The 55,131-nt window shown below is 72.4% G+C and carries 56 protein-coding genes; 28 read left to right on the top strand and 28 right to left on the bottom strand.

The features are described from left to right. Positions 1-152 precede the first annotated feature (152 nt). The 3 genes from ACFYOV_RS30390 to ACFYOV_RS30380 all read left to right on the top strand — a co-directional run bounded on the left by ACFYOV_RS30390 (position 153) and on the right by ACFYOV_RS30380 (position 3,272). The gene (locus ACFYOV_RS30390; RefSeq protein WP_389093145.1) at positions 153-1,751 is read left to right on the top strand and encodes an ABC-F family ATP-binding cassette domain-containing protein; all 1,599 of its coding nucleotides are present in this window, start codon (positions 153-155) and stop codon (positions 1,749-1,751) included. 348 nt (positions 1,752-2,099) lie between these two features. Next, positions 2,100-2,321 carry a helix-turn-helix domain-containing protein gene (locus ACFYOV_RS30385; RefSeq protein WP_018567695.1) on the top strand — a complete coding sequence of 74 codons (222 nt, stop codon included), beginning with the start codon at positions 2,100-2,102 and terminating at the stop codon, positions 2,319-2,321. A gap of 147 nt (positions 2,322-2,468) precedes the next feature. After that, positions 2,469-3,272 carry an enoyl-CoA hydratase/isomerase family protein gene (locus ACFYOV_RS30380; protein ID WP_389093142.1) on the top strand — a complete coding sequence of 268 codons (804 nt, stop codon included), beginning with the start codon at positions 2,469-2,471 and terminating at the stop codon, positions 3,270-3,272. A 138-nt stretch (positions 3,273-3,410) separates the two neighbouring features. On the opposite strand, the gene ACFYOV_RS30375 is transcribed toward ACFYOV_RS30380, so the two are convergent. Then, positions 3,411-4,214 carry a nucleopolyhedrovirus P10 family protein gene (locus ACFYOV_RS30375; RefSeq protein WP_389093140.1) on the bottom strand — a complete coding sequence of 268 codons (804 nt, stop codon included), beginning with the start codon at positions 4,212-4,214 and terminating at the stop codon, positions 3,411-3,413. Positions 4,215-4,300: 86 nt separating this feature from the next. Between ACFYOV_RS30375 and ACFYOV_RS30370 the strand changes: the two genes are divergently transcribed. From ACFYOV_RS30370 to amaP, 5 genes are all read left to right on the top strand, one after another. Next, positions 4,301-4,798 carry an Asp23/Gls24 family envelope stress response protein gene (locus ACFYOV_RS30370; protein WP_389093137.1) on the top strand — a complete coding sequence of 166 codons (498 nt, stop codon included), beginning with the start codon at positions 4,301-4,303 and terminating at the stop codon, positions 4,796-4,798. 85 nt (positions 4,799-4,883) lie between these two features. Next, positions 4,884-5,069 carry a hypothetical protein gene (locus ACFYOV_RS30365; RefSeq protein WP_389093136.1) on the top strand — a complete coding sequence of 62 codons (186 nt, stop codon included), beginning with the start codon at positions 4,884-4,886 and terminating at the stop codon, positions 5,067-5,069. After that, on the top strand, positions 5,066-5,449 hold the full coding sequence (locus ACFYOV_RS30360; protein WP_389093133.1) for a hypothetical protein: 384 nt from the start codon (positions 5,066-5,068) through the stop codon (positions 5,447-5,449). Before ACFYOV_RS30365 ends, ACFYOV_RS30360 begins: the two co-directional genes overlap by 4 nt. Then, entirely contained in the window at positions 5,446-6,090 is a 645-nt protein-coding gene (locus tag ACFYOV_RS30355) for a DUF6286 domain-containing protein (protein WP_389093131.1), read from the top strand. The genes ACFYOV_RS30360 and ACFYOV_RS30355 overlap by 4 nt, the downstream gene beginning before the upstream one ends. Then, positions 6,087-6,674, top strand: coding sequence for an alkaline shock response membrane anchor protein AmaP (gene amaP, locus ACFYOV_RS30350; protein WP_389093129.1), 588 nt, complete (start codon positions 6,087-6,089; stop codon positions 6,672-6,674). Before ACFYOV_RS30355 ends, amaP begins: the two co-directional genes overlap by 4 nt. Positions 6,675-6,763: 89 nt before the next feature. Here amaP and ACFYOV_RS30345 read toward each other — a convergent pair whose 3' ends face one another. The 8 genes from ACFYOV_RS30345 to ACFYOV_RS30310 form a co-directional block, all read right to left on the bottom strand. Beyond that, on the bottom strand, positions 6,764-7,519 hold the full coding sequence (locus ACFYOV_RS30345; protein ID WP_389093127.1) for an SDR family oxidoreductase: 756 nt from the start codon (positions 7,517-7,519) through the stop codon (positions 6,764-6,766). 5 nt (positions 7,520-7,524) lie between these two features. Then, positions 7,525-9,309 carry a glycoside hydrolase family 15 protein gene (locus ACFYOV_RS30340; protein ID WP_389093124.1) on the bottom strand — a complete coding sequence of 595 codons (1,785 nt, stop codon included), beginning with the start codon at positions 9,307-9,309 and terminating at the stop codon, positions 7,525-7,527. A 33-nt stretch (positions 9,310-9,342) separates the two neighbouring features. Beyond that, entirely contained in the window at positions 9,343-9,729 is a 387-nt protein-coding gene (locus tag ACFYOV_RS30335; protein WP_389093122.1) for a hypothetical protein, read from the bottom strand. After that, a complete protein-coding gene (locus tag ACFYOV_RS30330) occupies positions 9,726-10,349 on the bottom strand; it encodes an RNA polymerase sigma factor (RefSeq protein ID WP_389093120.1) in 624 nt (207 codons plus the stop codon). The genes ACFYOV_RS30335 and ACFYOV_RS30330 overlap by 4 nt, the downstream gene beginning before the upstream one ends. Then, entirely contained in the window at positions 10,346-11,917 is a 1,572-nt protein-coding gene (locus ACFYOV_RS30325) for a sodium:solute symporter (RefSeq protein ID WP_389093118.1), read from the bottom strand. Before ACFYOV_RS30325 ends, ACFYOV_RS30330 begins: the two co-directional genes overlap by 4 nt. 224 nt (positions 11,918-12,141) lie before the next feature. Beyond that, positions 12,142-12,936 carry an SURF1 family protein gene (locus ACFYOV_RS30320; protein WP_389093116.1) on the bottom strand — a complete coding sequence of 265 codons (795 nt, stop codon included), beginning with the start codon at positions 12,934-12,936 and terminating at the stop codon, positions 12,142-12,144. 70 nt (positions 12,937-13,006) lie between these two features. Continuing rightward, the gene (locus ACFYOV_RS30315; RefSeq protein ID WP_389093114.1) at positions 13,007-13,240 is read right to left on the bottom strand and encodes a hypothetical protein; all 234 of its coding nucleotides are present in this window, start codon (positions 13,238-13,240) and stop codon (positions 13,007-13,009) included. A gap of 101 nt (positions 13,241-13,341) precedes the next feature. Then, positions 13,342-14,325, bottom strand: a complete 984-nt coding sequence (locus ACFYOV_RS30310; protein ID WP_389093113.1) for a DEDDh family exonuclease — start codon at positions 14,323-14,325, stop codon at positions 13,342-13,344. Between the two features lie 222 nt (positions 14,326-14,547). Between ACFYOV_RS30310 and ACFYOV_RS30305 the strand changes: the two genes are divergently transcribed. Next, positions 14,548-15,258 carry a VIT family protein gene (locus ACFYOV_RS30305; protein ID WP_389093110.1) on the top strand — a complete coding sequence of 237 codons (711 nt, stop codon included), beginning with the start codon at positions 14,548-14,550 and terminating at the stop codon, positions 15,256-15,258. A 24-nt stretch (positions 15,259-15,282) separates the two neighbouring features. Here the strand turns inward: ACFYOV_RS30305 and ACFYOV_RS30300 are convergent, their stop codons facing one another. The 4 genes from ACFYOV_RS30300 to ACFYOV_RS30285 form a co-directional block, all read right to left on the bottom strand. Continuing rightward, positions 15,283-16,290 (bottom strand): copper resistance D family protein, encoded by a 1,008-nt coding sequence (locus tag ACFYOV_RS30300; RefSeq protein ID WP_389093108.1) that lies wholly within the window; start codon positions 16,288-16,290, stop codon positions 15,283-15,285. A 117-nt stretch (positions 16,291-16,407) separates the two neighbouring features. Continuing rightward, positions 16,408-17,805 (bottom strand): CoA transferase, encoded by a 1,398-nt coding sequence (locus ACFYOV_RS30295; protein WP_389093106.1) that lies wholly within the window; start codon positions 17,803-17,805, stop codon positions 16,408-16,410. Positions 17,806-17,927: 122 nt separating this feature from the next. Then, entirely contained in the window at positions 17,928-19,457 is a 1,530-nt protein-coding gene (locus ACFYOV_RS30290) for a S8 family serine peptidase (protein ID WP_389093105.1), read from the bottom strand. A 57-nt stretch (positions 19,458-19,514) separates the two neighbouring features. After that, on the bottom strand, positions 19,515-21,044 hold the full coding sequence (locus tag ACFYOV_RS30285) for a S8 family serine peptidase (protein ID WP_389093103.1): 1,530 nt from the start codon (positions 21,042-21,044) through the stop codon (positions 19,515-19,517). A 366-nt stretch (positions 21,045-21,410) separates the two neighbouring features. On the opposite strand from ACFYOV_RS30285, the gene ACFYOV_RS30280 reads away from it, so the two are divergent. The 3 genes from ACFYOV_RS30280 (at position 21,411) to moaA (ending at position 24,563) form a co-directional block, all read left to right on the top strand. Beyond that, entirely contained in the window at positions 21,411-21,767 is a 357-nt protein-coding gene (locus ACFYOV_RS30280) for a DUF485 domain-containing protein (protein ID WP_389093101.1), read from the top strand. Next, entirely contained in the window at positions 21,764-23,392 is a 1,629-nt protein-coding gene (locus tag ACFYOV_RS30275; protein WP_389093099.1) for a cation acetate symporter, read from the top strand. The genes ACFYOV_RS30280 and ACFYOV_RS30275 overlap by 4 nt, the downstream gene beginning before the upstream one ends. A 181-nt stretch (positions 23,393-23,573) precedes the next feature. After that, positions 23,574-24,563: a GTP 3',8-cyclase MoaA gene (moaA, locus tag ACFYOV_RS30270; protein WP_389093096.1), complete on the top strand. Its 990-nt coding sequence runs from the start codon at positions 23,574-23,576 to the stop codon at positions 24,561-24,563. 34 nt (positions 24,564-24,597) lie between these two features. Here moaA and ACFYOV_RS30265 read toward each other — a convergent pair whose 3' ends face one another. Both ACFYOV_RS30265 and ACFYOV_RS30260 read right to left on the bottom strand, forming a co-directional pair. Further along, positions 24,598-24,822: a hypothetical protein gene (locus ACFYOV_RS30265; RefSeq protein ID WP_389093261.1), complete on the bottom strand. Its 225-nt coding sequence runs from the start codon at positions 24,820-24,822 to the stop codon at positions 24,598-24,600. A gap of 267 nt (positions 24,823-25,089) precedes the next feature. Beyond that, complete coding sequence (locus ACFYOV_RS30260) at positions 25,090-25,488, bottom strand: DUF3099 domain-containing protein (protein ID WP_389093259.1); 399 nt, start codon at positions 25,486-25,488, stop codon at positions 25,090-25,092. Between the two features lie 244 nt (positions 25,489-25,732). Here ACFYOV_RS30260 and ACFYOV_RS30255 point away from each other — a divergent pair, with 244 nt between their 5' ends. Further along, positions 25,733-26,011, top strand: coding sequence for a GlsB/YeaQ/YmgE family stress response membrane protein (locus ACFYOV_RS30255; protein ID WP_389093093.1), 279 nt, complete (start codon positions 25,733-25,735; stop codon positions 26,009-26,011). A gap of 121 nt (positions 26,012-26,132) precedes the next feature. Here ACFYOV_RS30255 and tyrS read toward each other — a convergent pair whose 3' ends face one another. The 3 genes from tyrS to ACFYOV_RS30240 form a co-directional block, all read right to left on the bottom strand. Next, positions 26,133-27,401, bottom strand: a complete 1,269-nt coding sequence (gene tyrS / locus ACFYOV_RS30250) for a tyrosine--tRNA ligase (protein ID WP_389093091.1) — start codon at positions 27,399-27,401, stop codon at positions 26,133-26,135. A gap of 65 nt (positions 27,402-27,466) precedes the next feature. Further along, positions 27,467-28,885: a metallopeptidase TldD-related protein gene (locus ACFYOV_RS30245; protein ID WP_389093088.1), complete on the bottom strand. Its 1,419-nt coding sequence runs from the start codon at positions 28,883-28,885 to the stop codon at positions 27,467-27,469. Continuing rightward, positions 28,882-30,405: a TldD/PmbA family protein gene (locus ACFYOV_RS30240; RefSeq protein WP_389093086.1), complete on the bottom strand. Its 1,524-nt coding sequence runs from the start codon at positions 30,403-30,405 to the stop codon at positions 28,882-28,884. The genes ACFYOV_RS30245 and ACFYOV_RS30240 overlap by 4 nt, the downstream gene beginning before the upstream one ends. 254 nt (positions 30,406-30,659) lie before the next feature. Between ACFYOV_RS30240 and fabG the strand changes: the two genes are divergently transcribed. The 3 genes from fabG (at position 30,660) to ACFYOV_RS30225 (ending at position 32,765) form a co-directional block, all read left to right on the top strand. Further along, on the top strand, positions 30,660-31,364 hold the full coding sequence (gene fabG, locus ACFYOV_RS30235) for a 3-oxoacyl-[acyl-carrier-protein] reductase (protein ID WP_389093084.1): 705 nt from the start codon (positions 30,660-30,662) through the stop codon (positions 31,362-31,364). A 5-nt stretch (positions 31,365-31,369) separates the two neighbouring features. Beyond that, positions 31,370-32,137 carry an enoyl-ACP reductase FabI gene (gene fabI, locus ACFYOV_RS30230; protein WP_389093082.1) on the top strand — a complete coding sequence of 256 codons (768 nt, stop codon included), beginning with the start codon at positions 31,370-31,372 and terminating at the stop codon, positions 32,135-32,137. Positions 32,138-32,405: 268 nt separating this feature from the next. Beyond that, positions 32,406-32,765 carry a hypothetical protein gene (locus ACFYOV_RS30225; protein ID WP_389093257.1) on the top strand — a complete coding sequence of 120 codons (360 nt, stop codon included), beginning with the start codon at positions 32,406-32,408 and terminating at the stop codon, positions 32,763-32,765. Here the strand turns inward: ACFYOV_RS30225 and ACFYOV_RS30220 are convergent. After that, positions 32,722-33,414: a FadR/GntR family transcriptional regulator gene (locus tag ACFYOV_RS30220; protein WP_389093080.1), complete on the bottom strand. Its 693-nt coding sequence runs from the start codon at positions 33,412-33,414 to the stop codon at positions 32,722-32,724. The two genes, ACFYOV_RS30225 and ACFYOV_RS30220, sit on opposite strands and share 44 nt — an antisense overlap. Before the next feature lie 70 nt (positions 33,415-33,484). Here ACFYOV_RS30220 and ACFYOV_RS30215 point away from each other — a divergent pair, with 70 nt between their 5' ends. The 4 genes from ACFYOV_RS30215 to ACFYOV_RS30200 all read left to right on the top strand — a co-directional run bounded on the left by ACFYOV_RS30215 (position 33,485) and on the right by ACFYOV_RS30200 (position 36,192). Then, positions 33,485-34,960: an MFS transporter gene (locus ACFYOV_RS30215; protein ID WP_389093078.1), complete on the top strand. Its 1,476-nt coding sequence runs from the start codon at positions 33,485-33,487 to the stop codon at positions 34,958-34,960. A 131-nt stretch (positions 34,961-35,091) separates the two neighbouring features. Further along, positions 35,092-35,208, top strand: coding sequence for an SGM_5486 family transporter-associated protein (locus ACFYOV_RS30210; protein WP_389093076.1), 117 nt, complete (start codon positions 35,092-35,094; stop codon positions 35,206-35,208). Positions 35,209-35,403: 195 nt separating this feature from the next. Further along, positions 35,404-35,610, top strand: a complete 207-nt coding sequence (locus ACFYOV_RS30205; RefSeq protein ID WP_389093074.1) for a hypothetical protein — start codon at positions 35,404-35,406, stop codon at positions 35,608-35,610. A gap of 63 nt (positions 35,611-35,673) precedes the next feature. Then, positions 35,674-36,192 carry a SixA phosphatase family protein gene (locus ACFYOV_RS30200; RefSeq protein WP_389093072.1) on the top strand — a complete coding sequence of 173 codons (519 nt, stop codon included), beginning with the start codon at positions 35,674-35,676 and terminating at the stop codon, positions 36,190-36,192. An 81-nt stretch (positions 36,193-36,273) separates the two neighbouring features. On the opposite strand, the gene serB is transcribed toward ACFYOV_RS30200, so the two are convergent. After that, positions 36,274-37,482, bottom strand: coding sequence for a phosphoserine phosphatase SerB (gene serB / locus ACFYOV_RS30195; RefSeq protein ID WP_389093069.1), 1,209 nt, complete (start codon positions 37,480-37,482; stop codon positions 36,274-36,276). Positions 37,483-37,612: 130 nt separating this feature from the next. Beyond that, positions 37,613-39,970, bottom strand: a complete 2,358-nt coding sequence (locus ACFYOV_RS30190; protein WP_389093066.1) for a streptophobe family protein — start codon at positions 39,968-39,970, stop codon at positions 37,613-37,615. 240 nt (positions 39,971-40,210) lie between these two features. On the opposite strand from ACFYOV_RS30190, the gene ACFYOV_RS30185 reads away from it, so the two are divergent. Then, the gene (locus ACFYOV_RS30185; protein WP_389093064.1) at positions 40,211-42,745 is read left to right on the top strand and encodes an FHA domain-containing protein; all 2,535 of its coding nucleotides are present in this window, start codon (positions 40,211-40,213) and stop codon (positions 42,743-42,745) included. A gap of 105 nt (positions 42,746-42,850) precedes the next feature. Here the strand turns inward: ACFYOV_RS30185 and ACFYOV_RS30180 are convergent, their stop codons facing one another. The 3 genes from ACFYOV_RS30180 to ACFYOV_RS30170 form a co-directional block, all read right to left on the bottom strand. Continuing rightward, positions 42,851-43,621, bottom strand: coding sequence for a transglycosylase SLT domain-containing protein (locus ACFYOV_RS30180; protein ID WP_389093061.1), 771 nt, complete (start codon positions 43,619-43,621; stop codon positions 42,851-42,853). Positions 43,622-43,920: 299 nt separating this feature from the next. After that, the gene (locus tag ACFYOV_RS30175; protein WP_389093060.1) at positions 43,921-45,048 is read right to left on the bottom strand and encodes an S-adenosylmethionine:tRNA ribosyltransferase-isomerase; all 1,128 of its coding nucleotides are present in this window, start codon (positions 45,046-45,048) and stop codon (positions 43,921-43,923) included. Next, positions 45,045-45,743 (bottom strand): SDR family NAD(P)-dependent oxidoreductase, encoded by a 699-nt coding sequence (locus ACFYOV_RS30170; protein WP_389093058.1) that lies wholly within the window; start codon positions 45,741-45,743, stop codon positions 45,045-45,047. The genes ACFYOV_RS30175 and ACFYOV_RS30170 overlap by 4 nt, the downstream gene beginning before the upstream one ends. A gap of 213 nt (positions 45,744-45,956) precedes the next feature. Between ACFYOV_RS30170 and ACFYOV_RS30165 the strand changes: the two genes are divergently transcribed. The 3 genes from ACFYOV_RS30165 (at position 45,957) to ACFYOV_RS30155 (ending at position 48,286) form a co-directional block, all read left to right on the top strand. Then, a complete protein-coding gene (locus tag ACFYOV_RS30165) occupies positions 45,957-47,102 on the top strand; it encodes a GAF domain-containing sensor histidine kinase (RefSeq protein WP_389093057.1) in 1,146 nt (381 codons plus the stop codon). Then, positions 47,095-47,736, top strand: coding sequence for a response regulator (locus ACFYOV_RS30160; RefSeq protein ID WP_389093056.1), 642 nt, complete (start codon positions 47,095-47,097; stop codon positions 47,734-47,736). Before ACFYOV_RS30165 ends, ACFYOV_RS30160 begins: the two co-directional genes overlap by 8 nt. 304 nt (positions 47,737-48,040) lie before the next feature. Next, complete coding sequence (locus ACFYOV_RS30155) at positions 48,041-48,286, top strand: chaplin (RefSeq protein ID WP_389093053.1); 246 nt, start codon at positions 48,041-48,043, stop codon at positions 48,284-48,286. 99 nt (positions 48,287-48,385) lie between these two features. Here ACFYOV_RS30155 and ACFYOV_RS30150 read toward each other — a convergent pair whose 3' ends face one another. Further along, on the bottom strand, positions 48,386-49,174 hold the full coding sequence (locus tag ACFYOV_RS30150) for a hypothetical protein (protein WP_389093052.1): 789 nt from the start codon (positions 49,172-49,174) through the stop codon (positions 48,386-48,388). 152 nt (positions 49,175-49,326) lie between these two features. Here ACFYOV_RS30150 and ACFYOV_RS30145 point away from each other — a divergent pair, with 152 nt between their 5' ends. The 3 genes from ACFYOV_RS30145 to ACFYOV_RS30135 all read left to right on the top strand — a co-directional run bounded on the left by ACFYOV_RS30145 (position 49,327) and on the right by ACFYOV_RS30135 (position 51,741). Continuing rightward, positions 49,327-50,124 carry an ABC transporter ATP-binding protein gene (locus tag ACFYOV_RS30145; protein ID WP_389093049.1) on the top strand — a complete coding sequence of 266 codons (798 nt, stop codon included), beginning with the start codon at positions 49,327-49,329 and terminating at the stop codon, positions 50,122-50,124. A 93-nt stretch (positions 50,125-50,217) separates the two neighbouring features. Beyond that, a complete protein-coding gene (locus ACFYOV_RS30140; protein ID WP_389093047.1) occupies positions 50,218-50,649 on the top strand; it encodes an NfeD family protein in 432 nt (143 codons plus the stop codon). Positions 50,650-50,781: 132 nt separating this feature from the next. Next, entirely contained in the window at positions 50,782-51,741 is a 960-nt protein-coding gene (locus ACFYOV_RS30135; RefSeq protein WP_389093044.1) for an SPFH domain-containing protein, read from the top strand. A gap of 123 nt (positions 51,742-51,864) precedes the next feature. On the opposite strand, the gene ACFYOV_RS30130 is transcribed toward ACFYOV_RS30135, so the two are convergent. The 3 genes from ACFYOV_RS30130 to ACFYOV_RS30120 all read right to left on the bottom strand — a co-directional run bounded on the left by ACFYOV_RS30130 (position 51,865) and on the right by ACFYOV_RS30120 (position 53,948). Next, positions 51,865-52,371: an HNH endonuclease gene (locus tag ACFYOV_RS30130; RefSeq protein WP_389093042.1), complete on the bottom strand. Its 507-nt coding sequence runs from the start codon at positions 52,369-52,371 to the stop codon at positions 51,865-51,867. Positions 52,372-52,584: 213 nt separating this feature from the next. After that, positions 52,585-53,124 (bottom strand): YbhB/YbcL family Raf kinase inhibitor-like protein, encoded by a 540-nt coding sequence (locus ACFYOV_RS30125; protein WP_389093040.1) that lies wholly within the window; start codon positions 53,122-53,124, stop codon positions 52,585-52,587. 41 nt (positions 53,125-53,165) lie between these two features. Continuing rightward, positions 53,166-53,948: a sporulation protein gene (locus ACFYOV_RS30120; RefSeq protein ID WP_389093037.1), complete on the bottom strand. Its 783-nt coding sequence runs from the start codon at positions 53,946-53,948 to the stop codon at positions 53,166-53,168. A 178-nt stretch (positions 53,949-54,126) separates the two neighbouring features. On the opposite strand from ACFYOV_RS30120, the gene ACFYOV_RS30115 reads away from it, so the two are divergent. Beyond that, entirely contained in the window at positions 54,127-54,777 is a 651-nt protein-coding gene (locus tag ACFYOV_RS30115) for a DNA-3-methyladenine glycosylase (RefSeq protein ID WP_389093035.1), read from the top strand. The last annotated feature ends 354 nt before the right edge of the window (positions 54,778-55,131 follow it).

The following is a 55,131-nucleotide window of genomic DNA, read 5'->3' as shown; positions in this document are numbered from 1 at the left end:
TCTGGCACCGCCCACCGACAACGGCACCGTGCCCGAAAAGTGGTTGCACGGCCCCGGTAGACTGGCCCCCATGGCCATTCTCCTCGCGCATTAGACGGCGGGAACGTCCTCAGCCGCCCATCCCGCCACCGACCCCGCCCAGGAGTCTGTCCGTGATCTCCGCCTCCGGCATCGAGCTGCGCGCCGGTGCCCGCGTCCTCCTCGAGTCCGCCACCTTCCGCGTCGCCAAGGGCGACCGCATCGGTCTGGTCGGCCGCAACGGCGCCGGGAAGACCACGCTCACCAAGGTCCTCGCCGGACAGGGCATGCCCGCCGCCGGCACCGTCACCCGGTCCGGCGAGGTCGGCTACCTCCCCCAGGACCCCCGCACCGGCGACCTCGACGTCCTCGCCCGCGACCGCATCCTCTCCGCCCGCGGCCTCGACGTGCTGATCCGCAAGATGCGCGAGAACGAGCAGCGCATCGCGAACGGCCAGGGCGCCACCCGCGAGAAGGCGCTGAGGCAGTACGAGCGCCAGGAGACCGAGTTCCTCACCAAGGGCGGGTACGCCGCCGAGGCGGAGGCCGCCACCATCGCCGCCGCGCTGAACCTGCCCGACCGGGTGCTCGGCCAGCCGCTGCACACCCTCTCCGGCGGTCAGCGCCGCCGGATCGAACTGGCCCGGATCCTGTTCTCCGACGCGGACACCCTGCTGCTCGACGAGCCGACCAACCACCTCGACGCCGACTCGGTCATCTGGCTGCGCGACTACCTCAAGACCTACCGCGGCGGCTTCATCGTCATCTCCCACGACGTCGACCTGGTCGAGACGGTCGTCAACAAGGTGTTCTACCTGGACGCCAACCGCGCGGCGATCGACGTCTACAACATGGGCTGGAAGCTCTACCAGCAGCAGCGCGAGGCGGACGAGAAGCGCCGCAAGAGGGAACGCGCCAACGCGGAGAAGAAGGCCGCCGCGCTCAACGCGCAGGCCGACAAGATGCGCGCCAAGGCCACCAAGACCGTCGCCGCGCAGAACATGGCCCGCCGCGCGGAGAAGCTGCTGTCCGGCCTGGAGGAGATCCGCCAGTCCGACAAGGTCGCCAAGCTGCGCTTCCCCGAGCCCGCGCCCTGCGGCAAGACCCCGCTGATGGCCGAGGGCTTGTCGAAGTCGTACGGCTCGCTCGAGATCTTCACCGATGTCGACCTGGCCATCGACAAGGGCTCCCGGGTCGTCATCCTCGGCCTCAACGGCGCCGGCAAGACGACCCTGCTGCGCCTGCTCGCGGGCGTCGAGCAGCCCGACACCGGCATGGTCGTCCCGGGCCACGGGCTCAAGCTGGGCTACTACGCCCAGGAGCACGAGACCCTGGACCCGGACCGCACCGTCCTGGAGAACATGCGCTCCGCCGCGCCCGATCTCGACCTCGTCGAGGTACGCAAGGTGCTCGGCTCGTTCCTGTTCTCGGGCGACGACGTCGACAAGCCCGCGGGGGTCCTGTCCGGCGGCGAGAAGACCCGCCTGGCCCTGGCCACCCTCGTGGTGTCCTCGGCCAACGTCCTGCTGCTCGACGAGCCGACCAACAACCTCGACCCGGCCAGCCGCGAGGAGATCCTCGGCGCGCTGCGCACCTACAAGGGCGCGGTCGTACTCGTCACCCACGACGAGGGCGCCGTCGACGCGCTCCAGCCGGAGCGGATCATCCTGCTGCCGGACGGTGTCGAGGACCTGTGGGGCTCCGACTACGCGGACCTGGTCGCCCTGGCCTGACGCCCGGGCCCGGCCGAAGGCGTGATCCACTGCGTATGGATCATTCGGCCGATCCGTGATCCACCATCTGTGTGAGATCTCCTCATCCCGAGGTGTGTCGTACAACGAACTCGCGGCCGAGTCCTCCACGGCGGAGGGCTCGGCCGCCGCGTCTTTCTGACCTGGAACTTCACCCCGGAACCCGTTCGGCGGTACCGACGGAGAAGTGTGGAATCCCTGATTCCGGATGTGGGGACGCGCTCCCGTCGTCACAACCTTGTCTCACGGACCTTGCCGAATGGGTGGCCATCGGGCCCGGGAGGGGTGATCATGAGGAGACCAGAGCGCACTTCCCATGAGGAGGCACGGGTGGCCGAGACTCTGAAGAAGGGCAGCCGGGTGACCGGCGCCGCGCGCGACAAGCTCGCGGCAGACCTGAAGAAGAAGTACGACGCCGGTGCGAGCATCCGGGCGTTGGCCGAGGAGACCGGCCGCTCGTATGGCTTCGTGCACCGCATGCTCAGCGAGTCGGGCGTCACGCTGCGAGGGCGTGGCGGGGCGACTCGGGGCAAGAAGGCCGCTTCGGCCTGACCCCGGGGCGCCCCACGACGTCGATGGTGACCACCCGGTCGGGTGTCCGTCCGGGCGGGTGGTTACTGTGCAGTCACTTGGCTGTGCCGCAGGACGGGTCCGACCCCGTCGCACGGCCCACACGACCGCACGCATCGGAGGCGCCCCATGGCTTCGCCCGCCCAGGACCTCGGTCCGGTACTCGACAAGGACGGCGTACGGCTCACCGTCGACGACGCGATCGCCACGGTGACGCTGACCAACCCGGCCAAGCGCAACGCGCAGAGCCCCGCTCTGTGGCGGGCGCTGACCGAGGCGGGCCGGCTGCTGCCGGGCTCCGTCCGGGTCGTGGTGCTGCGCGGTGAGGGCAGGTCCTTCTCCGCGGGGCTCGACCGGCAGATGCTCACGCCCGACGGAATCGAGGGCGAACCCTCGTTCCTCGACCTGGCGCGCAGCGCCGACACCGAACTCGACGCGACCATCGCCGAGTACCAGGAGGCGTTCACCTGGTGGCGGCGCAACGACATCGTCTCCGTCGCGGCCGTGCAGGGGCATGCCATCGGGGCGGGATTCCAGCTCGCCCTCGCCTGTGACCTGCGCGTCGTCGCGGACGACGTGCAGTTCGCCATGCGCGAGACCAGCCTCGGGCTGGTCCCGGACCTGACCGGCACGCACCCGCTCGTCGGGCTCGTCGGGTACGCCCGCGCGCTGGAGATGTGCGTGACGGGGCGGTTCGTCACCGCCGAGGAGGCGGTGAACACCGGTCTGGCCAACCTCGCCGTGCCCGCCGCCGAACTCGACGCGGCGGTCCGCGACCTGGCTGCGGCACTCGTGGCCGCGCCCCGTGACGCGGTGATCGAGACCAAGACCCTGCTCCGCGGCGCCCGGTCCCGCACCTACGAGGAACAGCGGGCGGCCGAACGGGCGTCCCAGGCTCGCCGCCTGCGGGATCTGGCGGGACTCGGCGAGTAGCCGTCACCCGTCCCGCACGGCCAGTCCACCGTGGTCGGCCCGGCCGACCACGGTCGGGTGACCGCCGCGGCCGGCACGACCTGTCCACGGGGTGCGTGGGTGGTGTGCCGGCCGGGCGGGCCGTCGGCCGGCGTGCCGTCAGTCGATCGCCGTGACCAGGACCGCCGCCGTCGGCCGGTCGGGCAGTGCCTCGGCCACCGCGGCGCGGACCGCCCGGGCCACGTCCAGGGGGCGGTGGTCCGACCGGACCGCGACATGCACACGGGCGTGCCGGCGGGGGAGGGCGGGCCCGGCCGCGTCCGGCCGCTCCGTCACGTGCACCGGACGGCCCAGCGTGCCCGGGAGCCGTGTCACCCCGGGCACCGCGAGCACCGCCGCGGCGATCCGCTCCTCGTCGGAGTCACCCCCCACGCCCGACCGTCCGCCCCCTGTCGGCCCGTCGCCCTCCTCCGGCCCGTCGCTCTCCTCCGGTCCGGCGCTCTCCTCCGGTCCGGCGCCCGCGTCGGGCCCGTCGTTCTCCCCGCCCCGCGGCGGGGCCTCCCCGTCGTCCAGTAGTTCCGCAACCCGCAGGTCCACCTCCGTCACCGCGAGACCCAGGCCTTCCGCCGCCGTGCGGGACAGGATCGCGCGCAGGCGCGAGGCCGTGGTCGGCAGGGGCTCCGAGAGGGTGGCCGCGAAGTCCGCCGTCAGGCGCAGCGCGCACGGGGGGAAAGCGCTCGGTGGCAGCGGCACGACCGGGGCCTGCGTCTCCTCCGGGTCAGCCGGCGCGATGCGTACGGCACCCAGGCGTACGCCCGCCGCGTCCTGTGCCACCGCGCGCCGCAGGACCTTCCGGGCGGCACGTTCCGCGATCCACGCGCCGTCGCGCGGGCCGCCCAGGGGCAGGAGCCTGCCCAGCCCCAACTGCTGTCGCACTGTCTGCGTCCATCGGTCCGCCGTCATTCCTCCAGCCTGCCGTATACCTGGCGCGCTACCACGCAACCGCGCATACCGTGGTGAACAAGGACGACCGAAAGGGACGTACGGCGATGACTGACATGACGGAAGGGGCCTCGACCAGGGCCTCCGAGACCGAGAAGAGCCTGTCGGAGAGCTCCGCGCGCAGGGGCGGGCAGGGCACCCGGCGCGGGGGAGGCGATCCCGCGACCCGCGGCCGCACCACCATCGCCGACGGCGTCGTGGAGAAGATCGCCGGGCTCGCCGCACGGGACGTGCCCGGCGTGCACGCCATGGGCAGCGGCCTGTCCCGGACCTTCGGGGCCGTGCGCGACCGGGTGCCGGGCGGCACCAAGTCGGTGACCCGAGGTGTGAAGGCCGAGGTCGGTGAGGTACAGACCGCCATCGACCTGGAGATCGTCGTCGAGTACGGCGTGTCCATCGCCGACGTGGCCAAGGACGTGCGCGAGAACGTCGTCACGGCCCTGGAGCGGATGACCGGTCTCGAGGTGGTCGAGGTCAACATCGCGGTGAGCGACGTCAAGCTCCCCGAGGAGGAGGAAGAGGAACCGGAGCCCCGCCTCCAGTGAGGCATCGGCAGCGGCGACAACGTCCGGGCCCCGCCGCGCGGCGAACCGCTGAGACGCTGAGACGCGAGACGCTGAGGAGCGCACCATGAACATGGCCGTGGTCGGCCTGATCGCCGGCATGGCACTGGGTTTCGCCGGATACTTCGGCGGATTCGGAGCCTTTCTGCTCGTGGCGGCCCTGGGCGCCGTCGGCTTCGTCGTCGGCCGGTTCCTCGAGGGGGACCTGGAACTCGGCGACTTCTTCCGCACCCGTGACGAACGGCGGCGGTGACGCCGGTGGGCACGGGGGCAGGTGAACCGGGCGGCGGCTCCGCCACCGTGCCGGCGGGCGAGCGCGGGGCGACCCGGATCGCCGACCGGGTGGTCGCGAAGATCGCCTCCCAGGCGGCGCGCGAGGCGATCGGCACCCTCCCGCCGGACGCCTCGCCGCCGCACGCCACGGTCGTCGTCCACCACGACCACGCCCGCGTCCGGGTGCACGTCGAACTCGACTACCCCGGCGACATCGGCGGCAGGTGCGGACAGGTGAGGAGCCGGGTCGTCGAACGGGTCGGCACGCTCGCGGGCATGCACGTGCCGGAGGTCGTCGTCCAGGTGGAACGGCTGCATCCGGCGGCCGCCCTCCGCGCGGCGCAAGGGAGGACGCGATGAGCGAACCCGCCGGCACCGGCAGCACCGCCACGGGCCCGGTCCTGGAGAAGGCCCCGCCGTCCGGTGCCGGTGCCACCGCGGCGGACGGGGCGCCGGGCGGGCACCGCCGCTTCTGGTCGGCGCGCCGCGTCCCCGCGGGCCTGCTCGCCCTGCTGACGCTGCTGCTCGCCGGCTTCTTCCTGTACGACATCGCCGCGGTGCGCGCCGATCGGCCCGGGATGGGCTGGCGCCGGACACTGGCCCGGGAACTGGCCGGACGGCCCCTGGACGACATCTGGGTGCTGATCGGCGCCGGCGTCGCCGCCGCGCTCGGTCTGTGGCTGCTGCTGCTCGCGCTGACGCCCGGCCTGCGCTCCCTGCTGCCGATGCGCCGCACCCACCCCGACGTGCGCGCCGGCCTCGACCGGGACGCGGCGGCGACGGTGCTGCGCGACCGGGCCATGGAGGTGGCCGGTGTGCAGTCGGTGCGGGTACGCATGAAGCGGCACCGCGCGGACGTCCGCGCGGTGTCCCATTTCCGTGAACTGGACGACGTACGGACCGACCTGGACACCGTGCTCGCCGACGCGGCCAGGGGACTGGGCCTCGCCCGCCCGCCCGCGCTGTCGGTGCGGGTGCGGCGGCCCGGCCGGAAGGGGTGAGGACGGTGCTCAGGGTCGTCAACCGTGTACTGCTCGGCATCGCGGGGCTGGTGCTGGTCGCCCTCGGCGGGTCCGTGCTGGCGATCGGACTGGGAGCACCCGCCCCCTCCTGGTGGCTGCACCACGGGCGGCACGACGTGCTGCTCAGCGAGGCCGAGCGGACCCGGTGGCGGGACGACGGCTGGTGGTGGCCGGTCGTCCTGGCCGCCCTCGCCGTGCTGCTGCTGCTCGCCCTGTGGTGGCTGGTCGCGGTGGTGCGCCGCCGGCGGCTGGCCGAGGTGTTCGTCGACAGCGGCGACGGCGAGGGCGCGGGGCTGCGCGGCCGGGCACTGGAGCAGGTCCTCGCCCAGGAGGCGAGCCACCTGGACGGCGTGGACCAGGCCCGCGTCCGGCTCACCGGCCGGCGCAGCGCGCCGAGGACACGGGTACGGCTCCTCCTGGAACCCCACGTGGACCCCGGAACCACCCTCGACGCCCTGACCACGGGCCCGTTGACCCACGCCCGCGACTCGGCCCGCCTCCCCGGCCTGCCCACCGAGGTCCGCCTGCGCGGCGTCCGTCACCGGGCGGAACGGGTGACCTGACACCGCGCGGGGGCACCCCGCCGGGCCCAGTGCCGTGACCGGAGAGGTTCACCGGCTCGCGCCGCCGGCACACCTTCCCGGCCACAGCATTAGAACCCGTGCCGTGACCCGCCGTCCACCGGCAGCATCACGCCCGTGAGGTAGGACGCCGCGGGGGAGAGGAGGAACGCCGCCGCGCGGCCGAACTCCTCCGGGGTGCCGTAGCGGCGCAGGGGAATGCGGGACGAGGCCGCCTGGCGGGTGGCCTCCGGGTCGGCGGAGAGGGCGTCGAGCTCACGGACGCGGTCGGTGTCGATGCGCCCGGGGAGCACACCGACGACGCGGATGCCGCGCGGACCGAGCTCGTCCGCGAGGGACTTGGCGAACCCGGCGAGGCCGGGGCGCAGCCCGTTGGAGACGGTCAGACCGGGGATCGGCTCGTACACCGAACCGGACAGCACGAAGCCGATGACACCGCCCTCGCCGAGTTCTGCGGCGGCGGCCCGGGCCAGCCGGACCGCGCCCAGGAACACCGACTCGAACGCCGCCCGCCACTGCTCGTCGGTGGCGTCGGCGACGAACCCCGGCGGCGGACCGCCCACGCTGACGAGGATGCCGTCGAAGCGCCCGAACCGCTCCCGCGCGGTGGCGATCAGCCGCTCCGGCGCCGTGGGGTCGGCGTTGTCGACGGCCACCCCGGCCGCACCGTCGCCCAGCGCGGCCGCGGCCGCGGCGACGCTCTTGTCCTCCCGCCCCGTGACGACCACCTTCGCGCCGTCGGCGACGAGTTCCCGCGCCGTGGCGTGGCCCAGCCCGCGGGTCGCCCCGGTGACGACGTACACCCGGTCCTTCAGTCCAAGATCCATGGGCCCTATCCTGCCTCCTCGCCACCGAACAGGGCGAGAGCGGTGTTCACCAGGCCGATGTGGCTGAACGCCTGCGGGAAGTTGCCCAGCAGCCGGCCGCCCACCGGGTCGTACTCCTCCGCCAGCAGCCCCACGTCGTTGGCCAGGCCCAGCAGCCTCTCGAACAGCTCGCGGGCCTCCTCGGTGCGGCCGGTCATGTGCAGGGCGTCCGCGAGCCAGAACGAGCAGACCAGGAACGTGCCCTCCTCCCCGGGGACACCGTCGACCGCGGTCGTCGCCTCGGTGGTGTAGCGGCGTACGAAGCCGCCCTGGCACAGCTCCTTGCGGACCGCCTCGATGGTGCCCAGCACCCGCGGATCGTCCGGCGGCAGGAATCCCACGCGCGGGATCAGCAGCAGCGCGGCGTCCAGTTCCTGCGAGCCGTAGGACTGGGTGAACGTGTTCCGCGCGGGGTCGTAGCCCTTCTCGCACACCTCTCGGTGCACCTCGTCGCGCAACCGGCGCCAGCCGTCGAGGTCGCCGTCGAAGTCCGGGTGCTCCTCGAGCGTGCGCACCGCGCGGTCGGCGGCCACCCACACCATCACCTTGGAGTGCACGAACTGGCGCCGGCCGCCCCGCACCTCCCACAGCCCCTCGTCCGGCTCCCGCCAGACGGTCCGCAGGAAGTCGATCAGGACGGTCTGCAGCGCCCACACGTCCGGCTGCGGCGACAGCCCCGAACGCCGGGCCAGGGCCAGGGAGTCCATGACCTCTCCGTACACGTCCAGCTGGAGCTGGTTCACCGCGTCGTTGCCGATCCGCACCGGAGCGGCCCCGCCGAAGCCGGACAGCCACGGGATCTCGAACTCGGGCAGCCGCCGCTCGCCCGCCAGCCCGTACATGATCTGGAGGTCGGCCGGGTCGCCCGCGACGGCGCGCAGCAGCCAGTTGCGCCACGCCTCCGCCTCGTCCTGGTAGCCCGCCGCCAGCAGCGCGTTCAGCGTCAGGGTGGAGTCGCGCAGCCAGCAGAACCGGTAGTCCCAGTTGCGCACACCGCCCGGCTCCTCCGGCAGGGACGTGGTGGGCGCGGCGACGATGCCCCCGGTGGGGGCGTAGGTGAGCGCCTTGAGGGTGATCAGCGACCGCATGACGGCGTCCCGGTGCGGGCCGTCGTAGCGGCAGCGGGCCGCCCAGGCACGCCAGTCCGCGACGCTGTGGCGCAGCGAGGCGTACGGGTCGACGAGCGGCGGGCGCGGCTCGTGCGAGGGGTGCCAGGTGAGCACGAACGCGACCCGCTCGCCCTCCTCGAGCGTGAACTCCGAGAGCGTGCCGAGGTCCTCGCCCCAGGTGCGCACCTCCGGCTCACTGCGCAGCCACGCGGAGTCGGGCCCGGCGACCGCCACCCGGTGGCCGTCCTCCCGGCGTACCCAGGGCACCACCGAGCCATAGTCGAAGCGCAGCCGGAGCGTGCTGCGCACGGTCACCCGGCCGCGGACGCCCTGCACGATGCGCACCAGGTCGGGGGCGCGGTCGCGCTGCGGCATCAGGTCCGTGACCAGCACCGCTCCCTCGTCGGTCTCCCACTCGGTGTCCAGGACGAGGGTGTCCCTGCGGTAGGAGCGGCGGGTGCAGCGGTCCGCGCCGACAGGGGCGATGCGCCAGTGGCCGTTGTCCTCGTCGCCGAGCAGCCGGGCGAAGCACGCCGCCGAGTCGAAGCGGGGCAGACAGAGCCAGTCGACCGAACCGTCCGTGCCCACCAGGGCAGCGGTCTGTTCGTCGCCGATGAGTGCGTAGTCCTCGATACGGTGCACGGAGTGCGGGTTCCCGGCCACCGGGGCCCGCAATCAGGGGCGGAGCCGGGTGAGTGACGGGCCGTCGGCGGACGGTGAGCCGGTGCCGGAGAAGATGACGCCGGGCTCGGCGGGCGCCTGGTTGAGCACCCACAGGCCGATCAGCGTGGCCAGCGTGAAGACGACGGCGACGAGCACCGTGAGGACCAGCCGCCGCCGGCGTTCCCGGCGCAGCCACTCGCCGCGCGCGGTGCGGTACGCGTCGGGATCGGGCAGCACGCCGCCGGCCAGCGCCTCCAGCGCGTCCCGAAGCTCCCGTTCGGTGCGTTCGGTGCGTTCGGTGCGTTCGGTGCGTTCGGTGCGTTCGGTGAGGCCGGTGCCGGGCGGGCGGGGTCCGGCGTGATCGTGGTCGTTCTCCGTGCGGTCCGGGCCGTCGTTCATCGCCGGGCCTCCATCGCCTGGGTGAGCGCGGCGATGCCGCGTGAGGTGTGCGTCTTGACGGAACCGCAGGAGATGCCCATCGCGGCGGCTATCTCGCTCTCCTTCAGCCCGAGCCAGTGCCGCAGCACCAGTGCCTCGCGCTGCCGGGTGGGCAACTGCTGCAACGCGTCGATCAGCACCCGCTGGTCGTCGCGCAGCAGCGCGGTGTTCTCGGCGGAGGCGACGGTCTCGTCCGTCGGGGTCGGCGGGGTCTCCGCCATCCGGCGGGCGACCTGGAGGTGGCGTATCCGCATCCGCGTCAGGTTGCAGACGGTCGAGCGCAGATAGGCCTCCGCCGCGGCCACGTCCTTCAGCCGCCGCCACTTGCGGTAGATCTGGTAGTACGCCTCGGCCACCACGTTCTCCGGGTCGTCCGCGCCGAGCAGTACGGCCAGGCGCAGCATCGAGGAGTAGTGCAGCTCGAAGAGGCGTGCGACACCGGCCTCCCGTTCCAGGTCGTCCGGGCAGGCGCCGACGGCGGGAGCCGCAGGGGGCGGAGGCGCGGCCGGTGGCGGGGGAGCGGCCGGTGGCGGGGCGGGGGCCGGCGGCAGCGTGGCCTGGGGATGCTGTCTGCGTCTCACGGGTGGTTCGCTCCCCTCTCCGGGCCCCGCCCGATGGGCGGGCGGGGCGGCAGGTCGGTGACGTCGGCGCCGCCCGGGACACCGAGGTGTCGCAGCGCCGCGGTGCCGGCCACCGCGACGGTCAGATTGAGCAGCAGGGCCACGAGCCCGGCGTAGACCTCCGGCGGACCGGTGCCGGAGCCGAGCGGTACCACGGCGACGGTCGGGGAGAACCCCTCGCGCACCACCAGGAAGGTGCCGGCGGTCATGCCCGCGGCCCACCCGGCGAGCAGCGCCCGCGGGTGCAGCCATCGCGTGTACAGGCCCACGGCCACGGCCGGGAACACCTGGAGGATCCACACGCCGCCGAGCAGCTGGAGGTTGATGGCGTCCTGGTCGCGCAGCCCGAACACGAACGCCACGGCGCCCAGCTTCGCGGTGAGCGACACCGCCTTGGCGATGCGCACCTGCCGCTTCGGCGTGGCCGTCGGGTGGACGTACTCGACGTACACGTTCCGCACGAAGCTGGTCGCCGCGGCGATCGACATCACCGCCGCCGGGACCAGCGCCCCCACGACGATCGCGGCGAGCACCAGTCCCGCCGCCGGTCCCGGCATCAGCCGGTCGACCAGCATCGGCACGGCGGCCTCGGCGCCGCCCTCGGGGGCCCGCACCCCGGCCGCCAGCGCCGCGATGCCGAGGAATCCGAAGAGGGCGAGCAGCGCGGTCCACGCGGGCAGCCCCACCGAGACCCTGCGCAGGGTGCGCGGTCCGTCGGCGGCGAACCCGGCGGTGAGCACGTGCGGGTACATCAGCAGGGCCAGCGCCGAGCCGAGGGCGAGCGTGGCGTACGCGGGCTGCTGCTCCGGCGTGAGCAGCAGCGGGGAGTGGGCCGCGTCCGTGCCGCCGAGCCGCAGCGCCGCCCCCTCGAAGACCGCGCCCGGCCCGCCGAACCGCCGCAGGACCAGCCAGCACACGGCGGTGAGCGAGACGAACACCGCCACCGCCTTCAGCGCCGAGATCACCGCCGGAGCCCGCAGTCCGTGCCGGTACGTGGCCACCGCGAGGCCCGCGAACAGCGCCACCATCACCAGGTCACCGGTGGCACCGCGCGGGTACAGCCCGCCGGCCGTGAGCACCGCGCGGATGCCGAGCAGTTGCAGCGCCAGGTACGGCATGGTCGCGAGGATCCCGGTCAGCGCGACGACCAGCGCCAGCGGTGGCGAGCCGTAGCGCCCCCGCACGAAGTCGGCGGCGGTCACGTAGCCGTGCCGCCGGGCCACGCTCCACAGCCGGCTCAGCAGCACGAAGGCGAGCGGGCCGACGATCACCGTGTAGGGCACCGCGAAGAAGGCGGGCGCGCCGTTGCCGTACGCCAGTCCCGGCACGGCCGTGAAGGTGTACGAGGTGTAGATCGTGCCGCCGAGCAGCAGCCAGGTCCAGCCGGGTCCGAGACCGCGGTCGGCCAGTGCCCAGCCCTCCAGCGAGGGCAACCGGTCGCTCGGCCTGAGCCGGCGCGCGGTGACGGCGAGCAGCGACGCCCCGCCGATCACGGCGAGGAACGTCGTGGTCATGGCGCCGTCGGCCATGGGTCACCGTCCTTGGTGTGCCTGTGCCCTCGGAGGAGAGTTGCGCGGACGGCCCGTCCGGAGGACAGGAACCGGTCGCCCGGCCGTCCGGGCCCCGCGTCGTCCCGTGCCCGACCGGTGCGCCACTCTCGCACAGACCGCAGGTGAGCGGGAGGGGAGGGCCGACGGCGGCACGCGCCGACGGCACGCGGTCACGGTGTGTGGCGGCGGGTCCGAGGCGTCGGTCACACCGGCGCCGGCTCCGACTCCTGCGCCGGCTCCTCCGCGGCCGCCTGCGCGCGCTCGCGGGCCTCGCGGCGGACGAGGACCACCCAGCCGATGGGGATGCCCGCCGTGAACAGCCACCACTGGATGGCGTACGCCAGGTGCGGGCCGATGTCGTCGTGCCCGGGAGCGGGGATCGGCTCGGGCCTGCCGCCCGCGGGCTCGGGGTCGGTGAGCTCGATGTAGCCGCCGAGGACCGTCCTGCCGAGCCGCTCGGCCTCCTGCTCGCTGTTGATCAGCATGATCTGCCGGTCGGGCAGGTCGTCGAGGTTCTTGATGCCGCTGGCCTCGGTCGTCTGGTCCGGCATCAGCCGCCCGGTGACCGTGATCCCGCCCCGCGGGGGCGCGGGGATCCTCGGGAACGCGCTCTGGCTCCGCCGGTCCGAGGGGACCCAGCCCCGGTTGACCATCAGGACCCGGCCGTCGGCGAGGACGAAGGGGGTGAGCACGTGGTAGCCGACCTGGTCGTCCGCGTTGGTGCGGCGGCGCACCACGACCTCCCTTGCGGGGTCGAAGCTGCCCTCCGCCGTCACCCGGCGGTACCGGTTCTCGTCGTCGAGCTTCGCTCCGGGGGAGGTCAGGGTCTCGACGGGCACCGGCTCGGCCGCCAGCGAGCCGGCGATCACCCGGTTGAGCGCCACCCTGTTCTCATGGCGGTGCAGCTGCCAGAAGCCCAGCTCGATCATCGTCGGGACGAGCGCGAGTGCCACGAGGGTGACGATCACCCACTGGCGGGACAACAGGAAGCGGTACACCCCACGACCGTACAACTCGGTCGTGGGGTGCATACAGGCGGGTACGGAGTTCCCCCCTTCGGGCAGGGAGTCACACCTTGTCGACGATTCCCGCCTTTCCCTCCGCGCGGGCGCAGTGCGCGCCGCAGTACCAGTGGCCCTCGGCCTCCACGCCCTGGCCGATGATCTGCACCCGGCAGTGCTCGCAGATGGGGGCCATGCGGTGGATCGCGCAGGCGAAGCAGTCGAAGACGTGCACCGCGCCCTGCGCGTGCACCTCGAAGGTCATTCCGTAGCTGTTGCCGCACACTTCACATGTCGCCATGCGCCACAGGGTGAGCCGTCGGCCCGGCGCGGGCGAGCGGGCGGCGGGCGAGTCGTCCGTCAATCACCCGTCCGTACGGTCGGGCCCGGCGGCGCCCCCGCTCACCCCTGCGACGCGGGTTCGACGTCCCCGAGCAACTGCCCGAACGCCGCCTCGTCCACGACCGGCGTGCCGTACTGCCGGGCCTTGACGACCTTGGACGTGCCCGAATCCGGGTCGTTGGTGACCAGGAGGCTGGTCAGCCGGGAGAGGCTGGAGGCGACGTGCAGCCCGGCCTCGGTGGCGCGGTCCTCCAGCAACTCACGATCGACGGACGTGTCTCCGGAGAAGGCGACCCGCATGCCCTGCTTGAGCCGCGCGCCCGGTTCGTACCGCCCCGGGTTGGGGTACGGGCACGCGGGTCGCCGGCGGGACGGCCGCCAGCCCGACGGCCGGTGGCCGCCGGGGCCGGCCTGCTGCCCGATCCGGGGCCGGTCCGTCCACTCCGTCAGCGGCCGGCACTCGTGCAGCGGCAGTCGTACGCCGCTCGCCGCCGCGGCCCGCAGGCTGGGCCGGAACGCCTCCGCGAGCACGCGCGCGTCGTCCAGCGCGTGGTGCGCCCGCCGCTGCACGACGCCGAAGTGCGCGGCGAGCGACTCCAGCTTGTGGTTGGGCAGCGGCAGTCCCAGCTCCTTGGACAGGGCAATGGTGCACAGCCGCTGCCGCACGGGTGCCTCGCTGCGGGCGCGGGCGTACTCGCGGGCGATCATCTGCCAGTCGAAGACGGCGTTGTGCGCCACCAGCACCCGGCCGTCCAGGCGGGCCGCGAACTCCTCGGCGATGTCGCGGAAGAGGGGCGCGCCGTCCAGTACCTCGCTCGTCAGGCCGTGGATCCACACCGGGCCGGGGTCGCGCTCCGGGTTGACCACCGTGTACCAGTGGTCCTCGACCTCGCCGCGCGCGTCCAGCCGGTAGACGGCCGCGGAGATGATGCGGTCGTCCCGGGCCAGCCCCGTGGTCTCCACGTCGACCACCGCGTATCCCCGGGGATACGCGGCCGGCCACGCGGTGGGGGAGGTGGCTGCGGTCGTCAGGTCTTCGAGCATGGTTCCCGAGGATACGGGCCGCCACCGACACTGCTGCCCGTCAGGTCCCGTGCCCGGCCCGGCCGTTCGCATGTCGGGAATGCCCGAAAGCTGATGACTGGTGCCGTGGGTCCACCCGGATCTCGTGCTGGTCGGGACGTCACATGCCGTGCCCGGACACGGGGTTGCCGGTGGGGAGCGTCGGTGCGTTCACGGGCGCGCACCGGGTGGCATGCTCCCGATGTGACGGAACCGACGCATCACGAAGCGCACGGCGGGTCCCTGGCGGTGCGGCTCAACTGGCTGCGCGCGGCGGTCCTCGGCGCCAACGACGGCATCGTCTCCACCGCCGGACTGGTGGTGGGCGTGGCCGGGGCGACCGGGGACCGCTCCACCCTGCTGACCGCCGGACTGGCCGGACTGCTCGCCGGTTCCATGTCGATGGCGGCCGGCGAGTACGTCTCGGTCTCCACCCAGCGCGCCTCGGAGAAGGCCGCCCTGGCGGTGGAGCGGCGCGAGCTGAGGGATCGCCCCGAGGCCGAACTGGAGGAGCTGACCGGGCTGCTCCAGGAGCGGGGGCTGTCACGGGAGGTGGCCCGGGAGGCGGCCGTTCAGCTGACGGAGCGCGACGCACTGCGGGCGCACGCGCGCGTGGAACTCGGCATCGACCCCGACGCCCTCACCAACGCCTGGCACGCGGCCGGCGCCAGCTTCCTCGCGTTCACCGTCGGGGCGCTGCTGCCGCTGCTGGCCATCGTGCTGCCGCCGGCCGACTGGAGGCTCCCCGTCACCGTGGTGTCGGTCCTGGCCGCCCTCGTCGTGACGGGCTGGGCCAGTGCGCGCCTGGGCGCGGCCGAGCCCGGCGCGGCGGTGCTGCGCAACGTGGCGGGCGGGGCGCTGGCCATGGGGGTCACCTACGCGGTGGGTGCCGTGCTGGGGGCGGCGGGGGTGTAGCCGTACGGCCTTCGGTGCCCGCGGTCACCAGCGGATCGGCACCGGCAGCGCCGTCAGCAGCCCGGACACCGCGACCACCAGACCCAGCACGAAGACCTCCGCCCGCGCGGGCGAGCAGGCGGTCAGCGGGTCGGCCGCGCGGGCCAGCCGGATCCGGGCCCACAGGGCGAGGGCGGCGACCCCGGCCATCAGGATCACCTTGGCGAGCAGCACCCGCCCGTACGCCGTGTCCGTCAGCTGGTCCAGGACGGTCTCCGGCGGCATCCGGCGCAGCGAACTGCACACGCCCGTCGCCGTGACGCCGGCCAGCAGCAGGGCCGCCACGCGCGCGTAGCGCCCCAGCAGCGCGGCACCCGCCGCGGCACCGCGCCACAGCCGCAGTGTGCGCAGCGCGTGCAGCAGTCCGCCCACCCACAGCGACGCGCAGACCAGGTGCACCAGCGTCAGCCCCGCACCGATCAGCGGGCTGTACTCGGTCGTCGGATGGGCGCGCAGGGCCTCCGCGACAATCACCGCGGCCAGCGGCCAGACCTGGGTGGCCGGACGGCCGGAGGTCGCGCACAGGGCCGCCGCGAGGAAGGCGTTGACCTCCAGGAGGGCCAGCTTGCCGTCCCGGGTCCCGTACAGGCCGCCCACGTCGATGTCCGCCACGCTGTCCGGCACCAGGTTGCCGGTGGCCACCACGGAGGCGAGTCCGAGGGCGGCCAGGAAGCCGACCGTGCACGCCGCGGCGGACCAGCTGCGCGGTACGGTGGGAAGGGCGCCGGGAACGGATCGGGCGAGCCGGTTCACGATCAGCTCGCCCACGGGTAGCGCCAGCGCCGCGAACAGCACCGTCCGCAGCAGGGCTATGCCGCCCGTGCCGGGCGCGTCGGCCTCCCCGGTGCCGTGCAGCGCGGGGGACGGGCCGAGGAGCGGTATGAGCGCGCCCAGCGCCACCAGCACGAGGACGGCGACGGCCGGGCCGGTGCCGGAACGCCGCGCGCCGCGGTGCGCACCGGTCGTCCCGGGCCTGGGATTTGTCAGAGTCACCCCAGGATCTTCACAAGCGCGCACAGAACGGGGCAAGTGCGGGGCGGTGGTGACGTGTCCATTGCGCCACCGCCCGGACGGTGGCCGCGTGTCCCCGTTCCACCGAAGACCGCCGCCTCAGCACCACCGCGCCGGATCCGCGCCCCAGATCCCGGGCGGACGCGCCCAGTCGCCCGGGCCACCCGCGAACGACACCGGCGACAGGGCGTGGCGCAGCCTTCCCAGGGGGCTCTCCCGCTCGGCGAGCCGGGAACCGGCGGGCCGTCCGCCCGCGTCGCCGCCACCCGACACTTCCTCAACTCCCGTGCGCTGCGGGGCGGGAGCGACCGCGCCCTCCAGCAGCCATCCCGCCGTCCGGGTCAGCGCCACCCGCACCGACCGGCTCCCGCCCTCCCGCGCCTGTTCGGTGAGCGCCCGCAGCACCCCCGCGGCGAGCAGGTACCCCGTGCCGTGGTCGAGCGCCTGCGCCGGCAGCGCCCCCGGCCGACCCGCCGACCCCTCCACCGCCGCGATCCCCGTCGCCGCCTGCACCAGGCTGTCGAAACCGCGCCGGTCGCCCCACGGCCCGTACGCGCCCCACGCCGAGAGCTGGGCCACGACCACCCCGGGCCGCCGCTCGGCCAGCGCCTCGGGGGACAGCCCGAAGCGGTCCAGGGCCCCCGGCCGGTAGCCCGTGACCACCACGTCCGCCGCTGCGAGCAGCTCCTCGAGGACGTCCCCCTCGCGCTCCAGGTCCAGCAGTGCCGACCGCTTGCCGAACCCGGTGTCGGCGTGCTGGTCGGGGAGTTCGGGCAGCCCCGGGGCGTCCAGGCGCAGCACGTCCGCGCCGAGCAGGGCGAGGGTGCGGGTGGCGACGGGTCCCGCGAGGACCCGGGTGAGGTCCAGCACGCGCAGCCCCGCGGCGGGCAGCAGCGGGTCCGGGCCCACGGGTGCGAGCGCACGCGCGGGTGACGAGTCCAGCCGTCCGTGTTCGACCAGCGGGCGCCCGGCCACGGCCGCCGCCTGGTCGTGCGCCGCCCACTGTCCGGGGGTGCGCAACGCGACCGCGAGGCCCCCCGCCGCGTACACGGTTTCCTCGACCTCGAGCGCGGACCGCCCGGCGAGTGCCGCCGCCACCGCGTCCGGGTCCTCCGGCACGCCCAGCGCGGCGAGCAAACGGGCCCGGTGGTGGGGATAGTTGGCGTGGGTGCGCACCCACCCGTCCGCCGTCCGCCAGAACCGCGAGAGCGGCGCGAACGTCTCCGGTGCCCGCCCGTCGACCAGCAGCTGCCGCTCGCTGGCGAACGCCGTCCCCACGGCCCCGTCGTCCACGCGCACGGCCGGGACCTCGGCGAGCCCCGCCCGCAGTGCCCCCAGCTCCGCGGCGGCGAGCGCGCAGGCACCCACACAGGCGCCCGCCAGCTCGCGTACCGGAAGCCGTGCCGGGAGCACCCCGGGCCGCTCGGTCACCGACACGCGCGTGAGGAGGGCGGGATCGCCGCCGAGAGCCGACCATGCCTGCTTGATGTCAGTCATGACTGCACTATGCAGTATTGATTCAATCAACATCAGAGGGGAGCGCCGGGGCACTGGCCCCGGACGGCGGAAGGGCCGGGCGCATTGCCCGGCCCACCGCTCTCACAGGTCGTTCCCGTCGGCTACCGCGTCACCGCGTCCAGGGCGTCCGTCATGCCCCAGCCGTAGAAGCCGTTGCGGTTCTTCGGGCCCTCGCACACCGCGTCGACCTTGCCGTCACCGTTGATGTCGTACGGGTCCGTACACGCCACGGCGTCGGCCTCGGCGTACAGCAGGGCCTTCACCAGGGCGGGCGAGGCGTACGGATGCGTCGACTTGATGAGGGCCGCGACACCCGCGACGTGCGGCGACGCCATCGACGTGCCGGCCATGTAGCCCCACTTGCCGCCGGGCAGCGTGCCCAGGATCCGGCCGTCCGTGGCCGGGGCCTGCGGCGTCTGGTAGGCGGTCCGGTCACCGCCCGGGGCGGCGATGTCCACCACGCCCAGACCGTGGTTGGAGAAGGACGACTTCAGGCCCTTGGCACCCGTCGCGGCGACGGTGACGACGCCCGGCAGCTGGGTCGGGATGTCCAGGCACTCCGACGGGTCGACGACCCGCTCCGACGGCGTGGAGTCGTTCGGGGAGACCGGGTCGGTGATCTCGTCGGCCGCGAGGTCGTAGTTCTCGTTCCCGGCCGCGGCGACGTTCACCGCGCCCTTCCTCTCCGCGTACCGCGCCGCCCGGGTGACGGCCTCGACGAGCGCCTTCTGGTCCGGGTCGTCGGCGCAGTTGAAGTACCAGGGGTCGGTGTAATAGCTGTTGTTGGTGACGTCCACCCCGTGCTCGGCGGCCCACATGAAGCCGCACACCACGGCCTCGGTGTAGAAGAAGCCGTCCGGGTTGGACACCTTGATGCCCGAGACCTTCACGCCGGGTGCGACACCCGTCATGCCGACGCCGTTCTTGGCGGCGGCGATCTCACCGGCGACGTGGGTGCCGTGCGGGCTCTCCGCCGCACCCGGACGCCAGGCCCCGTCGGTCGTGTCCGGCTTGCCGGACACGCAGTTGACCGACGCGGCCCGGTCGAAGTTGGGCGCGATGTCGGGGTGCGTGTCGTCGACGCCGGTGTCGATGACGGCGACGGTGACCTTCGAGCTGCCCAGCGACTTCTCGTGCGCCCGGTCCGCCTTGATGGCGGGCAGGTCCCACTGAAGGGACTGCAACGGGTCCTGGCCCTCGGCAGCCTCGGCCTCGGCGACCTCCGCCGCGCTGAGCACCTTCGGGGTGCCCATGTCGGTCGTGGCCGCCGACGGCAGCGGCGCGGTGCGGGTGGCACCGGCCGACTGCACTCCGCGCACCGTGCGCACGGTCTTCGCGAAGTCGGGGTTCGACGAGTGGACGACGATGACGCCGATCTTGTCGTACGACGCCACGATCGTGCCGCCGGCCTCGCCGATCGCCTTCTTCACGTGCGCGGAAGTGCCGTGACCACCACGGACGTTGACGACATAGCTGAGCGAGGTGGCGTCGGCCGCGGTCGCCGCGGGGGACTCACCGTCCGCCGGCGCGGCCGTGGCGGCGGTGTTCGGCAGGAACGCGAGGGCCGTCGCCATGGCCATCCCGGCCGGGATCACGAGCGCGCGGCGCAGGCGCGGGTGAGGCGCTGTCATGGTGTCTCCAGTTCGTTCACGAAACGAGCGGACGTGCGAAGGGCTTCGCACGCGGGGCTAGTTCACCGCGCGCAGGGCGTTGACGATGCCGAAGCCGTAGAAACCGTTGACCCGGTCGCCGCCCTCGCACACCGCGTCCTGCGTCCCGTCACCGTTCTGGTCGTAGGACTCGGGGCAGCCCGGGTTGTCCGCCTGTGCCTTCAGCAGCGTCTGGAGGATGGCCGGGGTGGCCGACGGGTACTTGGACTTCAGCAGCGCGGCGACACCGGCGGCGTGCGGCGAGGCCATCGAGGTGCCCTGGAGGAAGCCGAACCCGCCGTTCGGCATGGTGGACAGGATGCGCCCGTTCTTCGAGGGCGTGTCCGGCAGCTGGTAGCGGCGGTCGCCGCCCGGCGCCGCCACGTCGACGAAGCCCTTGCCGTAGGAGGAGTAGTACGACTTGAGGTTGTGCACGCCCGTGGCGCTGACCGTGACGATGCCCGCCAGCTGGGTCGGCACGTCGAAGCACGTGTGCGGGTCGATGGTGCGCTCGACCGGCGTGGAGTCGTCGGGGCTCGAGTCGTCGACGATCGCGTCCGCGTTCAGGTCGTGGTTGGAGTTGCCCGCCGACGCGAGGTGCAGCGTGCCCTTGCGCTGCGCGTACCGCTGGGCCCGGTCGACCGCGTCGACGATCGCCTTCTGGTCGGGGTCGTCCATGCAGTTGTACAGCCACGGGTCCACGTAGTAGCTGTTGTTCGTGATCTCCACGCCGTGGTCGGCGGCGAACACGAAGGCGCACACGACGCTCTCCGGGTAGAACAGCCCGTTGTGCGGGTCGCTCACCTTGATGCCCGAGACCTTGACCCCCGGGGCCACACCGGCGACACCGACGCCGTTGCGGGCGGCGGCGATCGAACCGGCCACGTGGGTGCCGTGGTAGTCGTCGGCGGTGTACGGGCGCCAGGCACCCTCACTGGTGTCCGCCTTGCCGCCGACGCAGTTGGCGGACTGGGCGGCGGAGAAGTTCGGCGCGAGGTCCGGGTGGGTGTCGTCGACACCGGTGTCGATCACCGCGACGGTCACCTTGTCGCTGCCCGGGTTGATCTTCGCGGCCTGGTCGGCGCCGATGGCGCGCAGGTCCCACTGGTCGGCCTCGAGGGGCTCGCTGCCCGGGACCTCGTCCGACGCCGCCTCGGTCCGCGCGGCCTCCGCGGCCGTCAGGTAGTCCGCGGCGCCCTCGTCCGTCGTCCCGGCGGGGGTCAGCGGAGCGGTCCGGGTCGCGCCCGCCGACTGCACTCCGCTCACCGCGCGCGCCTGCTTGCCGAACTCCGGGTTCGACGAGTGGACGACGATCACGCCGATCTTCTCGTACGTGACCACGACGGTGCCGCCGGCCGCGGCGATCGCCTTCTTCACCGAGGCGATGACGCCGGGGTCCACCTCGGTGTTCACGACGTACGCCAAGGTGGGCGCGTCCGCCGCCTGCTCGGCCGTCGCCGCCTGCGGGGCCGCCGAGGCCGCCGCCGGCAGGAAGCCGAGCGAGGCGGTCAGGGACAGCGCGACGGGCACGGCGAGGGCGAGCCGGCGTCTGGAACGCAGATGAGCCATGGGGTCTCCACATCATCCGGAAACGGAACCGGCCCGAGACCCAGATGATGCTCGGGCAGGTACATGACGGGTGGTGCAGGGGTGAAGCTATCCCGCGATGTTGCTGGCCAGCAACGATTTCCCGAAAGGACTTCACAAAGGTGGCCCCGACGTCTCACGAATCTCTCGCGAAACGCCCGACGGGCATGGCGCAACTGCCCGGCCCCGCACAGGAAACCGGCCAGGGCGGTCACCGCCGAACACCCGGAGGAAAGAAGCGAACACAGTTGAACCGGTCCTCGCGCGGCGCCGTGACCTTGTGCAGGGAGCGCGAGGACACTCGCCTCCGTCCCCGTCTGAAGCTCACCCGCAACGCGAGGAGACTCCGTGGCCACCGACGCACCGCCCCCCTCGACAGAACAACACAAACTCCCCACTCCGGAGGAGTTCACCGAGGTGCAGCAGAGCGCGGAGTTCGGTGAACTGCGCCGCTCCTACCGCTCCTTCGCCTTCCCGCTGACCGTCGCCTTCATCGCCTGGTACCTGCTGTACGTGCTGCTCTCCAACTACGCGGGCGGCTTCATGGGCACCAAGTTGTTCGGCAACATCAACATCGCCTTCGTCTTCGGCGTCCTTCAGTTCGTCACCACGTTCGTCATCGCCTGGTGGTACTCCCGGCACGCCGCCGCCGAGCTCGACCCCAAGGCCGAGGCCATCAAGACCCGTATGGAGGGCGACGCATGAGCCCCGCGTTCACCCACGTCCAGCTCGCCGCCGGTGAGGCCAGCGAGCACCGGCCGCTCATCATCACCCTGTTCGCGCTGTTCGTCGTCGCGACCCTGTTCATCACCGTCTGGGCCGGCCGGCAGACCAAGGACGCCGCCGACTTCTACGCGGGCGGCCGCCAGTTCAGCGCCTTCCAGAACGGCCTCGCGGTCTCCGGCGACTACATGTCGGCCGCGTCCTTCCTCGGCATCGCCGGCGCCATCGCCCTCTTCGGCTACGACGGCTTCCTGTACTCCATCGGCTTCCTGGTCGCCTGGCTGGTGGCCCTGCTGTTGGTCGCCGAACCGCTCAGGAACTCCGGCCGCTACACCATGGGCGACGTCCTCGCCTACCGCATGCGCCAGCGCCCGGTGCGCACCGCGGCCGGCACCTCCACCATCGTCGTGTCGATCTTCTACCTGCTGGCCCAGATGGCGGGCGCGGGCGTCCTCGTCTCGCTGCTGCTCGGCATCACCTCCGACGCCGGCAAGATCCTCATCGTCGCCCTCGTCGGCTTCCTGATGATCGTGTACGTCTCCATCGGCGGCATGAAGGGCACCACCTGGGTGCAGATGGTCAAGGCCGTGCTGCTCATCGGCGGCACGATCCTCATCACCTTCCTGGTGTTGCTGAAGTTCAACTTCAACATCTCCGACCTGCTCGGCAAGGCCGCCGCGAACAGCGGCAAGGGCGCCGCCTTCCTGGAGCCCGGCCTCCAGTACGGCGCCACCGGCACCTCCAAGCTGGACTTCATCTCCCTCGGCATCGCCCTGGTCCTGGGCACCGCCGGCCTGCCGCACATCCTGATCCGCTTCTACACGGTGCCCAACGCCAAGGCCGCCCGTAAGTCCGTGAACTGGGCCATCGGCATCATCGGCGGCTTCTACCTGATGACCATCGCCCTCGGCTTCGGTGCCGCCGCGCTGATCTCCCAGGACGAGATCATCGCCTCCAACCCGTCCGGCAACACCGCGGCACCCCTGCTGGCCCTGCACCTGGGCGGCGTCGACTCGGCCTGGGGCGCGATCCTGCTCGCCACCATCTCGGCCGTGGCCTTCGCCACCATCCTCGCCGTGGTCGCCGGGCTCACCCTGGCCTCGTCGTCCTCCTTCGCGCACGACATCTACGCCAACGTCATCCGCAAGGGCCAGGCCACCGGCGCCGAGGAGGTCCGCGCGGCCCGCTGGGCGACCGTCTTCATCGGCGTCGTCTCCATCGCCCTCGGTGCCCTTGCCCGCGACCTCAACGTGGCCGGCCTGGTCGCCCTGGCCTTCGCGGTCGCCGCCTCCGCCAACCTGCCGACCATCCTCTACAGCCTGTTCTGGAAGCGCTTCACCACCCAGGGCGCGCTGTGGTCGATCTACGGCGGCCTGATCGTCGCCGTCGGCCTGGTGCTGTTCTCACCCGTCGTCTCCGGCGACCCCAAGGCGATGTTCCCCGAGGTGGACTTTGCCTGGTTCCCGCTGAAGAACCCGGGCATCATCTCCATCCCGTTCGGCTTCCTGATGGGCTGGCTCGGCACCGTCCTGTCCAAGGAGGAGCCGGACGCCAAGAAGTACGCGGAACTGGAGGTCCGGTCCCTCACCGGCACCGGCGCCCACTGATCCGTCCCTTCCGTCCCCTCCCTACCGCCGCCGCGGCCGTGTCGCCGGGGACCTCCTGTAGGTCCTTACGACGCGGCTGCCGCGCGTTGGTCGCATCGGGCGGTGTGGGGTTGTCGGTGGCGTCGCGTAGGCTCGCACATATCGGAAAACCCCGTGCGTCCGCGTCGAGGGAGGGGGCCACGTGCTCATCGACACCTACGGCCGAGTGGCCACCGACCTGAGGGTCTCGCTGACCGACCGGTGCAACCTGCGGTGCACCTACTGCATGCCCGAGGAGGGCCTGCAGTGGCTGGCCAAGCCCGACCTGCTCACGGACGACGAGATCGTCCGGCTGGTCGACATCGCGGTCACCACCCTCGGGGTCACGGAGGTCCGCTTCACCGGCGGCGAGCCCCTGCTGCGCCCCGGCCTGGTCGGCATCGTCGAGCGCGTGGCCGCGCTGGAGCCCCGCCCGCAGATCTCCCTCACCACCAACGGCATCGGGCTCGGACGCACCGCCGTCGCCCTCAAGGAAGCGGGCCTGGACCGGGTCAACGTCTCCCTCGACACCCTCCGCCCGGACGTCTTCAAGACCCTCACCCGCCGGGATCGCCACAAGGACGTCATCCAGGGCCTGCACGCCGCCCGCGCGGCCGGACTGACCCCCGTCAAGGTCAACACGGTCCTGATGCCGGGGCTCAACGACGACGAGGCCCCCGACCTCCTCGCCTGGGCCGTGGAGCACGACTACGAGCTGCGCTTCATCGAGCAGATGCCGCTGGACGCCCAGCACGGCTGGAAGCGCGACGGCATGATCACCGCCGGCGACATCCTCGCCTCCCTGCGGACCCGCTTCGAGCTGACCCCCGAGGGCGACGAGGCCCGCGGCTCCGCCCCGGCCGAGCGCTGGCTGGTCGACGGAGGCCCGCACCGCGTCGGCGTCATCGCCTCCGTCACCCGCCCGTTCTGCCGGGCCTGCGACCGCACCCGGCTCACGGCCGACGGACAGGTCCGCACCTGTCTGTTCGCCACCGAGGAGACGGACCTGCGGGCGGCCCTTCGCTCCGGCGCCCCCGACGAGGAGATCGCCCGCATCTGGAAGGTTGCCATGTGGGGCAAGAAGGCGGGCGCGGGACTGGACGACCCGTCCTTCGTCCAGCCCGACCGCCCGATGTCGGCGATCGGCGGCTGAACCGCCGCGTGGGCGGCGGGCCCGTCCCGCTCTCCTACGCCTCTTCGGATGCCCGCCAGTCCTCGAACCGGACGACGTCCTTCAGGAATCCGCGCACGCCGAGGAACTGCGACAGGTGTTCGCGGTGCTCCTCGCACGCGAGCCAGGTCTTGCGGCGCTCCGGCGTGTGGATTTTCGGGTTGTTCCAGGCCAGCACCCACACGGCGGCGGCACGGCAGCCCTTGGTGGAACAGATCGGCGACTCGGGATCAGGGACCATCACACCGCCGACCCTAACCCGGTCGGCGCGGTGCGGACGGCCCCGGGCGGCTGCGCGCGGCCCCCGGGAAAAGGCGACGCCGAGCAGCCACGGGGGGAGCTGCCCGGCGTCGGTCCGTCGCTCCGACGGGGGATGCGGAGCGCGTACGAAGTATGTCACGGGTCACCCCGCCCCCGGCACCGGAACAACATGATTGATCTGAGCTTTTCTTGAGCTTGGCGCGGAAGTGACTTCCGCGCCGGGCCGGCCGCCCTTCCCCGTCGTCGCTCACGACCGTTCGGTCTGCTCCGTTCGTCCGCCCGGCGCGGACTTCGGCGCCGCATCTTCCGCATCGGGTTCCGCGGGGCCTTCATTCGTCCGCGGCGGCGCGATCATCGGGCGTACCGGCGTCGTCACGAAGGTCGACGGCAGCGACGGCGCGTTCTCCCGCCCGGCGTTGGCGACGACCACCGCGATGTACGGCAGAACGGCCCCGAGGACCAGCGCCACGATCGCCACGTGGCGTTCCACGTTCCAGAGCGAGGCGGCGAGGATGACCGAGATCGTACGGACGGTCATCGAGATCACATACCGGCGCTGTCGCCCGCGCACATCGTCCTGGAGGCTCGCCCGGGCTCCGGTGATCCGGAACACCTCGACGCTGTTGCCGCCATGCTGCTTCCGCATCGCATTCCACCATCCGCCCGCATCGGACTCTTCCCGCACCGCAACCGTCCCGCGACCGGTCGGGGGCACCGGGCCCGGACGCCTTCCACGGTACGCCGCACCCGCGCCCGCCACGAGACCGGGTCGCCCCGGCCCGAGCGCCCTGTCTGCGCCGCAGCGCGTAGACAGCATCCGACATGCGCCGTAGCGCGCCCGGGCCGACACTGGCCGTGATGCTCACGTCGAGTGGTACGAGGAGGCAGTCATGGGCTGGTTGTGGGCCATTATCGTGGGATTCGTGCTCGGCCTGATCGCCAAGGCGGTCATCCCGGGCAAGCAGCACAGCCCCCTGTGGCTGACGACCATCTGCGGCATCCTCGGCGCCATCGCGGGCAACGCCATAGCGCGCGGCTTCGGCATCGAGGAGACTTCGGGCATCGACTGGGGCCGGCACGCCTTCCAGCTGGGCGCTGCGGTCGTCATCGTCTTCTTCGTGGACATGCTCTACACGTCCATGAAGGGCAGGCGACGCCGGCGGGTCTGACCCCACGGACGGACGAGCGCGCCCCGGTGTGGCGCGGGGGCGGCCCCCGGTGTGCCGGAAGGCCGCCCCCGCGAGCCCTCGTCCTGGACGGGTGGCCCCGGGAAGGGGCCGCGCGCCCGCCTCAGCCGGCCGTGAGCTCCACCGCCGCCAGGTTCTTCTTGCCGCGGCGCAGCACCAGCCAGCGTCCGTGCAGCAGGTCCTCCTTGGCGGGGACGGCGTCCTCGGCGGTGACCTTCACATTGTTCACGTAGGCGCCGCCCTCCTTCACCGTGCGCCGCGCGGCCGACTTGCTCGGCACCAGGCCGACCTCGGCGAACAGGTCGACGACCGGTCCCAGCTCGGCGACCCGGACGTGCGGCACCTCGGAGAGCGCCGCTGCGAGCGTCCGCTCGTCCAGGTCCGCCAGCTCGCCCTGCCCGAAGAGCGCCTTCGAGGCGGCGATCACGGCGGCCGTCTGGTCGGCGCCGTGCACCAGCGTCGTCAGCTCCTCGGCCAGCGCCCGCTGCGCGGCACGCGCCTGTGGCCGCTCCTGCGTCTGCCGCTCCAGCTCCTCCAGGTCCTCACGGGACCGGAAGGACAGGATGCGCAGGTAACCGGAGATGTCCCGGTCGTCCACGTTCAGCCAGAACTGGTAGAACGCGTACGGCGTCGTCATCTCCGGGTCCAGCCAGACCGCCCCGCCCTCGGTCTTGCCGAACTTGGTGCCGTCCGCCTTCGTCATCAGCGGCGTCGCGTAGGCGTGGACGGTCGCGTCCGGCTCCAGACGGTGGATCAGGTCCAGGCCCGCCGTGAGGTTGCCCCACTGGTCGCTGCCGCCCTGCTGGAGGGTGCAGCCGTAGCGCCGGTACAGCTGGAGGAAGTCCATGGCCTGCAGCAACTGGTAGCTGAACTCCGTGTAGCTGATGCCCTCGGAGGACTCCAGACGCCGCGCGACCGAGTCCTTCGTCAGCATCTTGTTGACGCGGAAATGCTTGCCGATGTCCCGCAGGAACTCGATCGCGGAGAGGTTCTGCGTCCAGTCCAGGTTGTTGACCATCACGGCCGCGTTCTCGCCCTCGAAGGACAGGAACGGCTCGATCTGGCCACGCAGGCGGTCGACCCAGCCGGCGACCGTCCCCGGGTCGTTCAGCGTGCGCTCCGCCGTCGGGCGGGGGTCGCCGATCTGGCCGGTGGCCCCGCCGACCAGCGCCAGCGGCCGGTGACCGGCCTGCTGGAGCCGGCGCACGGTGAGCACCTGCACGAGATGCCCCACGTGCAGTGACGGAGCCGTCGGGTCGAAGCCGCAATAGAACGTGACGGGACCGTCCGCGAGCGCCTTGCGCAAAGCGTCCTCGTCAGTGGACTGGGCGAACAGCCCGCGCCACTTCAGCTCGTCGACGATGTCCGTCACGGTTCTCGTGTCTCCTCGATGATCTTCGGCCGGTCGGGTGACAGCCGACGGGAATGCCTACGAGGTTATACGCCCTGGCTGACAGAGCTCATGTTGAAATCCGGGATGCGCAGCGCGGGCATCGCCGCCCTGGTGAACCAGTCGCTCCACTCCCGGGGCAGCGTCCTCTCCGTACGGCCCGCCTCCGTGGCCCGGCCCAGCACGCTCACCGGCGACTCGTTGAACCGGAAGTTGTTCACCTCGCCGGTCACCTCGCCGTTCTCCACGAGGTAGACGCCGTCCCGGGTCAGACCGGTCAGCAGCAGCGTCGCCGGGTCGACCTCACGGATGTACCACAGGCAGGTCAGCAGCAGTCCCCGGCCGGTGTTCGCGACCATCTCCTCCAGGGAGCGGTCGTCGCCGCCCTCCAGGATCAGGTTGTCGATCCCCGGCGCAAGCGGCAGCCCGGTCAGGCTCGCGCTGTGCCTGCTGGTCGTGAGGTGCCGCAGCTCCCCCTCGCGCACCCAGTCGGTGGCCGTCAGCGGCAGCCCGTTGTCGAACACCGACTGGTCGTCCCCCGAGGAGTGGGCGATCACGAACGGCGCCGACTCCAGCCCCGGCTCGTCCGGGTCGCTGCGCAGGGTCAGCGGCAGCCCGGTCAGCCTCTCGCCGATCCGGGTGCCGCCACCGGGCCGGGAGAACACCGTGCGGCCCTCGGCCGCGTCCCGGCCCGAGGCCGACCACATCTGGTAGATCAGCAGGTCGGCGACGGCCGTCGGCGGCAGCAGCGTCTCGTAGCGGCCCGCGGGCAGCGCCAGGCGTCGCTCGGCCCAGCCGAGCCGCACGGCCAGCTCCGCGTCGAGCGACACCGGGTCGACGTCCTTGAAGTCCCGCGTGGACCGGCCCGCCCACGCCGAGCGCGTACGGTCCGGCGACTTGGCGTTGATCTCCAGCGTCCCCTTGGGCTGGTCGTGGCGCAGCCGCAGCCCCGTGGACGTCCCCAGATAGCTGGTGACCATCTCGTGGTTGGCGAAGCCGTACAGCTCACGCCCGCCCGCCCGCGCGCGGGCGAACGCCTCGCCCAGCGCCGGGGCGAAGTCGGCGAACACCGCGGAGGACGTCTCCGCGGGCGCCGCGGTGAACTCGGGGGACTCGGCCACCCCCGTGACCAGCGGCTGCGCGTCCTCCGCCGGACCGGCACCCCGCGCGGTGGCCTCCGCGGCCCGCACCAGCGGCTCCAGCTCGTCCATGGTGACCGCGGAACGGGACACCACTCCGGTGGCGGTGCCCTCGGCCCCGTCCACCGTGGCGACCACGGTGAGCGTGCGCCCGCGCGTGACACCGTTCGTGGTGAGGGCGTTGCCCGCCCAGCGCAGATTGGCCGTCGAGTGCTCGTCGGCGATCACGACACAGCCGTCGGCCCGGGACAGCTCGAGCGCGCGCTCGACGATCTCGTACGGCTTGGTGGTCGGCGAAGTCGTGCCGTTGGGCACACGCGCGCTCATCGACCGGCCTCCTGCGTGGTGTTCAGAATGTTGACTCCCTTGAAGAGGGCGGACGGACAGCCGTGCGACACCGCCGCCACCTGTCCGGGCTGGGCCTTGCCGCAATTGAAGGCACCGCCCAGCACATACGTCTGCGGGCCGCCGACCGCGGCCATCGAGCCCCAGAAGTCGGTGGTCGTCGCCTGGTAGGCGACGTCCCGCAGCTGGCCGGTGAGCCGCCCGTTCTCGATGCGGTGGAAGCGCTGCCCGGTGAACTGGAAGTTGTAGCGCTGCATGTCGATGGACCACGACCGGTCGCCGACGACGTAGATGCCCCGGTCGACGCCCCCGATGAGGTCCTCGGTCGACATCCCGGCCGGGTCCGGCCGCAGCGACACGTTGGCCATGCGCTGCACCGGCACGTGCGACGGCGAGTCCGCGAACGCGCACCCGTTGGACCGCTCGAATCCGGTCAGCCGCGCGATCCGCCGGTCCAGCTGGTAGCCGACCAGCGTGCCGTCCCTCACCAGGTCCCACGACTGCGCCTCGACGCCCTCGTCGTCGTACCCGACCGTCGCCAGGCCGTGCTCGGCCGTGCGGTCACCGGTGACGTTCATCAGCTCCGAGCCGTACCGGAGCTTGCCGAGCTGGTCGAAGGTGGCGAACGAGGTGCCCGCGTAGGCCGCCTCGTAGCCGAGCGCGCGGTCCAGCTCGGTGGCGTGCCCGATGGACTCGTGGATCGTCAGCCACAGGTTGGACGGGTCCACCACCAGGTCGTACAGCCCCGGCTCGACGCTCGGCGCCCGCATCTTCTCGGCGAGCAGTCCCGGGATCCGCTCCAGCTCGTCGTCCCAGTCCCAGCCGGTGCCCGTCAGGTACTCCCAGCCGCGGCCCACCGGCGGCGCGAGGGTGCGCATGGAGTCGAACTCACCGCTGGAGTCGTCCACCGACACGGCCGTGAACACCGGGTGCAGCCGCACCCGCTGCTGCGTGGTCGCGGTCCCGGCCGTGTCCGCGTAGAACTTGTTCTCGTGCACGGTGAGCAGTGAGGCGTCCACGTGGTCCACCCCGTCGGCCGCGAGCAGCCGCCCGCTCCACTCCGCCAGCAGCCCCGCCTTCTCCGCGTCGGGCACGGTGAACGGATCGATCTCGTACGACGAGATCCACGTCGCGTCCGCGTGCACCGGCTCGTCGGCCAGCTCCACCCGCTCCTCGGCGCCTGCCGCCCTGATCACCTGCGCGGACAGCCGCGCCATCGCCACCGCCTGCGACGCGACCTTGGCGGCCGCGTCCGGGGTCAGGTCCACCCCCGACGCGAAACCCCACGCCCCGCCGTGCACGACGCGCACCGCGTAGCCGAGGTCGGTGGTGTCGGAGGAACCGGAGGGCTTGGCGTCCCGGAACCGCCAGGAGGCACTGCGCACCCGCTCAAGGCGGAAGTCCGCGTGCTCGGCCCCGAGCGACCGCGCCCGGGCGAGCGCGGCGTCGGCGAGGCGGCGCAGGGGCAGGGCCGTGAAGGCTTCGTCAATGCTATGAGGCACCTACGTCTCTTCCTGTCGGCTTTCGGTCTTCGGCTCCGGCATCATGTCGCGTCGGCCGGTGGGGGACCACATCTTTCCCTCCGAGGTCCGGTCGTTTCTGTAGGGTCCCGACAGTGAGTCCCCCCGGCCACTGTCGGTGCCCGAATGTCCTCCGCGGTTCCCGGACCGATAGGTTTTCGGGGAAGCCGCCTGCCATCCAGGTGTTCGGGCGGGCGCACCAGACCGCTTCACTCCGCTATCGAAAGGGTGATCCGTTGAGCCGCTCGGTTCTCGTCACCGGAGGCAACCGGGGCATCGGCCTCGCCATCGCCCGCGCATTCGCCGACGCCGGCGACAAGGTCGCGATCACGTACCGCTCGGGTGAGCCGCCGGCCGGCTTCCTGGCGGTCAGGTGCGACATCACCGACCCGGAGCAGGTGGAGCAGGCCTACAAGGAGATCGAGGCCGCGCACGGCCCGGTCGAGGTGCTCGTCGCCAACGCGGGCATCACCAAGGACCAGCTCCTGATGCGCATGTCCGAGGAGGACTTCACCTCGGTCGTCGACACCAACCTCACCGGCACCTTCCGGATCGTCAAGCGCGCCAACCGCGGCATGCTGCGCGCCAAGAAGGGCCGCGTCGTGCTGATCTCCTCGGTCGTCGGGCTGCTCGGCTCCGCGGGCCAGGCGAACTACTCCGCCTCCAAGGCCGCCCTGGTCGGCTTCGCGCGCTCCCTCGCCCGTGAGCTGGGCTCGCGCAACATCACCTTCAACGTCGTCGCGCCCGGCTTCGTCGACACCGACATGACCAAGGTGCTCACCGACGAGCAGCGCGCGACCATCGTGTCGCAGGTCCCGCTCGGCCGGTACGCGCAGCCGGAGGAGATCGCCGCGACGGTGCGGTTCCTCGCCTCGGACGACGCCTCGTACATCACTGGAGCCGTCATCCCCGTTGACGGCGGACTGGGAATGGGTCACTGAACACCATGAGCGGAATTCTCGAGGGCAAGCGCGTCCTGATCACCGGTGTGCTGATGGAGTCCTCCATCGCCTTCCACACCGCGAAGCTGGCCCAGGAACAGGGCGCCGAGATCATTTTGACCGCGTTCCCGCGGCCGACGCTGACCGAGCGCATCGCCAAGAAGCTGCCGAAGCCCACCAAGGTCATCGAGCTGGACGTCACCAACGACGAGCACCTGAACCGGCTGGCCGACGTGGTCGGCGAGGAGCTCGGCGGCCTCGACGGCGTCGTGCACTCCATCGGCTTCGCGCCGCAGGACGCCCTCGGCGGCAACTTCCTCAACACGCCCTTCGAGTCCGTGGCCACGGCCATGCACGTCTCGGCGTTCTCCCTGAAGTCGCTGACCATGGCCTGCCTGCCGCTGATGCAGAACGGCGGCTCGGTCGTCGGCCTCACCTTCGACGCGCAGTTCGCCTGGCCGCAGTACGACTGGATGGGCCCGGCCAAGGCCGCGCTGGAGGCCACCAGCCGCTACATGGCCCGCGACCTGGGCAAGCAGAACATCCGCTGCAACCTCATCTCGGCGGGCCCGATCGGCTCCATGGCCGCCAAGTCCATCCCGGGCTTCGGCGAGCTGGCCGCCGTGTGGGACAGCCGTTCCCCGCTGGAGTGGGACCTGAAGGACCCGGAGCCGGCCGGGCGCGGCGTCGTCGCCCTGCTGAGCGACTGGTTCCCCAAGACGACGGGCGAGATCATCCACGTGGACGGCGGTCTGCACGCCGTCGGGGCGTGAGCACCGGCTCCACCGCCCGAACGAACGATCGAGGGCCCGCGTCCCGGAGGACGCGGGCCCTCGGCGTGTCGCCGGACCGGAACCGCACATCACCCGTTCGGCCCAGCAGGCCGGGCGGTGCGGGCCTTCAACAGGGCACTGTGGAGTACGCGTTGAGCAACACGCTCCCCCTCCCCAGCACGGCCGAGGAGGTCCCCTTGTGCGCTTTCCCCGCCTGGCCTCACTGACCGTTGCCGCAGTTTTCGCCCTGTCGCTGCCGTATGACGCGATGCCGTTCGAGGTGGTGCCGTACGAGGTGGTGCCGTACGAGGCGGTGCCGCACGCGCGCGTGTCCGTCGCCGGGGCGCCGGCGGCCGACGGGGATGCCGACGACCCGTTCGGCGCCGAGTGCCGCGTCCGCGTCGACGGCTCCGAGGTGAGTGCGTACTGTCACAACCCCTATCCCGAGCCCGACCGCGTGAGTCTGCACGTCGAATGCACCCGGTGGTGGGACCTCGACACCGACGGGGCCGCGGTGGAGGCCGGGCCCGCCCAGACCGTGCGGCTGACCGGGCGCTGCTGGAAAGAGGTCCGGACCGCCTGGGTCAGCCACCGGAGGGCCGACCGAACCGGCCCGGACGGCACATGAACGGATAGCCGGCGGCCTCCTCGGCCGCCGTAGCCGCGTCGCCCGCGCGGATCGCGTCGACCAGCCGCCCGTGGTCCATGTGCGTCTCCGGCGTCAGCTCCTCGCCGACGTCGTCGCGCAGCCAGTCCCGCAGCACCTCGCCCAGGTCCGCGTACATGGCGGTCATCACGTCGTTGTGGGAGGCGGACACCACGGCCAGGTGAAAGGTGGCGTCCGCGGCCACGAACGCCTCGGCGTCACCCGATACCCACGCCTCCTCCCGGCGCAGCAGCAGCGTGTCGAGCTGTCTGAGGTCCTTCTCGGTGCGCCGCTCGGCGGCGAGCCGCGCGGCGGCCGACTCCAGGGTGGACCGCAGCTCGGCGATGTGCCCGGGGTCGGCGTCGGCGAAGCGGCGGTGCATCACACCGGCCAGCTCGCTGGTCGCCGCGACATAGGTGCCCGAGCCCTGGCGGATGTCCAGCAGGCCGTTGTACGCGAGCGCGCGGACGGCCTCGCGGACCGTGTTGCGGGCGACCCCCAGCTGCTCGACCAGTTCCGGCTCGGTCGGAATGCGGGAGCCGACCGGCCACTCACCCGAGGTGATCTGGGCGCGCAGGGCCGCGATGACCTGCTCGGACAGCGCCGAGCGCCGGGGATGACTCAGGGGCATGGCACACCTGCGTACATGGGGAACGCCGCCTGGCAACGGCGCACTGGACGACCAATCATCCCATGATTCTATGATGGGCGTCATGGCTGGCGAGGAGACCAGGGCCGTCAGGGCCACGACCGAACGCGATCCGGCCGCCCCCGCTCTGCGAGGAGCCGGGAAGGCCGCCGCGCGGGAGCCCGGGGCGGCCGCGGGCACCCCGGCACGCGCGTGGGCGACGCGTCTTCTAGTCGTCGGCATCGTGCTGTCCGCGGTGAACCTGCGCCCCGCCATCACCAGCCTCGGCGCACTCCTCGAGGAGGTGCGCGACGGGCTCGGCATGAGCGGCAGCGTGGCGGGGCTGGTCGCCTCCGTGCCCCCGCTGTGCTTTGCCGTCTTCGGCGTGACCGCCCCCCGCCTCGCCCGCCGCTTCGGTCCGGGCGCGGTGGTCTGCGCGGGCATGGCCGCCCTCACCGCCGGCCTGCTGATCCGCCCGTTCACGGGTGGCACGGCCGGCTTCCTGGCCGCCAGTGCCCTGGCGCTCATGGGCATCGCCGTCAGCAACGTCCTCATGCCGGTCATCGTCAAGCGCTGGTTCCCCGACCGGGTCGGTTCCATGACCGGCCTGTACTCGATGGCGCTCGCCCTGGGTACCTCGGTCGCCGCGGCGGCCACCGTGCCGCTGACCGGCGCCCTCGGCGGCGGCTGGCAGTCGGGCCTCACCCTGTGGGCGGCCCTCGCGGCGGCGGCGGTACTGCCGTGGCTCCCGTTTGTACGGGACCGGGACCGCGGTGGGGCGCCGGCCGAACCGGCGTCCGCGCAGGGAGAGCGGTCACCGCGCGGGCACCCCGGCGAGGAGCCGTCCTCCGCGAGGCCCCCGCACGAGGGCCCGGGACCCGAGACGGGCCCGCACGGCCGGCGGGCACCGGGGAAGCAGGCGCGCGGGGAGGCGGCCCGGCGGGCGGAGGCGGCGCCCGCGGTGCGGATCACGCGCAGCCGTACCGCATGGGCGCTGGCGGTGTTCTTCGGGCTCCAGGCGACCGCGGCGTACATCACGATGGGCTGGATGGCCCAGATCTTCCGGGACGCCGGTGTCCCCGCGGGCACGGCCGGACTGCTGCTCGCCGTCACCATGGTGATGGGCGTGCCGCTCGCCTTCGTCATCCCCCGGCTCGCCGCCCGGCTGCCCCGACAGGGCCCGATCGTGCTCGCGCTCGGCGCGAGCGGCCTCGTCGGCTACGCCGGCCTGTACCTCGCCCCGGCCGCCGGAGCCTGGGCCTGGGCGCTGCTGCTGGGCTTGTCCAACTGCGCGTTCCCGCTCGCCCTCACCATGGTCGGGATGCGGGCCAGGACCGGCGCGGGCGTGGCCGGGCTGTCCGCCTTCGCCCAGAGCACCGGTTATCTGATCTCCATCCCCGGACCGCTCCTGGTGGGCGTGCTCTACCAGCACAGCGGTGGCTGGGGACTGCCGCTCGCGCTGATGGCCGGCCTGATGGTGCCGCAGATGATCGCCGGCGTCCTGGCGGGCCGCGACCGCACGGTGGAGGAGGAAGCCGCGGCCGGCTGAGCCGGTCCTGCCGGTCTGCGCTGCCCGGCCCTCGCTGCCGGTCGGGGCTGCCGGTCCGCCCACGGACGCGACGGCACCGGCGGCGCCACCCCCGGGCAGCCGCCGCCGGCCGGGGGTGCGAGACTTGCACCATGCCAGTGCTCGATCCGAACCCGCAGAACGGCCAGAAGAAGATGCTGCTCGTCTTCGGCGCCTTCCTGGCCATCTTCGTCGTCATCGGAGTGGTCGCGACGATCCTCGCCCCCTGACGACCCCGACCCGCGAGGGCCGCTGCCGCCGACCGCCGGTCCCGCCCATGGTGGTGCTGACCCCCCTGTCCCCTAGGGGGTCAGGCTCAGGGTCAAGTGGGTGGATCACCGGATGGGACGGGGCCACGTGGATCCGTACCTTCGAGATGTGGCCGCGAGGCGCGCCACGGACGACTCGAAGGAGCGGAGGCCCCCATGCCGGCGCACACGCACACCCGGCCGCACCCGGCCCCCCGGGGCGGCGTCGACAACCGGCTGCCGTGGTGGGCCCTGGCCCTGCCCACCCTCGCCTTCGTCGCACTGCTGACGCTGATCCTGAACCCCGCCGACGCCCCCGCGGCAGCCGGCGAGCCCGCGATCACGCACCTCCTGGAGCGTGCGCAGCAGCTCATGCCCCGCTGAGCACCCCGGAAGCGGCCGTCAACTCCCTGCGCCCCGTGGCCTGTTTCATGCGAAGCTGGGCGCATGAGCGTCGCAGAACCCCGCAGGATCGTCCTCTTCCGGCATGCGAAAGCCGACTGGCCACCAGTGACCGACCACGAGCGTCCGCTCGCCGAGCGGGGCCGCATGGACGCCGCAGTCGCCGGACGCAAGCTCGCCGACACCGGCATCTCCTTCGATCTGGCCCTGTGCTCCACCGCGACCCGCACCCGGGAGACCTGGAAACTCGCGGTGCACGAATTCGCGCAGCGACCGAAGACCGTCTACGAGGAGCGGATCTACGAGGCCTCGCCCGGCGAGCTGATCGCCCTGCTCAACGAGACGCCCGACGACGCGCAGAACATTCTGCTGATCGGCCACAACCCCGGCATCCAGGGGCTCGCCGAAGTGCTGGCCGGCTCGGCCGAGGGAGACGCCCGCGAGCGGATGGGCCGCCGGGGCTACCCGGCAGCCGCCTTCTCCCTGCTCTCCTTCACCGGCTCATGGAAGTCCCTCGAGCCGGGCGTCGCCACCCTGCTCGACTACTGGGCACCGACCGAGTGACCCGTCCCGCACCACGGGGCCCGGCACCACGGAGGTGCCGGGCCCCGCGTACGATGTGCGGCCGCCGACCGCCGCCGGGAGTCAGCTCCCGTCGCCGGTGTCCGCCGCCTCCACCTCTTCCCGGGTGACGCCCAGCAGATACAGCACGGTGTCGAGGAACGGGAAGTTCACCGCCGTGTGCGCCGCCTGGCGCACCACCGGCTTGGCGTTGAAGGCGACACCGAGACCGGCCGCGTTCAGCATGTCCAGGTCGTTGGCACCGTCGCCGATCGCCACGGTCTGCGACAGCGGTACGCCCGCCTCGGCCGCGAACCGGCGCAGCAGCCGCGCCTTGCCCGCCCGGTCGACGATCTCACCGGTGACCCGCCCGGTCAGCTTCCCGTCGACTATCTCGAGGGTGTTGGCCTGAGCGAAGTCGAGACCCAGTCGTTCCTTCAGATCGTCCGTGACCTGCGTGAAACCGCCGGAGACCACGCCGACTTGGTAGCCCAGCCGCTTCAGTGTGCGGATCAGTGTGCGGGCGCCGGGCGTCAGCCGCACCTCGCTGCGCACCTTGTCCACCACCGAGGCGTCCAGCCCCTCGAGCAGGGCCACGCGGGCGTGCAGTGACTGCTCGAAGTCCAGCTCCCCGCGCATCGCCGCCGCGGTCACCTCGGCGACCTCGTCCTCGCAGCCGGCGTGCGCGGCGAAGAGCTCGATCACCTCGTCCTGGATGAGCGTGGAATCCACGTCCATCACGACCAGGCGCTGGGCCCGCCGGTACAGCCCCGCGGCGACGACCGCCACGTCGACGCCCAGCTTCGCCGCGTCGGTCACCAGGGCCGTGCGCAGGGGCTCCGTCTCCACGCCGGACACCGCGAACTCCACCGCGGTCACCGGGTACTTGGCGAGCCGGAAGATGCGGTCGATGTTGCCGCCGGTGCGGGTGATCCGCGCGGCGATCGCCGCCGTGGCCTCCGCGGTGAGCGGGTGGCCCAGCACCGTGACCAGGGAGCGGCCGAGGCCGCGGGGCCGGTTGTCGCCGAGGCCGGAGATGATCTCCGCCTGCATCTTCATCGACTCGGCCCAGCTGTGGACGGTGGCCCGCAGATCCCCTTCCAGCCCCTGCGGGGGTTCCGTCACGAGCGCGCACAGCACCATGCGCCCACGGGTGACGACCTGCTCGATGTCGACCACGTCGACGGAGTAGGCCGCGAGGGTGTCGAAGAGGCCGGCCGTGATGCCCGGCCTGTCCCTGCCGAAGATCTTGACAAGGAGAGTGGGGACGTCGGAGGTCTGCGATGCGCTCATGGTGTTCCCACCGTATCCGGCACGCAGTGCCTTCCGCCCCCCAGGTCCGCCTGGCGGACAGCGCTCCGGGCGGCGCCGAGGTGCCCCGGAGCCCGGGGTGGTGCACCGGACACCGGGGCTGGCCGGTGCTTCAGGGCTTGCGCGGCGCCGGGGGAGGCGGCGGGGGCGGCGGCCCCTCGTCCGGCCACAGCGGCGACCGCTTCCGCTCCCGCCGCGGGGGACCCCGCCGGGGCCCGCGCGGGGGCGGTCCGACGGGCCCGATCACGGTCGGGGCACCGTAGATGTCGTCACTGCTCGCGGCGTCCTGCCCGGACGGGCTGTCTGCGGCGTGCGAGCCGTCATCGCCGCGCGGGCTGTCTTCTGCGTGGAAGCTGTCTTCGGCGTGCGGGTCCTCGCCGGTGCGCGGGACGCCGGCCGGGCGCGCACCCCCGTCGCCGGTACCCGCAGGCCGGTCGGGCGGCACGCCCTCCCGTCCCGGCCGGGCGTCTTCCGGCTCCCGCAGCCGATCGAGCCGCCGCGTGTCCTCACGCTCCCGCGGTTCACGGGGCAGGCGCAGGTAGGGATTGGTGACGGGGTTCGGCGGCCGGTAGGGAGCCGCCGGGGTGTACGGACCGGCCGGTCCCGCCGGCCCGGCCGGCCCGACCGGCCGCGCAGGCTCCGGGCCGGCCCCGGCTCCCTCCGCATCACCGACGCTTCCCGCGCGCCGGGTGCCGTCGGCAGACAGGGCGGTCTCCGGGGGCCCGCCGTCGCCCCTGTGCCCTGCCCTCTCCGCGTGCCGGGTGGCGCCGAGGTACCCGGCTCCCTCCGCCCCGCGCCCGGCGTCCGACGGGTGCCCGGTTCCCTCCGGGTGCCCGGCCCCCTCGGCGGGCCCGCGCTCCCGCGCCCCCGACCCGCCCTCCTCCCGCCGGGCCGACCCCGCGGGCGCACCCGCAGCGGTGCCCGCCGAGACGTCACCCCGTGCCAGCGGTGCCGCCCGTCGACCGGCGGCACCGCTCGCCGTTGCCAGCAGCGCACCCGCACCGCCCGCCGCCCCGCCCCACGCGGCGCCCAGCAGCAGCGCCATGCCGAGGTGCCCGTGCAGGTCGAGGCCGGCGCCGAAGGCGTCGAACCCGAGCACGGACAGCGAGGCCCCCACGGACACCCCCGTCAGCCAGACGAGCAACGGCAGCGCCAGTGCCGTCGCCGCCCCCAGCGACACCGCACACCGCCCCGCGAACCCGAGGGCTCCGGAACCCCGCACACCCCCGCGCCCCCGCGCCCCCGGCACCCCGGCCGCAGCCGCACCCACCGAGCCGCCGGAGCCAGCCGAGCCGCCGGTCCCAACAGAGCCGCCGGTAGCAACCGAGCCGCCCGAGCCGCCGGCGCCCACGGCCCCCACCGAGCCCGCCGCAGGCGTCCGCACCCCCACCAGCACCCCGGCGAGCAGCATCAGCACCGCGGCCGCCACGGCCAGCAGCCACACCCGCTCGTCCAGCTCGGCCAGCGTCCCCAGCGTGACGGTCCGGTCGGTGCCGTCCCGCAGGAGGTCGTCGACGGGGTCCGGCAGCGCACCCAGCAGCGCGCCGCTCGCCCGTCCGTCCCACGGCACGAACAGACCGAGCGGAAGGCCGAGCCACACCCCGTTCGGGGCGCCGAGCAGTGCCGCCCCCGCGATCCTCCGTGGGTGGTCGTCGCCGATCGCCGCGTACGCCGCCGCGGCGAGCCCCGCCGCCACCGCCACCAGCCCGACCGTGACGAGGGCGGACGCGGCGGGCCGTACGACGCGGTGCACGGCGTCCCAGCCGCGCGGCAGGGGAGTGCGCCGGGACGCCAGCAGCGCGACCAGCAGGACCCCGGCCGACCAGCACAGGCCACCGAGCAGCGTCGGCACCGTGTCGACGGTGAACCCGACCGCCGCCTCGGCGTCCACCAGGTCGCCGACCCGGTCCGGCAGCAGCCCCCCGATGTCGCCGAGGTCCCCGAGCCCCGGGACCTCCACCCCGCCGCCCCCGCCCGGCAGGTCGTCCAGCCCCAGCGAGCCCCCGTCGACGGTGACGACGTCGTGCCCCGCCCACACCAGCCCGCTGGCCGCGGCCACGAACAGCGCGACCACCGTCCCGGCCCGCGCGAGCAGTTCGGCCGGGGACACCACAACTCCCGCCGCGCGCAAGGACCGCAGGAAGAAGTACGCCAGCAGCAGGGCACCCACCAGGCTCACGCCCAGTGGCGCGATGTCGATGGCCGTGCTCGCCTCCGCGCCGGACAGCCCGAACACGGACACATCACCGGACGGCGTGACCGAACCACCCGCCCCGAGCGCCACCACCGCCGCCGTCATCGGACCCAGCGAGCCCGCCGCGTCCGCGTCCAGCAGCCGCAGCCCGAGCGCCGCCGTGCCCGCCATGCCGATCAACGCCCAGCTCACGGCGGCGACCGCGGACAGCACGACGTCCGCCCACGGCACGGGCGTGGCGTACCGCGCGGTTCCGGCGCTCGTGACAGCACTCATGACAGCCCCCCGGGTCCACGGCGCGTCCAGGCGGCCGTGCATGTCCCCACGCCTGGATTACCACTCTCCGGGCGGATTTCAACCCCGCCGACGACTAACGGTCGAAGCCTTGGTGCGCGGTCGTGACAAGGCCCGACTTTCGGTCAGAGCACCGAGCCTGAAATAGTTCCTCCCGATGTTCGACATCCCTAGACTCCCCGCGACGGGGGTAACTCGGGGGACAACTCAGTGGGGCATGGAGTGCCGGAACTCGTACTGGAATCAAATGGACGGACCTGGACGCTCGATCCGTCCAGGTCTTACGCCCTCGGACGCGATCCGCAGGGGGACGTCGTGCTGGACGACGCCAGGGTCTCCTGGCGTCACGCCACGATCAGCTTCAACGGCCACAGTTGGGTCATCGTGGACCACGGCAGCACCAACGGCACGTTCGTGCAGGGGCAGCGGATCCACCATCTGGAGGTCAGCTCCGACACGTCGCTGAACCTGGGCAACGCGACCGACGGGCCGCGCGTGACCCTGTCCGGCATCGGGGCCGCGGCCGCCACGCCGCACGTCCAGCCGCAGCAGCCGTACGCGGCCCAGGGCGCCAACCCGGGCTGGGCCCAGCAGACGCCGCAGCAACCGCCCGCCCAGCAGGCCCCGCAGGCCGGCTGGCAGCAGCCGCAGCATCCCGCGCCCCGGCCGCCCGTGCCGCACGTCCCGCAGCAGCACGGCCCCGGTGGCGGCGCAGGGACGCCGCCGGTCTACGGCGACCGCAGCCCCACCACGTTCCACCAGTTCTCCCTCGGCCGCGTGATGCGCATCGGCCGTGCCCTGGAGAATGACCTGGTCGTCTCCGACCTCCAGGTCTCGCGCAACCACGCCGAGTTCCACTCGATGCCCGACGGCCGCATGGAGATCCGCGACCTGGGCTCGCACAACGGCACGTACGTCAACGGCCAGCCGATTCCCAAGGGTGGCTCCCAACTGCTCGGTCCCACGGACATCGTGGGCGTCGGTCACTCGACGTTCCGGATCGTCGGCGACCGGCTCGAGGAGTTCGTCGACACCGGTGAGGTCTCCTTCTCCGCCCGCCACCTGACCGTCACGGTCGAGGGCGGGAAGCAGATCCTCAAGGACGTCTCGTTCGGCGTTCCCGAGAAGTCGCTGATCGCGGTCATCGGCCCGTCCGGCTCCGGCAAGTCCACCCTGCTCAAGGCGCTCACCGGCTACCGGCCCGCCAACCAGGGCGAGGTTCTCTACGACAACCGGAACCTCTACAAGCAGTTCGCGGAGCTGCGCCAGCGCATCGGTCTGGTCCCGCAGGACGACATCCTGCACAAGGAGCTGACCGTCAAGAAGGCCCTCACGTACGCGGCCAAGCTGCGTTTCCCGGCCGACACCACGGCCGCCGAGCGCGAGGCCCGCATCGACGAGGTGCTGCGCGAGCTGAAGCTGGACATCCACAAGGAGAAGAAGGTCACCTCCCTCTCCGGCGGCCAGCGCAAGCGTGTTTCCGTGGCCCTGGAACTGCTCACCAAGCCCTCGCTGATATTCCTGGACGAGCCGACCTCCGGTCTCGATCCGGGCATGGACCGCGACGTGATGCAGTTGCTGCGGGGCCTGGCCGACGACGGCCGCACCGTGCTGGTGGTCACCCACTCGGTGGCCGAACTCGCGCTGTGCGACAAGCTCCTGGTGATGGCCCCCGGCGGTTCCGTCGCCTACTTCGGCCCGCCCGAGGAGGCGCTGAACTTCTTCGGCTACGACACCTGGGCCGACGTCTTCTCCGCCTTCGAGAACTACCGCGACTACGACTGGGCGGGCCGCTGGAAGGGCTCGCAGCACTACCAGATGTACGCCGCGGACATCGACGCCGTCGCGCCGCAGTCCGTACAGGTCCCGCCGATGCAGGCGATGAGGCCGCCGAAGCCGCAGGGCTGGATGTCGCAGTTCGTCACCCTGGTGCGCCGCTACGTCTCGGTGATCGCCTCCGACAAGGGCTTCCTCGCCCTCATGGTGATCCTGCCCGCCGTCCTCGGAGCGGTCAGCCTGCTCATCGACGCGGACAAGGGGCTGCTGCCCAACCCGGTCAACCCGCAGACCGGCCGGGTCATCCCGAACGGCACGGCCACCACGGTCCTGCTGATACTCGCGGTCGGCGCCTGCTTCGCCGGTGCCGCGAACTCCGTCCGCGAGCTGATCAAGGAACGGGTCATCTACGAGCGGGAGCGCGCCACCGGCCTGTCCCGCTCGGCGTACCTGATGTCCAAGGTGTTCGTGCTCGGCATGATCACCGTGCTGCAGGGCCTGCTGGTCGGTGTCATCGGCTTCTCCAGCCGGGAGATCCCCGAGGAGGGCCTGATCCTCGGCGGTGCCACGCTGGTCGAGCTCTCGCTGCCGATCATGGCGCTGGGCTTCACCTCGATGATGTTCGGCCTGATCATCTCCTCGCTGGTGAAGACCGCCGAGAAGACCATGCCGCTGCTGGTGATGTTCGCGATCATCCAGGTCGTCTTCACCGGATGCCTGTTCACGCTGCAGGGCTCGATCGGCGTCAACCAGTTCTCGTTCCTGATGCCCTCGCGCTGGGCGGTCGCCGCGGCCGGCGCCACCCTGGACTTCAACCGGATCAGCCCGCCGGAGACGCCCGGTGACACCGACCCGCTGTGGGAGCACACGGTCGGGGCCTGGGTCATGGACATGGGCGCACTCGTCGTCCTCGGTGTGATCTGCGGCTTCTTCGTGGCCCGCTTCCTGCGCCGCCACGAGCCCGAGGTGATGCGCAACTAGTCACCGCCGTGACAGCCCCGAAGGGCGGTACCCCGTCAGGTGGGTGCCGCCCTTCGGCGTCTGCTGCGCGCGAGAGGTCCGCGCCGGCCTCAGTACGCGCCGGCCTCAGTAGGCGCTGTTGACGTTGTCCATGGAGCCGTAGCGGTCGGCCGCGTAGTTGCAGGCAGCGGTGATGTTCGCGACCGGGTCGTAGATGTTCCAGGACGTGCCCGGGACGTGGTACGCCTGGAAGGTCGGCGGGATCACCTGGAGCAGGCCCTTGGACGGAACGCCGTTGCGGGCGTTGATGTCCCAGTTGTTGATGGCGTTCGGGTTGCCCGAGGACTCGCGCAGGATGTTGCGGTGGATGCCCTCGTAGGAGCCCGGGATACCGTGCTTCTTCATGACGTCCAGGGACTCGCGGATCCAGCCGTCGAGGTTGTTGGCGTAGGTCTTCTTGACGACCTTGCGCGTCTGGGCCTTCCGGGCGGCGGACCTGCGTTCCTCGGCCTTCTCGATCTCCGCGCGCTGGGCGGCGCGGCTGGCGGCCTCCCTGGCGCGGCGCTCGTCGTCGGCCTTCTTCTTCGCGGCCTCGGCTGCCGCCTTCTTCTTGGCGGCGGCCTCGGCCTCGGCCTTCTTCTTCGCGGCGATCTGCTCGGCCTTCAGGCTGGCACTGGCGAGCTGATCGGTGACGCTGGCGCGCACGTCCTTGATCTGCTCGGAGCTGTACGCCACCTTCGCCTGGGGGGCCGCCTCGCTCGTGACGGTCGTCGACGCGTCGCTCGGCACCGCCGACAGACCGATGGCGGCGGCACCGAGGGCGGCGACACCGGCGGCGGCGATCTTGTGGTGGCGGGTCAGGACACGACGGTGACCACGGGTGAGGAAGTTCGACATGCGGAGTGGACCTCTTCGAATAGCGCGGAGGTCGCTCGGTGTCCGGTGCGGACAACGGGTGCTTCCGGCACAAACGCCGCGGGCGGAACCCGCGGCGCTGAGCGACGCCAGCCATTCTTAGCGGCCGCAAAATTGCCAGGCAAAAGTGTGACGTACGATGCCGGGTAGTGGATCGGGGCGGGGGTAATCGGGACATAGTGGACCGTATGTGCCGCTCACGAGGACGGTCCTCATCTCCTACTGACGTTCGTACGTGACCTGCGCCCTATGCGCGGGCTCACACGGCCCGCACGCGGCTCTCACCTGCGGTTGCTGGAGCAATGCTCTCTGTGAGCAGCCTCCCGCGGCAGGACGAGATGCAGGTCGCCGAATTCGTGCCACAGATAGCGCCCGCGCAGCGCCTCCCGGTAACCGCGATCGACCGTCTCGCGCCCCGCCACCGCGTCCAGCATCAGCAGGTGGGAGGCCTCCGGCTCGTGCAGCCCGGTCAGCAGCCCGTCCACCACCCGCACCCCGCGGTCCGGCGTCACCACCAGATCGGTCCAACCCGCACGGCCGTGCACCACCCCGTCCGGGCCGGCCGCCGACTCCACCGCGCGCACGGCCGTCGTCCCGACCGCGATCACCCTGCCCCGCGCCGCCCGCACCGCGTTCACCGCCCGCGCCGAGGTCTCCGGCACCGCGAAGCGCTCCGGGAACGGCGGTTCGTGCGCCTCCACCGACGCCACCCCGGTGTGCAGCACCACCGGTGCGAACTGCACGCCCCGGCTCACCAGCTCGGCCACCATCCGCGCGGTGAACGGCCGGCCCGCGCTCGGCATCTCCGCGCTTCCCGAGCCGTCCGGCGACGGCAGCGCGAACACCGTCTGGTAAACCGACAGCGGCTGGTCCCGCTCCGTGTACGCGTACCGGATGGGCCGCCCGTGGTCCCGCAGCACCCCGAGCACCGCGGCCCCCGACACGCCTGCCCACCACAGCCGCTCCCCATGCGTGCTCAGCGGCTCCTCCAGGACCAGGCGCAGCCCTCCGGGCAACGACACCCGCGTACCGGCGGGCCCACCCGCGCGCGGGCGCGTGGTGCCCCGCCCGTCCGGCTCGCGCAGCTCCACCGCCCAACGGCCGTCGTCGCCACGCGTGGAGAAGTGCACCACCACGCGCGCGGGCCCGATCCGCCCGTCCACCGCCGCCGCCAGCGTGGGCGAGGTGTTCACCACCAGCAGGTCCCCGGCCCGCAGCAGGCGTGGCAGGTCCCGGAAGGCGTGGTGCGACACCTCGGTGCCCCGGGACACCAGCAGCCGCACCGAGTCCCGCTCCAGACCCGGTCCGCGCCGCTCGACCGGCACCCGGGCCGACAGCTCCTCGGGCACCTCGCTCCAGCCCCGTCCGGCCCCGCGCGGGGTGAGCGGGACGCCCGTGGACAGCGTCATCGGCGCTCCTCCAGCAGCGCCGGGGCGCCGTAGCGGCCGCTCGGCGGCCGCTCGTCCAGCAGCCGCAGGAACCCCGGCACCACCCCGGCCGGCTTCGGCAACGGACCCGCGGCATCCGGTACGGCCGCCGCGTACAGGTCCGTGTCCATGTCCCCCGGGTCGACCGCCCACACCCGCAGTCCCGGCTCCTCCACCGCGAGCACCGCCGTCAGCTGGTCCAGCGCCGCCTTGGAGGCCCCGTACCCGCCCCAGGTCGCGTAGGCCTCGACGGCGGCGTCCGAGCTGAGCGCGATCACCGCTCCCGCCCTGGCGGCGCGCAGCAACGGAAGCGCCTCCTGCACCAGCCCCAGCGCGGCCACCAGATTCACCTCCAGCGCCCGCCGCAGCCCGTCCAGCGGCAGCTCCTCCAGCCGCACCAGCGGCTCGGCACCCAGCGCGCTCGCGTTGTGCACCAGCAGATCGACACCGCCCAGGCGCCACGCCGCCGCCACCAGCTCCGCGCGGTGCGCGGCGTCCGCCACGTCGCCGGGCAGGGCCGTCACGCGCGTGCCGTGCGCCGACACCAGGCCGGCCGCCTCCGCCAGCGGTACCGGGCTTCTCGCGTCGAGCACCAGGTCCCAGCCCCGCGTGGCCAGCGCCTCGGCCAGCGCCAGCCCCAGCCCCTTAGAGGCCCCCGTGATGATCGCAACCGGCATGACATCCGCCCTCTCGTCCTCGACTCCACCCGATCGGCGTGCCCTCAACCTAGGAACCGGCCCGCCCCGGCCGCCTCGGGCCACGGACGCAGTGCCCGGGTCCCTTCGCCCTACGTCCCCGTCCCCGGGCCGCTGGTCCTAGGACCGGGGACCCGGACCACGGCCGTCACAGGTCCGATCCGCGCCGCCACGGCCCGCCGGTACGGTGAGGTCATGAGTCACGGCCCCCGGTCCGGCCTCGCCGCGGTGAGCTCCGCGCTGCTGGCCATGAGCAGGCACCTCGAGGTGCGCGACGTCCTCAAGACGATCGTCGCCTCGGCCCGCGAACTGCTCGAGGCGCAGTACGCGGCGCTCGGCGTCCCCGACGACCACGGCGGCTTCGCCCAGTTCGTGGTCGACGGTGTCAGCGACGAGCAGTGGAAGGCCATCGGCCCGCTTCCGCGCCAGCACGGCATCCTCGCCGCGATGCTCAGCGAGGCCCGCCCGCAGCGCCTGGCCGACGTGCGCCGCGACCCCCGCTTCGAGGGCTGGCCCAGCGCCCACCCCGACCTGGTCGACTTCCTGGGCCTGCCCATCCGCGACGGCGACGAGGTCATCGGCGCGCTGTTCCTGGCCAACAAGTCCTGTCCGAAGCCCACGGGCACCTGCGGCTTCACCGAGGACGACGAGGAACTGCTCGGCATCCTCGCCCAGCACGCGGCGATCGCCCTCACCAACGCGCGGCTCTACGAGCGCAGCCGCGAGCTCACCATCGCCGAGGAGCGCTCCCGCCTCGCCCACGAACTGCACGACGCCGTCAGCCAGAAGCTCTTCTCCCTGCGCCTCACCGCCCAGGCCGCCGCCCGCCTCGTCGACCGTGACCCCTCCCGGGCGAAGGGCGAACTCCAGCAGGTGGCCGCGCTGGCCGCCGAGGCCGCCGACGAACTGCGCGCCGCCGTCGTCGAGTTGCGCCCCGCCGCCCTCGACGAGGACGGTCTCGTCGCCACCCTGCGCACCCAGGTCCAGGTCCTCGACCGGGCCCACACCGCCCGCGTGACCTTCACCGGCCACGGGGTACGCGCACTGCCCGCCGCCCAGGAGGAGGCCGTGCTGCGGGTCGCCCAGGAGGCCCTGCACAACGCCCTGCGGCACTCCGGCGCCGATCATGTCGACGTCACCCTGGAGCGCCGCGGCAACGGAGCCGTCCTGCGCGTCACCGACGACGGCGGCGGCTTCGACCCGCAGGTCGTCCGCCGCGCGGGACGCCACCTCGGCCTGGTCTCCATGCGGGACCGGGCGAGCGGAGCCGGCGGCAGCCTGACGGTGGAATCGGCGCCCGGCAAGGGCACCACGATCGAGATGGAGGTCCCCGGTGGCTGACGCGATCAGGGTGCTGCTGGTCGACGACCACCAGGTGGTCCGACGCGGCCTGCGCACCTTCCTCGAGGTGCAGGACGACATCGAGGTCGTCGGTGAGGCCGCGGACGGCGCCGAAGGAGTCGCCCTGGCCGGCGAGCTGCACCCCGACGTCATCCTCATGGACGTCAAGATGCCGGGCACGGACGGTGTCGACGCGCTGCGCAGGCTCCGCGAACTCGACCACCCCGCGCGCGTGCTGATCGTCACCAGCTTCACCGAGCAGCGCACGGTCGTCCCTGCCCTGCGCGCGGGCGCCGCCGGGTACGTCTACAAGGACATCGACCCCGACGCGCTCGCCGGAGCCATCCGTTCCGTGCACGCCGGCCACGTCCTGCTCCAGGCGGAGGTCGCCGGCGCCCTGCTGTCCCAGGAGGAGACCGCCCCGGGCCCCGGACGGGCGGGTTCCCTCACGGAACGGGAGCGCGAGGTGCTCGGGCTGATCGCGGACGGCCGCTCCAACCGGGAGATCGCCCGCGCGCTGGTGCTGTCCGAGAAGACCGTGAAGACCCACGTGTCGAACATGCTGATGAAGCTCGACCTCGCGGACCGCACCCAGGCCGCCCTGTGGGCCGTCCGCCACGGCGTGAGCGGCTGACGGGCGACGTCCGCCACGGCGTGAGCGGCTGACGGGCGACGTCCGCCACGGCGTGAGCGGCTGACGCGCGACGCCCCGCGACACCGGGGAGGCGGGAACCCCGCGACACGGCGGAGACGGAGGCCCGCGACCCGGGCGGAAGCGAGGACCGGCGACGCCCCGGCCGCACGGAAGGTTCCCGTCCGATACGAGATTCATACCGTCGTGGGAATGTCCCCCGGATGGCGCATCCTCCGGTGGGCCCGGCCGTTCTCCAGTGCGTGCTGCGGCGCCTGCCGCGGCCGTCACCAGGAGGGGTTGGAAAGTGAAGAACCTGAAGAAGGCAGCTGCCGTGACCATGGTGGCCGGCGGCCTGCTCGCCGCCGGCGCGGGCATGGCCTCCGCCACCGACGGCGCCCACGCGAACGGCACGGCCGCGGGCTCCCCGGGCATCCTGTCGGGCAACGTCGTCCAGGCCCCGATCGACGTCCCCGTCAACGTCTCCGGCAACAGCGTCAACGTCATCGGCGTACTGAACCCGGCGTTCGGCAACGTGGCCTCCAACGGCTGACCCTGTCACCGGACCGGTGGTGAAGCCCCCCGGCCCTCCGGCCCCACCCGGAAGGCCGGGCGGCGCCCCGCCCGCACGCCGGTCACCGCGGACCGGGACTCACCGCATCCCCCGCTCCCGCTCCTCCACCACGGCGTTGTACGCCGCCACCTGCGCCCGTCGGGCCGTCCGCTCCACCGGCCGCAGCGCATGCGTCCGCGCCGCCATCTCCGACGCGCTGACCGCCGCCCCGTGCCCCCGCTCACCCGCCAGCGAGACCAACGCCCCCACCCGCTGCGCCAGCTCCAGCACCCGGACCGCCCGCGGCGGATACCCCGGCGCCAGCACCTCGCGCCCCCGCTCGGCCCGCGCCCGGTACGCGTCGATCGCCGCCTCGGCCACCGGCCCCGACCCGGCCACGTCCAGCCGCGTCAGCACCTCGGTCGCCTCCCTGAGCGCCTCCGCCAGCTCCCGCTCGGCCTCACCGAGCGACGGCACATCGGCGGGCGGCGCCTCCCGCACCGCCAGGCAGTGCCACACCACCTCCGCGTGCACATCGCCCTCCGGACCGGCCTCGTACACCTCCGGCACCAGCCCGAACGCGGCCCCCTGGCACACCACCGCCTCCTCGGCCTCCAGCGCCCGCGCGTTGAACTCCGGCGGCCCGCTCAGCCCCAGGGGGTGCCCCGGTGCCGGCAGCGCGACCCGCAGCCCGCTCACCCCGAGCGCCCGCAGCCGCCCCAGCGCCAGCGTGAGTCCCACGGGCGCGGACTCTCCTGGCAACCCCTCCACCCGGTGCACCACGTCCTCACCGACGACGGCCGACACGGCGTCATCGGGAGAGACAAGTCCGGCAAGCAGGGCATTGCCCCACGCGGCGAGGCGTCCAGAGCGCGGTTCCGAAAGCATGCCCCCCAGCCTAAGGACCGGACCGATGGAATGTCCGTGCCGACCGGTGGCGTAGATTTCATGAGGGGCTGCGCCCACCGGCGCGGCGGACCGAGCCACAGGCGAACGCGACAGCCGAGACCGGCCACACTGCAAGGGGAGACAACGCGCTCATGAGCGATGTTCTGGAGCTTCAGGACGTATCCGTGGTCCGCGAGGGCCGGGCTCTGGTGGACCAGGTCTCCTGGTCGGTCAAGGAGGGTGAGCGGTGGGTCATCCTCGGCCCCAACGGCGCCGGCAAGACCACCCTTCTGAACGTCGCCTCCAGCTACCTCTACCCCACCAAGGGCACCGCCACCATCCTCGGAGAGACCCTCGGCAGCCCCGGAACCGACGTCTTCGAACTGCGCCCCCGCATCGGCATGGCCGGCATCGCCATGGCCGACAAGCTCCCCAAGGCCCAGACGGTCCTCCAGACCGTCCTCACCGCCGCCTACGGCATGACCGCCGGCTGGCAGGAGGAGTACGAGGACGTCGACGAGCAGCGCGCCCGCGCCTTCCTCGACCGCCTCGGCATGTCCGAGTACCTGGAGCGCAGGTTCGGCACGCTCTCCGAGGGCGAGCGCAAGCGCACCCTCATCGCCCGCGCCCTGATGGCCGACCCCGAGCTGCTGCTCCTCGACGAGCCCGCCGCCGGCCTCGACCTCGGCGGCCGTGAGGACCTCGTACGCCGCCTCGGCCGCCTGGCCCGCGACCCGATCGCCCCCTCCATGATCATGGTCACCCACCACGTCGAGGAGATCGCCCCCGGCTTCACCCACGTCCTGATGATCCGTCAGGGCAAGGTCCTCGCCGCCGGCCCGCTGGAACTCGAACTCACCTCCCGCAACCTCTCCCTGTGCTTCGGCCTGCCGCTCGTCGTCGAGCAGGTCGGCGACCGCTGGACCGCCCAGGGCCTGCCGCTGTCCTGACCGCCTCCCACGTCCAAAGCCCGGTCCGGTCAAGCCCCTTCAAACTGATCGGCGCCCTGTCCGCGACGGGGTGCGCGGTCCTACCATGACCACGTGGACATCGACGCATGGCTGTGGTGGCTGATCGGCGCGGCGGCACTCGGCATCGGGCTGGTGATCACCGCCATGCCCGAACTCGGCATGCTCGCGGTGGGCGCCGTCGCGGCGGCAGTGGTCTCCGGGATCTTCGGCGGCGGCGCCGTCGCCCAGGTCGCGGTCTTCGCCGTCGTCTCGACCGCCCTGATCGCCGTCGTACGCCCCATCGCGAACAGACACCGCGCACAGCGGCCCCAACTCGCCAGCGGGGTGGACGCCCTGAAGGGGAAACAGGCCGTCGTACTGGAACGCGTCGACGGCTCCGGCGGCCGGATCAAGCTCGCCGGCGAGGTCTGGTCGGCCCGCGCACTCGACACCGACCGCGCCTATGAAGTGGGCCAGGAAGTGGACGTCGTGGACATCGAGGGAGCCACGGCGATCGTCATGTGACCTCGCACGACGCAACTGAGCCGAACGACTCACGAGTTGCACGACGGTCTGACAGACTCGTCCAGCAAGATCTTCAACGGACACGAGATCCGCCGAAGGCGCCGAGGCGAAGAAGGGTACGGGGAACCGACGATGGAACCGGTCATCATCGTCCTGATCATCCTGGTGGTGTTGGTCTTCATCGCCCTGATCAAGACGATCCAAGTCATCCCACAGGCCAGCGCCGCCATCGTCGAGCGCTTCGGCCGCTACACGCGGACACTCAACGCGGGCCTCAACATCGTCGTCCCGTTCATCGACACCATCCGCAACCGCATCGACCTGCGGGAGCAGGTCGTGCCGTTCCCGCCGCAGCCGGTCATCACCCAGGACAACCTGGTCGTCAACATCGACACCGTCATCTACTACCAGGTGACCGACGCGCGAGCCGCGACCTACGAGGTCGCCAGCTACATCCAGGCGATCGAGCAGCTCACTGTCACCACGCTCCGCAACATCATCGGCGGCATGGACCTGGAGCGCACCCTGACCTCCCGCGAGGAGATCAACGCGGCCCTGCGCGGCGTCCTCGACGAGGCCACCGGCAAGTGGGGCATCCGCGTCAACCGCGTCGAGCTCAAGGCGATCGAGCCGCCCACCTCCATCCAGGACTCGATGGAGAAGCAGATGCGCGCCGACCGCGACAAGCGCGCCGCCATTCTCCAGGCCGAGGGTGTCCGGCAGTCCGAGATCCTGCGCGCCGAAGGCGAGAAGCAGTCCCAGATCCTGCGCGCCGAGGGTGAGGCCAAGGCCGCCGCCCTGCGTGCCGAGGGCGAGGCCCAGGCCGTCCGCACGGTCTTCGAGGCCATCCACGCCGGCGACCCGGACCAGAAGCTGCTCTCCTACCAGTACCTCCAGATGCTCCCGAAGATCGCCGAGGGCGACGCCAACAAGCTCTGGATCGTCCCCAGCGAGATCGGCGACGCCCTCAAGGGCCTGTCCGGCGCCATGGGCAACTTCGGCGGCCTGGGCGGCGCCTCGGGAGGCAACGGCAACTCCGGAGCCGGCAGCGTCCCCGCGCAGGAACGACGCGAGAAGCCGAGCATCGACTGACACGGCTGAAGAACGACGCTCCCCGCACCCCCTCGCAGGGGTGCGGGGAACCGCACGACACGCCACACGCCGCCGGCGGGCGCCACGCGAGCGAACCGAGCGCACGCACCTGCGCGGCGAAGCCTACGCGGCGTTCGACGCCAGCCACTCCGGCAGCGCCTCGAAGTCGTCCTGCCCCAGGGCCAGCAGCATCGCGTCCGCCGGAGTCGGCTCGAACGGCTGCCGCAGCAGCGGCATCCCCGCCTCCTGAGGAGTCCGGTTCGCCTTGCGGTGATTGTCCTCCGCGCACGAGGCCACCGTGTTCAGCCAGGTGTCCTGACCACCCCGCGACCGCGGCACCACGTGGTCCACGGTCGTCGCCCGCCTCCCGCAGTACGCGCACCTGTGCCGGTCCCGTACCAGGACACCCCGCCTCGACCACGGAGCTTGTCTTCGGAACGGCACCCTCACGTACTGGCAGAGCCGGATCACCCGGGGCGCCGGTATGTCGACCGCGGCTCCCCGCATCCTCAGCTCGGGGTGGGCCTGCTCGACGACGGCCTTGTCCTGGAGCACCAGAACGACGGCTCGGTTCAAGGTCACCGTCGACAGCGGCTCGAAGCTCGCGTTCAGCACCAGCGTGTCCCGCATACCAGCCCACCTCCCGTGTGCACCGGCCCACCCCCTCGGCGGGCTGGGATCAACTCTGGCCGGGCACGCCGGGATGGACAACGCAATATCTGCTGCTCCCGCGGGAGGTGACCCCCGCGACCCCCGGCAACAAAAAAATGCCCGCCCCTGATCACTTCCAAGACCAGGGGCGGGCAAACGTTCCGTGAACGCTCGGATCGCGCGGCGGCGCGCTCAGTCTTCGGCGGGCACCTCGTACTCACCGATCAGCTGGGCCCGCGCGAGCGTGTGGAACCGCAGGTTGAAGCCCACCACCGCGGGGGACGCGTCCGAGTCGGGCCCGAGCTTCTCCTGGTCCACGGCGTACACCGTGAACACGTACCGGTGCGGCCCGTCCCCGGGCGGCGGCGCGGCACCGCCGAAGTCCTTGGTGCCGTAGTCGTTGCGCGCCTGGACCGCGCCCTCGGGCAGCCCCTCGAACACGCCGCTGCCCGCACCCGCCGCCAGCTCCGTCACCGAGGCGGGGATGTCGAACACCACCCAGTGCCAGAACCCGCTGCCCGTCGGCGCGTCCGGGTCGAAGCACGTCACGGCGAAGCTCTTGGTCTCGGGCGGGAAGCCCTCCCACCGCAACTGCGGCGAGGTGTTGCCGGCCGCGTGGACCTGAGCGTCCTTGAGCGTCGCACTCTCCTCGACGTCCTCGCTCGTCACCGTGAACGACGGCACGGGCGGATGGAAGTCGTGGGGGAGCGGCCGCCGCTTGAGCTCGGTCACCTCGGTACCTCCTGATCGTCTGCGTTCAGTGGGCACCGAGCCTAGAACCAGTTGCGCCTGCTGCCGACCTCCGACAGCCACTGGTTGAGGTACGCCGGCCAGTCCGTGCCCTGGTAGTCGTTCAGCCCGACCGTGAAGGACCGGAAGGTGTCGCTGCCCTCGCTGAACAGACCCGGCTTCTTGTCCATCTCCAGCACGACGTCCATCGCCTGCTCGTCGGCCACGAAGCTCAGCTCCACCTGGTGCAGCCCGCGGTACTGCTGCGGCGGCAGGAACTCGATCTCCTGGTAGAACGGCAGCTTCTGCCGCGTGCCACGGATGTGGCCGCGCTCCATGTCGGCGTTCTTGAACCGGAAGCCCAGCTGGATGAAGGCGTCCAGGATCGCCTTCTGCGCCGGCAGCGGGTGCACGTTGATCGCGTCCAGGTCACCGGAGTCCACGGCCCGCGCGATCTCCAGCTCGGTCGTCACACCGATGTTCATCCCGCGCAGCGCCTGGCCGTCGATCATCGTGATCGGCGTCTCCCACGGGATCTCCAGCCCGAACTGCACCGCGTGCACCGCGCCTGCCTGAAGCTCGAACGCACCGCCCAGCCGCGACCTGGTGAACTCGATGTCCTGCTTGTACTCCTGGTCGCCGCTCTCCACCTCGACCTTGGCCTGAAGCCCCACCGACAGACCCTCGATCTGCTGGTTCACGGACCCGCCCTGGATCCGCACCTCACCCTGGACGACACCGCCCGGGACGACGTTGACCTCGTTCAGCACGGTCTCGACCGAAGCCCCACCGGCCCCCAGACTCGCGAGCAGCTTCTTGAACGCCATGTCTCTCCCCTTCGTCGTCCCGTATCGCTCATCGCTTCGTAGCGACGTCGTACGTCGTACGGACCCTTGATCCCTATCAACGCGATCCGGCCGTGGCCGGTTCCTGTCCTCACCCTGGCGAGGGGAGAGCCGGGTGACCACCCCGTGGCACCGGCTGTCTCCAGTACCCTCGGACGGCATGATCGCGACCCCCGACCGTACGCCCCTGCCCAGAAAGTTCTTCGACCGCCCCGTCCTCGAGGTCGCCCCCGACCTCCTCGGGCGGATCCTGGTACGCAGCACCCCGGACGGTCCGATCGCCCTCCGCCTGACCGAGGTCGAGGCCTACGACGGCCCGAACGACCCCGGATCCCACGCCTACCGCGGCCCCACCGCCCGCAACGGCGTGATGTTCGGCCCGCCCGGCCACGTCTACGTCTACTTCACCTACGGCATGTGGTTCTGCATGAACCTGGTGTGCGGGCCCGAGGGCCGGGCGAGCGCCGTCCTGCTGCGCGCCGGTGAGATCGTCGAGGGCGCCGAGCTCGCCCGCACCCGTCGACTCTCGGCCCGCAGCGACAAGGAACTGGCCAAAGGCCCGGCCCGCCTCGCCACGGCCCTGGGCGTCGACCGTTCCCTGGACGGCACGGACGCCTGCGCCACCGGTGACACCCCGCTGCGCATCCTCGCGGGCACCCCTGTGCCCTCCGACCAGGTACGCAACGGCCCGCGCACCGGTGTGGCCGGCGAGGGAGGCAACGGGGACGTCCACCCGTGGCGCTTCTGGGTCGCCGACCACGCGACCGTCAGTCCGTATCGGGCCCATGTGCCCCGGCGCCGACGAAGTTGACTCGACCTTGGAAGGTGCGTAATGTAGCCCGAGCCGCTGAACCGGGTACTGCGATCGTCAGCAGCCGGAGCGGCCAACCCACTACCTACTAGAGCCCTTCAGCGGGTCGGTTTCCGGCGTGTCTGCATGCCTGAATTCGAATCCGCGGAGCCCGATTATGAATCGGGCGGAGGAATCGGCTAGCGTAGTGAATGTCGAAAGGCCGACGAGCGAAAGCCGGTGGCCGTTCGGCGCATCCCGCCGACGGGGAATCGGAGCCAAAAGGATCTGATAGAGTCGGAAACGCAAGACCGAAGGGAAGCGCCCGGAGGAAAGCCCGAGAGGGTGAGTACGAAGGAAGCGTCCGTTCCTTGA

Source organism: Streptomyces sp. NPDC005931, assembly GCF_042871235.1.
Taxonomy (GTDB): Bacteria; Actinomycetota; Actinomycetes; order Streptomycetales; family Streptomycetaceae; genus Streptomyces.
The sequence above is the reverse complement of the archived record's forward strand: the minus strand, read 5'-3'. Positions and strand labels throughout refer to the sequence as shown.

What these genes read in the sequence shown, in the direction of transcription:
- ACFYOV_RS30380 (WP_389093142.1), top strand. Translation starts at nt 2,469, where the DNA reads ATGGCTTCGCCCGCCCAGGACCTCGGTCCGGTACTCGACAAGGACGGC.
- ACFYOV_RS30375 (WP_389093140.1), bottom strand. Translation starts at nt 4,214, where the DNA reads ATGACGGCGGACCGATGGACGCAGACAGTGCGACAGCAGTTGGGGCTG.
- ACFYOV_RS30370 (WP_389093137.1), top strand. Translation starts at nt 4,301, where the DNA reads ATGACTGACATGACGGAAGGGGCCTCGACCAGGGCCTCCGAGACCGAG.
- ACFYOV_RS30365 (WP_389093136.1), top strand. Translation starts at nt 4,884, where the DNA reads ATGAACATGGCCGTGGTCGGCCTGATCGCCGGCATGGCACTGGGTTTC.
- ACFYOV_RS30355 (WP_389093131.1), top strand. Translation starts at nt 5,446, where the DNA reads ATGAGCGAACCCGCCGGCACCGGCAGCACCGCCACGGGCCCGGTCCTG.
- ACFYOV_RS30345 (WP_389093127.1), bottom strand. Translation starts at nt 7,519, where the DNA reads ATGGATCTTGGACTGAAGGACCGGGTGTACGTCGTCACCGGGGCGACC.
- ACFYOV_RS30335 (WP_389093122.1), bottom strand. Translation starts at nt 9,729, where the DNA reads ATGAACGACGGCCCGGACCGCACGGAGAACGACCACGATCACGCCGGA.
- ACFYOV_RS30325 (WP_389093118.1), bottom strand. Translation starts at nt 11,917, where the DNA reads ATGGCCGACGGCGCCATGACCACGACGTTCCTCGCCGTGATCGGCGGG.
- ACFYOV_RS30315 (WP_389093114.1), bottom strand. Translation starts at nt 13,240, where the DNA reads ATGGCGACATGTGAAGTGTGCGGCAACAGCTACGGAATGACCTTCGAG.
- ACFYOV_RS30310 (WP_389093113.1), bottom strand. Translation starts at nt 14,325, where the DNA reads ATGCTCGAAGACCTGACGACCGCAGCCACCTCCCCCACCGCGTGGCCG.
- ACFYOV_RS30295 (WP_389093106.1), bottom strand. Translation starts at nt 17,805, where the DNA reads ATGACTGACATCAAGCAGGCATGGTCGGCTCTCGGCGGCGATCCCGCC.
- ACFYOV_RS30290 (WP_389093105.1), bottom strand. Translation starts at nt 19,457, where the DNA reads ATGACAGCGCCTCACCCGCGCCTGCGCCGCGCGCTCGTGATCCCGGCC.
- ACFYOV_RS30285 (WP_389093103.1), bottom strand. Translation starts at nt 21,044, where the DNA reads ATGGCTCATCTGCGTTCCAGACGCCGGCTCGCCCTCGCCGTGCCCGTC.
- ACFYOV_RS30275 (WP_389093099.1), top strand. Translation starts at nt 21,764, where the DNA reads ATGAGCCCCGCGTTCACCCACGTCCAGCTCGCCGCCGGTGAGGCCAGC.
- ACFYOV_RS30265 (WP_389093261.1), bottom strand. Translation starts at nt 24,822, where the DNA reads ATGGTCCCTGATCCCGAGTCGCCGATCTGTTCCACCAAGGGCTGCCGT.
- ACFYOV_RS30260 (WP_389093259.1), bottom strand. Translation starts at nt 25,488, where the DNA reads ATGCGGAAGCAGCATGGCGGCAACAGCGTCGAGGTGTTCCGGATCACC.
- ACFYOV_RS30255 (WP_389093093.1), top strand. Translation starts at nt 25,733, where the DNA reads ATGGGCTGGTTGTGGGCCATTATCGTGGGATTCGTGCTCGGCCTGATC.
- ACFYOV_RS30245 (WP_389093088.1), bottom strand. Translation starts at nt 28,885, where the DNA reads ATGAGCGCGCGTGTGCCCAACGGCACGACTTCGCCGACCACCAAGCCG.
- fabI (WP_389093082.1), top strand. Translation starts at nt 31,370, where the DNA reads ATGAGCGGAATTCTCGAGGGCAAGCGCGTCCTGATCACCGGTGTGCTG.
- ACFYOV_RS30225 (WP_389093257.1), top strand. Translation starts at nt 32,406, where the DNA reads ATGCCGTTCGAGGTGGTGCCGTACGAGGTGGTGCCGTACGAGGCGGTG.
- ACFYOV_RS30220 (WP_389093080.1), bottom strand. Translation starts at nt 33,414, where the DNA reads ATGCCCCTGAGTCATCCCCGGCGCTCGGCGCTGTCCGAGCAGGTCATC.
- ACFYOV_RS30215 (WP_389093078.1), top strand. Translation starts at nt 33,485, where the DNA reads ATGATGGGCGTCATGGCTGGCGAGGAGACCAGGGCCGTCAGGGCCACG.
- ACFYOV_RS30210 (WP_389093076.1), top strand. Translation starts at nt 35,092, where the DNA reads ATGCCAGTGCTCGATCCGAACCCGCAGAACGGCCAGAAGAAGATGCTG.
- ACFYOV_RS30205 (WP_389093074.1), top strand. Translation starts at nt 35,404, where the DNA reads ATGCCGGCGCACACGCACACCCGGCCGCACCCGGCCCCCCGGGGCGGC.
- ACFYOV_RS30200 (WP_389093072.1), top strand. Translation starts at nt 35,674, where the DNA reads ATGAGCGTCGCAGAACCCCGCAGGATCGTCCTCTTCCGGCATGCGAAA.
- serB (WP_389093069.1), bottom strand. Translation starts at nt 37,482, where the DNA reads ATGAGCGCATCGCAGACCTCCGACGTCCCCACTCTCCTTGTCAAGATC.
- ACFYOV_RS30190 (WP_389093066.1), bottom strand. Translation starts at nt 39,970, where the DNA reads ATGAGTGCTGTCACGAGCGCCGGAACCGCGCGGTACGCCACGCCCGTG.
- ACFYOV_RS30180 (WP_389093061.1), bottom strand. Translation starts at nt 43,621, where the DNA reads ATGTCGAACTTCCTCACCCGTGGTCACCGTCGTGTCCTGACCCGCCAC.
- ACFYOV_RS30175 (WP_389093060.1), bottom strand. Translation starts at nt 45,048, where the DNA reads ATGACGCTGTCCACGGGCGTCCCGCTCACCCCGCGCGGGGCCGGACGG.
- ACFYOV_RS30170 (WP_389093058.1), bottom strand. Translation starts at nt 45,743, where the DNA reads ATGCCGGTTGCGATCATCACGGGGGCCTCTAAGGGGCTGGGGCTGGCG.
- ACFYOV_RS30165 (WP_389093057.1), top strand. Translation starts at nt 45,957, where the DNA reads ATGAGTCACGGCCCCCGGTCCGGCCTCGCCGCGGTGAGCTCCGCGCTG.
- ACFYOV_RS30150 (WP_389093052.1), bottom strand. Translation starts at nt 49,174, where the DNA reads ATGCTTTCGGAACCGCGCTCTGGACGCCTCGCCGCGTGGGGCAATGCC.
- ACFYOV_RS30145 (WP_389093049.1), top strand. Translation starts at nt 49,327, where the DNA reads ATGAGCGATGTTCTGGAGCTTCAGGACGTATCCGTGGTCCGCGAGGGC.
- ACFYOV_RS30135 (WP_389093044.1), top strand. Translation starts at nt 50,782, where the DNA reads ATGGAACCGGTCATCATCGTCCTGATCATCCTGGTGGTGTTGGTCTTC.
- ACFYOV_RS30130 (WP_389093042.1), bottom strand. Translation starts at nt 52,371, where the DNA reads ATGCGGGACACGCTGGTGCTGAACGCGAGCTTCGAGCCGCTGTCGACG.
- ACFYOV_RS30120 (WP_389093037.1), bottom strand. Translation starts at nt 53,948, where the DNA reads ATGGCGTTCAAGAAGCTGCTCGCGAGTCTGGGGGCCGGTGGGGCTTCG.
- ACFYOV_RS30115 (WP_389093035.1), top strand. Translation starts at nt 54,127, where the DNA reads ATGATCGCGACCCCCGACCGTACGCCCCTGCCCAGAAAGTTCTTCGAC.